This window comes from Klebsiella sp. GFKo11 (genome assembly GCF_056490265.1).
Genome location: NZ_CM151369.1, coordinates 5,681,964 through 5,739,634 on the forward strand (window position 1 = coordinate 5,681,964; position 57,671 = coordinate 5,739,634).

Consider the following 57,671-nt stretch of genomic DNA (forward strand, 5'->3'; position numbering starts at 1 on the left):
CTGAAGAGGCGGTCAGGTTAAGGAAGGTGACGACAATCATGCCGATGATGCCGCAGGAGATAGCCATCTTCCTCGGATCGTGCAGCGTTTCGCCGACGTTGCGGTTTTTGATCATCAACGCCGCCGCGCCCCAGTTGGGAATAATGCGGTGATCGACGTCCTGAGTGAAGGAGCCTGCTGCGACGGAAGAAGCCCAGGCGTTAAAGAAGAAACCAAGGCCAAAAGAGAAGTGGGAAGCCGGATCGCCTTCACATGAATTCAGCTCGCCCAACGTACGAAATGCGCCCATCCCTTGCGTGGTGGGCGCATGAAACATACGTGCCGCTCCGGCGCCCACGCCGACGCCAACCAGGCCGCCGATGATGAGCGATTTTATTAAAATTATCAGGAACATAATCTGACCCTTTGGTAAAATCAGGTTTGCGTGACGAAATCCACTTTATCGAGATTAATGGCGGTCACGGTGACGGTGACGTTCAGCTCAACGCTGTAGGTCCGTCGTTCACGGCGCAGAAAGATGAACAAGAACGCCTCTTTCCGTACCGCTTCTCGCGCATGAACAACCTCCACATCCTGTGGTTCAATACGCAGTAAGATGTGCGGCGACGTTTTCATTACCGCCGCCTGGACATGGTTCAGAGCATCGGCGAAAGCGCGTGTTTTGCTCTCGCCTTTGCCGGTAACGCTCACCGTGGTGGTGAATTGCTCTTTCATACTCACACGCCGTATTTCTTCTTCCAGGCTTCAACCAGGCGCTCGCCCAGCTCTTCTTTATCCATAAAGCCGAAGCCCAGAACGTTGTAACCTTCGTTGATAGCGGTGACGCCCTCATCAACGGAACGCATGCCATATTTTGCTTTGTAGCCGTGCTTATTCTGTGCGGTGATAGCTCCTGCCCCGCCGCTGCCGCAGAAGGAGATACCGAAAGTGGCGTTTTCGGCTTTCATCATGTCGCCCAGTTTCATATCCGCTGCGACGCCCGGTACCACAACGGCACGAGCACCGGCTTTTTCCGCACCTGCGGCAACTTTTTGTCCTTTACCCAGGCGATCGCCAATGACTACGGTGATTTGTTCCATGTTTTGCTCCTTACAGGTTTTCTTTTGCGACTTCGAAGTGGACGGACAGCAGCCAGGCTTCTTCATCTGGCAGATTGCCGAACTGCGCGACCACTTCGCGGGCCAGCATCATTGAATCTTCTGAAATCTCTTCGAACAGGCTGGCATCCACGTCCGGCAGCGGCTCGCCGCTGATTGACCGATGGGCCATCGCCCGCACGTGGGAAGTCAGCATTTGCTCCTGAACGTCGTTGGGGACGATATTGCGGCGGCTTAACAGTGCGAAGACCTGCTGCAGCATCTCGTCGGCCAGCCTTTCGGTTAGCGTGGCCTGCTCCTCTGGGACGTGTGTTACCGCTCCGTTATTCACTTGAATTACCCCGTTGATGTCTCTGGGGATAACACTAATGCCAGGGGGAAAGAGTTTGTAGCGAGTTGTTTTCCACTTCGAAGTGGAAAGGAAGAAGGCAGGCGTGATCTATTTCACATAGTTATTGTGAATGTATTAATTTCAATGAATGCGTGTGATGAATATCACAAGTTCATCGGTTTAAAAGTGGCTAAAACAGACGTGCAGGAAAAGTGAAAAATGTGATGGTGAAGGGTTTTTGGGGAATCCATCCGCTTGCGCGAGCTTTAAGAACAGGTTTGGGTTTGGTAGGCCGGGCAAGGCGTTAGCCGCCGCCCGGCAGAAATACCAACGATCTAAAGACGATTAACGGTACTTCTTGTGGTACTCATTGCGGGTGGTTTTAAACTCTTCCGCTGCGGCCTGGGCCTCTTTGACTTTGCCTTCGTCAGCCAGCTTCAGCGCACCGTCGATCTGGCCGATTAGCACATCAAAACCGTGACGATAGTCTTTCATTTCCGCACTGTCCGCCGCTTTGCCTTCCAGCTTCGGCGGCGTCTCTTTCTGCGCGTCTACCGCCGCAGTACGCATCTTGTTCAGCGCGGTTTTCAGCTCACCGGCATCCGAGGTTTTTTGCACCACTTGCAGGTTCTCAGCAAGGGTATCCATGTCTTCGCCCAGATCGGCGAAAGCCGATGCCGAACCGAGCGCAAAAGCCGATACAGCCAGCATCGTTAATAGTTTTTTACGCATTGCTCACTTCCTTTTTTATTATTGACACACAGGTGTTATTGCCCGGCGATCTTCATCTCCGGCAGCAGCACGGAACCACACTGAATGTTGCTGCGCGTTTCGATATCGTCGCCGATGGTCACGATATTACGCCACATATCTTTCAGATTTCCTGCAATGGTGATCTCACTGACGGGATACTGAATTTCGCCGTTTTCTACCCAGAAGCCGGATGCGCCGCGTGAGTAGTCGCCGGTGACGCCGCTAACACCCTGCCCCATCAGTTCAGTCACCACAAGACCGGTGCCCATCTCTTTAAGCAACTTTTCAAAACTCAGGCCACGGCCGTTAATGCGCCAGTTGTGGATCCCGCCCGCGTGGCCGGTGCTCTTCAGCCCCAGCTTACGCGCGGAATAGTTGGTCAGTAGCCACTGGGTCAACACGCCATCTTTAATAATGTCGCGACGCTCTGTACGCACGCCTTCGCTATCAAACGGGGTGGAAGCCAGCCCTTTCAGCAGGTGCGGATGCTCTTCAATGGTCAGCCAATCCGGCAGAATTTGGCTACCCAGGGAATCGAGCAGGAAGGTGGATTTACGATAAACCGAGCCGCCGGCAATCGCTCCGACCAGGTGACCAAAAAGCCCGGTCGCCACTTCATTAGCGAAAATCACCGGCGCTTTCATCGTTGACAGTTTACGCGGAGCCAGACGCGACAGGGTGCGGCGGGCGCACTCTTCGCCGACCCACTCCGGCGATTGTAAATCTTCAAGCGCCCGGCCGATGGTGTAGGCGTAATCACACTCCATGTCGCCGTTTTCTTCGGCAATCACGCAACTGGAGAGTGAATGACGAGTTGAGCAGTAGCTTTGCAGCATGCCGTGGCTGTTGCCGAACACCTTAATGCCGTAGTGGCTGTTAAAGCTGCCGCCTTCGGTATTGCTGATGCGTTTATCCGCTTTCAATGCGACCTGCTCTGCACGAGAGGCCAGCTCAATCGCTTCGTCCGGGGAGACTTCCGCCGGGTGGAACAGATCGAGATCCGGAGCCTCAAAGGCCAGCAGTTCTTTATCCGCCACGCCTGCGAACGGGTCCGGTGAGGTATAGCGCGCGATATCCAGCGCCGCCTGTACCGTACGGGCAATGGCCTGCGGGCTGAGGTCGGTCGAGGAGGCGCTGCCTTTGCGATTCTGGTGATAAACGGTGATGCCCAGAGCACCATCGCTATTAAATTCTACGTTCTCCACTTCACCGTAGCGGGTGCTGACGCCAATGCCGGTGGTTTTGCTGACGGAGACTTCAGCCCCGTCGGATTTGCCTGCCGCCAGTTCCAGCGCCGTGGTCACGGCTTCTTCCAGCGTCTTACGCTGTTGTGCAACTTGAGAGATAACTTTCATTGCTAATGCCATAATGTAAGAAGGAGTTAACTGAAGTCTAACAGAGAACCATTTTTCAGTGCGCGCCTTAACTGGTAACATTAGCCTCTTTTTTAAGGAGCCTGAGATGACAAAGCAGCCCGAAGACTGGCTCGACGATGTCCCTGGTGATGACGTCGAAGATGAAGACGATGAAATTATCTGGGTCAGTAAAAGTGAAATTAAGCGCGACGCCGAAGAACTGAAGCGTCTTGGCGCGGAAATGGTAGAGCTTGGGAAAAACGCGCTGGATAAAATCCCGCTGGATACCGACCTGCGCGATGCCATTGAACTCGCCCAACGCATCAAGAAAGAAGGCCGCCGCCGCCAGATGCAGCTGATTGGCAAAATGCTGCGTAACCGCGATGTCGATCCGATTCGCCAGGCGCTGGATAAGCTAAAGAACCGCCACAACCAGCAGGTTGCGCTGTTCCACAAGCTCGAACAAATCCGCGATCGTCTGATTGATAATGGTGATGACGCCGTTGCTGAAGTGCTGAACCTGTGGCCGGACGCCGACCGTCAGCAGCTGCGTTCGCTTATTCGTAACGCCAAAAAAGAGAAAGAAGGCAATAAGCCACCGAAGTCCGCGCGTCTTATCTTCCAGTATCTGCGTGAACTGGCCGAGAGCGAAGGCTAATTCCGAATGACTCCCCCGGATTAAGGTCTGTGCCTGATCCGGGCGACCAAACCGATCGTACATCTTTTAAAATCGGTTTTAATTTTTCATTTTCATTTAAGATCACTTCTTAATTTAACGTTTATTTCACAAAACCAGTTATCTTTTCCAGACAATCTCTCGATCCCTCTACGCTATCAGCGACTCCGCAATAAATTCAACAATCTGTTTTTATTCGATTAAATAAAAAAACCTTTCTTTAAAACGCTAACGTTACCAGCAGTTTGCTTATCTTTGATCCACCTCTCAAAACGATTTTTGTATTTCATTCATTATTATAATGAAAAATTAATTTCATTAACGCACAAAACAAGAAGTCATACGCAAGCGCACTCTGGCCAGTCAGTTCTGTTAATTAAAACCAGGCATCTGCAGTGGCGGAAGGTTTGGCGTCATTACAGTAAGGCACATGTTTTACTTAAGAGAATTCAATCCCTTATGGAGAAAACTTATGTCACTCACCACCAGTAATGATGACCTCGACGCGCTGGTCGCCCGGGTACGAAAGGCGCAGCAGGCGTATGCGAACTTTCCTCAGGAGAAAGTCGACAAAATATTCCGCGCTGCCGCTTTAGCCGCCGCTGATGCCCGCATTCCGCTGGCGAAAATGGCGGTCGCCGAGTCCGGCATGGGCATCGTGGAAGATAAAGTGATTAAAAACCACTTCGCGTCTGAATATATCTACAACGCTTATAAAGACGAAAAAACCTGCGGGGTTCTTGGCGAAGACGAAGCCTTTGGCACCATGACCATCGCCGAGCCCATTGGGCTAATCTGCGGGATTGTCCCCACCACCAATCCGACTTCTACCGCTATTTTTAAATCGCTAATTAGCCTGAAAACCCGTAACGGCATCGTCTTCTCGCCGCATCCGCGGGCGAAAAACGCCACCAACCGCGCGGCGGAAATTGTGCTGCGCGCCGCAGTCGAGGCTGGTGCGCCGCCTGACATCATTGGCTGGATTGATGAACCGACCGTGGACCTATCCAACCGCCTGATGCACCACCCGGATATCAATCTGATCCTCGCCACCGGCGGACCGGGTATGGTGAAGGCCGCCTACAGCTCGGGTAAACCGGCAATTGGCGTCGGTGCCGGTAACACCCCGGTGGTCATTGATGAAACCGCTGACGTAAAACGCGCGGTGGCCTCCATCCTGATGTCCAAAACCTTCGATAACGGCGTGATCTGCGCCTCCGAACAGTCGGTGGTGGTGGTCGATGCCGTCTATAACGCGGTGCGCGAGCGTTTCGCCAGCCACGGCGGCTATCTGTTACAGGGAAAAGAGCTGAAAGCGGTTCAGGGCATCCTGCTGAAAAACGGCGCGCTAAACGCGGCGATTGTCGGGCAATCGGCGGTTAAAATTGCCGAAATGGCCGGGATCAGCGTGCCTGCCGATACCAAAATCCTGATTGGCGAAGTTAAAGCTATCGACGACAGCGAGCCTTTTGCCCATGAAAAGCTCTCCCCGACGCTGGCCATGTATCGGGCGAAAGATTTCGCCGACGCCGTGGAGAAAGCGGTGAAGCTGGTCGATATGGGCGGCATCGGCCACACCTCCTGCCTCTATACCGACCAGGATAACCAGGCTGCGCGGGTGATGACCTTTGGCGAAAAAATGAAAACCGCGCGCATCCTGATTAACACCCCGACCTCCCACGGCGGCATTGGCGATCTCTATAACTTTAGTCTCGCGCCTTCCCTGACCCTGGGCTGCGGCTCCTGGGGCGGTAACTCTATCTCAGAAAACGTCGGGCCGAAGCATCTGATCAACAAGAAAACAGTGGCAAAGCGAGCTGAAAATATGCTGTGGCATAAACTTCCGAAATCCATCTATTTCCGCCGCGGCTCTCTGCCCATCGCGCTGGATGAAGTGATCACCGATGGCCATAAGCGCGCGCTGATCGTCACCGACCGCTTCCTGTTCAACAACGGCTACGCGGATCAGATCACCTCGGTGCTGAAAGCGGCGGGCGTCGAAACCGAAGTCTTCTTTGAAGTGGAAGCCGACCCGACGCTGACCATCGTGCGCAAAGGCGCAGAGCTGGCTAACTCCTTCAAGCCCGACGTCATCATCGCCCTGGGCGGCGGCTCGCCGATGGATGCGGCGAAAATCATGTGGGTGATGTACGAGCATCCGGAAACCCACTTCGAAGAGCTGGCGCTGCGCTTTATGGATATCCGCAAGCGTATCTACACCTTCCCGAAAATGGGCGTCAAAGCCCGGATGGTGGCGATCACCACCACTTCCGGCACCGGCTCCGAAGTCACGCCGTTTGCGGTGGTGACCGACGATGCCACCGGACAGAAATATCCACTGGCGGACTACGCCCTGACCCCGGATATGGCGATTGTCGATGCTAACCTGGTGATGGATATGCCGAAGTCCCTGTGCGCCTTCGGCGGCCTGGATGCGGTGACCCACGCTATCGAAGCCTATGTTTCCGTGCTGGCCTCAGAGTTCTCCGATGGCCAGGCGCTACAGGCGCTGAAGCTGCTGAAAGCGTACCTGCCAGCTTCTTACCATGAAGGCTCGAAAAACCCGGTGGCCCGCGAGCGCGTCCATAATGCGGCAACCATCGCCGGGATCGCCTTTGCTAACGCCTTCCTCGGGGTGTGCCACTCCATGGCGCACAAACTGGGCTCACAGTTCCACATTCCGCACGGTCTGGCGAATGCGCTGATGATCTGCAACGTCATTCGCTATAACGCCAACGATAACCCGACCAAGCAAACGGCTTTCAGCCAATACGACCGTCCACAGGCCCGCCGTCGGTACGCAGAGATTGCAGATCATTTAGGCCTGAGCGCACCGGGAGACCGCACAGCGGCGAAAATCGAGAAGCTGCTGGCGTGGCTGGAGAGCATCAAAGCCGAGCTGGGCATTCCGAAATCCATCCGCGAGGCGGGCGTGCAGGAAGCCGATTTCCTCGCCCACGTCGATAAGCTGTCCGAAGACGCCTTCGATGACCAGTGCACCGGCGCTAACCCACGCTATCCGCTGATTTCTGAATTGAAACAGCTGCTGTTAGACAGCTACTACGGAAATAAATACGCGGAAAAATTACCGGCCGCTGCCGCAGAAAAGCCCAGCAAAGCGGAGGCCGTCGCGCAGAAATAATCAGTTAATCAACATTCAAAAGAGTGGCTGACCCGGCGGTAAGTGATTACCGCCGCTCAGAGCCAGATTTTTAGAGAGAGTCGAAAGATATCATCATGGAGAAAAATATGACTACTGTACCAAGATTGAAATATTTCGTTGATGGTCAATGGCGCGTTTCGCAGACCGAACGCTATATGGACGTCTACAACCCAAGCACCGGCGAAGTCATGGCTCAGGCCCCCTGCTGCACCGAGCAAGAAGTGCTGGATGCCGTTGCTGCGGCCCGCAAAGCCTTCCCGGCGTGGTCAGATACTCCGGCAATTAAACGCTCGCAAATTATGTTCCGCGTTCGCGAATTATTAATGCAGCATCAAGAACGCTTAACCGAGCTGGTGGCAAAAGAAAACGGTAAAGCCTGGGGCGATGCCCAGGGCGACGTCTTAAAAGCCAAAGAAGGCACCGAGCTGGCCTGTTCTATCCCCACGTTACTGGCGGGTGAAAACCTGATGGATGCTTCCGCCGGTATTGACACCAACCTGTACCGCGAACCGATTGGCGTGTTCGCTGGTATCGTGCCGTTTAACTTCCCGGCGATGATCCCGATGGGATGGATGGCGCCATTATGCGTCGCTTCCGGTAACACTATGGTCATTAAAGCCGCCAGTATGACGCCGATGACCTGTATGGAAATCACCAAACTCTATCAGGAAGCGGGCGTGCCGGATGGGGTTATCAACGTCGTGACCTGTTCGCGTAACGAAGCCGATATTCTGCTGACCCACCCGGATGTTAACGGCGTCTCCTTCGTCGGTTCCACCTCCGTGGGCCTGCACGTTTACTCCAAAGCCGCCGCCCATGGCAAACGCGTCCAGGCGCTGTGCGAAGCAAAAAACCACGCACTGGTGCTGGCTGACGCGCCGATTAACCGCACCGCCGCAGGGATTATCAACGCCGCCTTCGGCTGCGCGGGTGAACGCTGCATGGCGCTGCCGGTCGTCGTGGTGCAGGAAGAGATCGCCGATAAGCTGATTGCCGCCGTCGTCGAAAAAGCCAAACAGCTGAAAATCGGCCCCGGGTATCTGCACGATACCGATATGGGTCCGGTGATTTCCAAAGATCACAAACAGTCGGTTATCAACTGGATTAATAAAGGCATCGAAGAAGGCGCGAAGCTGGTGCTCGATGGTCGCAATACCACGGTGCCGGGTCTGGAAAAGGGCTTTTACGTTGGTCCAACCGTGCTGGATCATGTGACCGAAGAGATGAGCGTCGGGACCCAGGAAATCTTCGGGCCAGTGCTGTGCTTTAAACGGGTGAAAACCTTCGAAGAAGGTCTGCAGTTAATGAACAATAACCCGTTCGCCAACGGTTCGGTTATTTTCACCCAAAGCGGCTACTACGCGCGTGAGTTCCAGAAACGCACCCACGGCGGCATGGTGGGAATTAACGTTGGTATCCCGGTACCGGTTGGCGTGTTCCCGTTCTCAGGCCATAAACAGTCGTTCTTCGGCGACCTGCACTGCCTGGGCAAAGACGGCGTGCGTTTCTATACCGAATCAAAATGCGTGACCTCGCGCTGGTTTGATGAAGAAGAAGCGAAACGTGAAAAAGTCGACTCCTGGGACGGTACGATTTAATCGGAAATATAAATATTATCCTAAATAATTCAAGTTGCCGGGAAACCAGCACACCAGTAGCTTGAAGTATGACTAGTATAGCTCCCTCCAGATATTGCCCCGGCAATATCTGGAGCATTAATAGGATTTTTTTACTCTGCACGTGTCGCTGAGTTTCAAATGACGAATGCACACTAAAAAAATCCTTAATATTAAATGGAGTTTCCTATGACCCAGGCCTTCTCAATTCCACGCAGTATTATTTATGGCGAAGATGCTTTAGAACATCTGTCGACGCTGAGCGGTAAAAAAGCCGCATTAGTCACCGGCGGAAGTTCAATGAAGCGTTTTGGTTTTCTGGATAAAGCCATCGGCGAACTAAATAAAGCGGGTATGGAATGCATTGTTATCGATAATGTCGAGCCCAACCCGTCCATTAAGACCGTCTGGCGCGGCGCAAAAGAGATGCTGGCGTTCGAACCGGACTGGATTGTGGCGATTGGCGGCGGCTCCGCGCTGGATGCCGCCAAGGTGATGTGGTGTTTCTATGAGCACCCAGAGCTGAAGTTTGAAGACATTATCCCCGTCGGCTCCATGCCGCCGCTGCGCAACAAAGCCCGGTTTGTGGCCATTCCCTCCACCAGCGGCAGCGCCTCTGAAATCACTGCATTCTCGGTGATTACCGATACGGCGAACCATATCAAGTACCCCATTGTTGCCGCCGACCTGGTGCCGGATATCGCCATTCTTGACCCCACAATTCCGGCCAAAATGCCGCCGCACGTTACCGCTCATACCGGGATGGACGTCATGACCCATGCGCTCGAAGCTTATGTGTCCACTGCAGCCAACTCGTTTACCGATCCCTATGCCATCGAGGCCATTCGTCTGGTGTTTGAGCATCTGGAAACCGCATACCGCTCACCTGATGATTTAAACGCGCGTATGCATATGCATAATGCCTCTGCGCTGGCGGGGATTGCCTTTACTAACGCATCATTAGGGTTAGTGCATTCGATGGCGCATAAAATAGGTGGTGAATTTGGAATTACCCATGGCCTGGCGAACGCCATTATGTTGCCTTATATCATCCAATATAATGCGAAGTTCACTAAAAAATATCGCCAGCTGGAAGAGGCCTTAGGAATAAATAATTTGATTGAGGCGCTCAATGAGCTGAATAAACGTCTGGGCATTCCGAAAACGTTAAGTCAATGTGATGAAGTTGAGATCAATGAAGTCACCTTCGTTAATGTACTCGACAGAATGAGCGGTAATGCCGTTGACGATCCGTGCACGTTAACTAACCCTAATTATCCTTCAGTTCAGGATGTGAAGGGGTTATATACCAAAGCATTTTACGGCGCATGATGCTCATCGCACCCGTTTTTTAAGCTAAAAAGTCGTTAAAGAAGGCCGCATGGGTAACCAGATCCCCTGCGGCCTTCTTGTTTCTGTAAGCATATAACATCCCACGCAAAACCAAAGCTGAATCGTTAAAGCTAAAATTGATTAAATTCACATAATTTTTAGCAACAACACATTTCTGTTACCGATTAAAGCGATCAATTCCTCATTTACAAACATGAAATAGCGTGTTTTCTCACCAGGTGAGGCACTTCACATTTTCATCATCCACTTGCCACTAAATTCCTTACATCAGCAACACAATCGATTCAGCAAAAGGAATGAAAAATGAAAAAGACATTAGCTTTGACAGCAATTGCGATGCTTATCTCTGCGCCAGCCATGGCTAAAACGTGGGTGCTGACAAGCGCTGAAAGCGGCATGGATAAAGGAAATTGGCAGATAACCAGCGACCAGCTGAAGATTAAAGATCATCATTTCAGCATTGAGCAAAAAGTCCTTCACGGCGGTAAACAAGAAGGCAGCAAAATCCTTGTGATCCAGAGTAAAGACGGCCTGACTATCACTCTAAGCCCAACTCGCGGCATGAACTTGCTGAAAATCGAAGGATTCGGTTCACGAATGGGTTGGGATTCGCCGGTGAAAGAGGTAGTCAACCCGGCCTTTATTAACCTCGAAAGCCGCAACGGTCTGGGATGGCTGGAAGGTTTCAATGAGATGATGGTGCGCTGCGGCTACGAATGGACCGGTCACCCGGTGACTGCTGATGGGCAGATTTATACCCTGCATGGCAAAGTCGGTAATACGCCCGCCTCACAGGTGGAAGTTGAAGTGGCAGATACCGCGCCGTATGAAATCCGCATTCGCGGACTGGTGAAAGAGAGCACTTTCAAGAAAGCAGATTTGCAGACCATGACCGAGCTGCGCTATGTGCCCGGCAGCAATAGCTTCAGCCTGCATGATGTGTTAACCAACCATGCCGACTATCCGCATGACTATCAAATTATCTACCACAGCAATTTCGGTAAGCCGATCCTCGAAGAGGGCGCGCGTTTCCTGGCACCGATAGCCAGCATCAGTCCGTTCAATGATTATGCCAAAGCCGGTTTAAAAACGTGGCAAACCTATGCCGGTCCGACTAAAGATTTCGATGAAATGGTGTTTAATATGCAGCCGTTAGCGGACGAGAATCACCAGACGCTAGCTGCAGTGGTCAATAAAGCCGGAGATAAAGGGGCATCGATTCAGTTTGATACCCGCCAGTTGCCGGTGCTGACGCTGTGGAAAAACACCGATACCGAGAAACAGGGCTACGTCACCGGTATTGAGCCGGGCACCAGCTACGCCTATCCGGTAACCATTGAGCGTGAACAAAAACGCGTTAAGCAGCTTCAGCCTGGGGCCAGCACCCAATTTGACCTGACCTATACGCTGCTGCACAGCAGCGAGCAGGTGGCCGACGTTGAGAAGAGAATTGCGGCGATTCAGGGCGATACCAAAGTGGCAGAAAACGAAACGCCGATCGCGAAGGAGTAGCGCTGTTTCCCGGAGGCGGTGCTATGCATCTCCCCGGGCTACCGGTCCGCAGACGGTGATGCACCTGTAGCCCGGGCAGGCGCTTTGCGCCGCCCCCGGGGCAGAGTGGCTGAATTCCCGGAGGCGATGCTGCGCATCTGTCCGGGCTACAGAACTACAGAACCTTGACCACGCCAACCTGATCCATGACCACCTGACGCAAATCCTGCGCAAAGCGCTGATACTGCGCCTCATCAATCGGCTGCGGATAACTCAACACAATCAACTCATGATCGGCTATCCCTTGATGATAGGTCGGGTGGCTATGTAACCAGGTATTCGCGTAAAAGCCCATCGTTTCATAGAAGCGCAGGCGTTTGTGGGCTATCTCGCTGGTCAGCGGATCAATTTCCAGAATAGTTAGCGGTTCACGTTTGAGGATTTCAGCCAATAGCTGCTTGCCGTAGCCGCGCGAGCGCAGCGTATCGTCAATAGCCAGATGCTCAATATAGCTGTAATCGGCAAAACGCCAGCAACCGCTCAGCCCGATAAACAACGCGTCGTCAAACCAGGCTTCCAGCACATAATTCTGATTGTGAAGCGCCTGCAGTTTAGCATCGGCTTCACGTTGTTCATGCCACGGAAACGCCCGACAGTACAACGCATCAAGCGCGGGAAAATGAGCGGAATTGGGGGAGGTCACTCTTTCAGAGATCAACATGACGGCTCCTGGTCACAAAAGACAGCTGCCCTCGCGTGGAGGGCAGCCAAACGAAGAGTATTGCTTACTCGGTCGCGGCGGCTTTTTGAGCCAGTTTATCCAGCAGCTTCTGATGGATACCGCCAAAACCGCCGTTACTCATCACCAGGATGTGGTCACCCGGATGCGCCGTTTTGACAATCATATCCACCAGCGTATCAACATCAGCGCTCCAGTGAGCAGGCTGTATGCAGGCATCGGCAACTTCAGCCACCAGCCACGGAATATGCTGCGGCTGCAGCAGGAAGACTTCATCTGCACGCCCGAGAGACGGCGCCAGATCGTCTTTGCTAAGCCCCATCTTCATCGTGTTGGAACGTGGCTCAAGCACGGCAAGAATACGCGCAGTGCCGCCGACCTTGCCGCGTAATGCCTGCAGGGTCGCCAGAATCGCCGTCGGATGGTGGGCAAAGTCGTCATATACGGTAACGCCGTTGGCTTCGCCGCGCAGCTCCAGACGACGACGGGCATTGATAAAGCTGCCCAACGCATTGGCCGCGTCAGCAGGCAGCACGCCCACATGACGGGCGGCGGCAATCGCCATCAGGCCGTTATGCATATTATGCTCTCCGACCAGCGCCCATTTCACTTCACCGACTTTCTCGCCGTCCAACCACACTTCCCATGAGGAAGCGTCGGTGGTGAGTTTTTTCGCCTGCCAGTGCCCCTGCTCGCCGACCAGCTCCTGCTCGCTCCAGCAGCCCATCGCCATCGTCTGTTTTAGATTGATGTCATTTTCCGGCAGGATAATCTTGCCTTTGCCCGGCACGATTCGCACCAGGTGATGGAACTGTTTCTGAATCGCTTTCAGGTCGTCAAAAATATCCGCATGATCAAACTCAAGGTTGTTGAGAATCAGCGTGCGCGGGCAGTAATGAACAAACTTGGAGCGTTTATCAAAGAAAGCGCAGTCGTATTCATCGGCTTCAATCACGAAGAATGGGCTGTCGCCAAGTCGCGCGGAAACATCAAAATTACCCGGTACGCCGCCGATGACAAATCCCGGCTTATAGCCGCAGACTTCGAGGATCCAGGTCGCCATTCCGGCAGTGGTGGTTTTTCCGTGCGTCCCGGCTACCGCCAGCACCCAGCGATCGCGCAGCACGAAATCGTGCAGCCACTGCGGCCCGGACATGTACGGAATGTTGTTTTCCAGCACCGCTTCCACGCATGGATTTCCTCGCGTCATCGCGTTACCGATGATCACCAGATCCGGCTGAGGATCCAGCTGGCTGGCATCATATCCTTGAATTAACTCAATTCCTTGATTTTCCAGCAGGGTACTCATTGGCGGATAAACGTTCTCATCCGACCCCGTTACCTCATGACCGAGGGAACGCGCCAGCATCGCCAGCCCCCCCATAAACGTGCCACAGATTCCTAAAATATGAATGCGCATTCGTCATTTCCTTCTCTTATCTGAAGCACAGTTTACCGGGATGTGGGGGGGGAAAGAAATGCATTTCAGGCGAATCCGTATTTTGCTGGCGCGATTCACCTGTGCGAGATTTTTTTATTCTTTGTTAAGATTGTTGCGTTCGTTTTACTTCACATAAACATGCAGGGAACGGGTTATGAAAACGTTAGGTGAATTTATTGTCGAAAAGCAGCACGAATTCTCTCACGCGACTGGCGAGCTGACTTCGTTATTATCGGCAATAAAGTTAGGCGCCAAGATCATCCACCGCGATATCAACAAGGCCGGTCTGGTCGATATCCTGGGTGCCAGCGGTGCTGAAAACGTTCAGGGCGAGGTGCAGCAAAAACTCGACCTGTTTGCTAATGAAAAATTAAAAGCAGCACTGAAAGCACGCGATATTGTCGCCGGGATCGCCTCCGAAGAAGAAGATGAAATCGTCGTCTTTGAAGGGTGTGAACACGCTAAATACGTGGTACTGATGGACCCTCTGGATGGTTCCTCTAACATCGACGTTAACGTCTCCGTCGGAACGATTTTCTCTATCTACCGCCGCGTCACGCCGGTAGGTACGCCTGTTACCGAAGAAGATTTTCTGCAACCGGGCAGCAAACAGGTCGCGGCAGGCTATGTGGTTTATGGTTCATCGACCATGTTGGTCTATACCACCGGCTGCGGCGTTCACGCCTTCACCTATGACCCGTCTCTTGGCGTCTTCTGCCTGTCCCAGGAGCGCATGCGCTTCCCGGAAAAGGGCAACACCTACTCCATCAACGAAGGCAACTACATCAAGTTCCCGATGGGTGTGAAGAAGTACATTAAATATTGCCAGGAAGAAGATATCGGCACCCAGCGCCCGTATACCTCGCGCTATATCGGCTCTCTGGTGGCGGATTTCCACCGCAACCTGCTCAAAGGCGGCATCTATCTCTACCCAAGCACCGCCAGCCACCCGGACGGTAAGCTACGTCTGCTGTACGAATGCAACCCGATGGCGTTCCTTGCAGAACAGGCGGGCGGCAAGGCCAGCGACGGTAAAGAGCGCATTCTGGATATCATCCCGGAAAGCCTGCACCAGCGCCGTTCCTTCTTCGTCGGCAACAACCATATGGTTGAAGACGTTGAGAACTTAATTAAAGAGTTCCCGGACGCGTAATCAGCTCGAAGATACCCCCTCTCCCCCGTGGGGAGAGGGTTAGCCCCAAATCACGCCACGCTATAGCGCTGAATCAATGTCTGCAACGTATTCTTCAGCACTGCGCTGCGCGCCTCCCCCAACTCACTTAGTACGCTCTCTTCAAAGCGCGCAGCCTCGGTGTTCAGCTCGCGCACCAGCCGACGCCCTTCCTCCGTCACCGTCACCCAACTCTGCCGCCGATCGCCGCTCTGGCTTTCACAGCGCTCCACCTGTTGCTGTTTCTCCAGCTGATGCAGTAGTCGGGTAATGGTCGGCTGCTTGCTCACCGTTTTTAACGCCAGCTCGCTGACGCTGGTTGGCCCATTGCCTTCCAGCACCGACAGCACGCGCCACTCCAGCACCGAGAAGCCGCGCGCCTCCACTACCGTGTGGAACTCCGATGACACCACCAGCCACGCTTGCCCCAGCAGCGCCGGTAAATAGCTGTTAATGAATGTCGGTGAGCCTGACATCGGTACCTCCTGCGGTTAATAGCGCCCGGACAGCAGCGAACCAAAGCCCGGCACCCTGGTATCCAGGCGCAGACGGTTGAGCATCATCCATGTAGTGGCGACGGACGACGAGATCACCGGCAGTCCCACGCGATCCTCAATCAGTTGGATAGAGGGCAGCGACGGCATCTGAACACAGGCCGAGGCGACAATCGCATCAACATTGGTATTGAGCTTTTTAGTCAGCTCAACCGGTGCCAGCGGATTCTGGCGGCCTACTTCGAGGTTATAGGGGATCTCCAGCGACAGGCTATCCACCACTTCGATCCCTTCATTTTCAATGTAGTCGATCACCAGTTGCGTCAGCGGCTTCATATACGGCGTGAGGATCGATACCCGCTTCGCGCCGATCGCCTGTAGCCCTTCCACTAGCGCGCCCGCGCTGGTAATCACTGGCGACGGATGGCCGTTTTCCACGGTCCGCGCGTGCAGACGCTCTTCGGAAATGCGGTGGTAGCCTTTACCCATACTCATGATGGCCACCAGGCACGCGTAGCCCAGCACGTCCACAGCGGCGTCGGACAGTTCCAGCGCGCAGCGATCGCTGTCCGCGTCCATCGCCGACAATTCCTCTTTCGATACCTTCTTCATGCGCATCCGGCTGGAGTGGAAGGTAAAACGCTCCGAGGCGATCGCCTCTCTGGCGCGCAGGATCGCCGGGATCTCCGTCTCCATGGTGGTGTTCGACGACGGTACAATCTGGCCAATACGGAAATGACGTGGGGTCTGCATCAGTTTTGCTCCTGGAACGGCTCCGCCGCCTCATTCTGACCGCTAAAATCCAGTGAACTCTCAACGGAATCATGGAAAGTCGCCGCGTTCTGGGCACGACGGTTAACCTGCAAATCGAAAATATCGAAACGGTTATAGTGGCCGGTGATGTCGTGCATCTGCCGCGGCTGAATACAGCGGTTGAGGTCAATCTCGGCGTAGACGATGCCCTCTTTATCAATCAGCGGTTCGCCCACTACGCGTCCGTCCGGGCCAATCACCCCGGAGAAGGCACTATTCGGCCGCGCCAGCAGTTCACGCGCTTCGGGATGGGTTTGCGCCATTGCCTCAACGATCTCTTCGCTAACGGTCGAACAAGCGATCACTGTAAACACCTTGCCCTCAAAGCAGTGCGCCGAGGCGCGCAGGCGAATAGCCTCCGCCATGTCGTAATCCTTCGGCGCCACCGGCAGCGCGATATAGCTGGCCACGTGTACCAGTTCGCCCTGCGCCAGCAGCGAAAAACGCGCCAGCGTGTTGGTGTTCTCGCCGCAGGCCAGCGCCCCCAGCGGGCCTATGCTGGTTTTGTGCACTCGCAGCGACGACGCGTCGCCGTTGGCCCACGTCAGTTTTTCCGCCCAGGTCGGCACCAGTTTGCGATGGCGGCCAATAATTTTGCCTTCGTCGTTGATGGTCACCAGCGTGTTATAGAGCGTGGCGATACTCTGCGGATGGCGTTCGTTGACGCCAATCACCACGTTCACCTTATGGCGTGCGGCGGCCTGGGCGATTTTACGAATCTCCGGCCCGGGTACTTCAATCGCGCTACGGCACAGCTTTTCAAACCACGGGCTTCCTTCCACCGGGTTCATCACCCAGCTCCAGTACGGATAACCGGCGATAAACACTTCCGGGAAGGCCACCAGCTTCGCGCCGTTGCTTGCCGCTTCGGCAATCAGGCAGCAGGCTTTATCAACGGTGGCGTCAGTGTCGAGAAACACCGGCGAGGCCTGTACGGCTGCGGCGGTAAATTTGGCTAATTCCAGCATCATTCGTTCTCCTCTTACACCGCCACAACCGGGTGGCGCAGCTTGCCGATAAACTCCACTTCGGCGTCAATCACATCGCCCGGCCAGACCCACTCCTGCGGGCTGCGGCCCGCGCCAACGCCTTCCGGCGTGCCGGTGGCGATAATGTCGCCCGGCTCGAGGGTGATCCCTTTGCTGATGTCGGCAATCAGCGTTGGTACTTTGAACAGCATGTGGCAGGTGTTGGAGCTTTGTTTGGTGACGCCGTTCACGCGCAGGCTGAGGTTGAGATTGTGCGGATCCGGAATCTCATCAGCGGTGACAATACACGGCCCGAACGGCGCATAGGTGTCCTGACCTTTTGAGTAGATCCACTGTCCGGCGCGGCGGCAGTCGCGGGCGCTCATGTCGATCATCAGGCTGTAGCCGAAGACATAGTTCAGCGCCTGCGCTTCGCTAACGCGTTTGGCGCGCGAGCCGATAATCACCGCCAGCTCAACTTCCCAGTCCAACTGCTGGGTGATCTGCGCGTTGTGTTCAATGGCATCATCCGGACCAATCACCGAGGTCGGCGGCTTGGAGAAAATCACCGGCTCTTTCGGCAGATCTTTGGAGGTGTCCAGCGTGCGGCTGGACTCCGCCACGTGCTCAACATAGTTCAGGCCGATGCCGAAGATGTTTTTGCGCGGACGCGGGATCGGCGCCAGCACTTTCACGTTGACCAGCGGCTGAGCACAGCCGACCGGCCAGTTGCCCTCACAGGCGTTCAGCAGTTCCGTGCCTGCTGCCACCGCCGACGGACCAAGGTCGATGAAATCCAGCATGTTGTCCGGTAGCGACTGGCTGCGGTACTGCGCCAGCCTGGCTAAATCCACCACATAATCCCCGACGATTGCGCCCAGACGGGACGCGGCGTTGACGTTGCTACGGTAGGTAATCAGGCGCATTATTTTTTCTCCTCAGACACTATTTTTTGCTGACCATCGTTGTCCAGCAGCGCGTCCTCGTAATAGAGGCTGAGCGACTGCATCACGGGCAAGTCGTTGAAACAGAAAAGGCACGCATCGTCGGTTTGCGACAGGTTGACGTGCTCATGGAAGGCCCAGGACGGCACGCAGAAAATATCGCGCTCCTGCCAGTCAAAGCGCTGCCCGTCGATAATCGAGTAGCCTTTACCCTTCGCCACCTGGTACATAAAGCTGCCGGTATGGCGGTGCGCCTTGCCGACAAATCCGGGCCGCAGGCGCTGCATACTGGCGCCGATGGTCGGCATCACATGGCCACCGGTCACCGGGTTGGTGTAGTGCATCAGTACATCGTCAAACGGCGAGCCGTCGCTAACCTTCGCCGCACGGCACAGCGCTTCGTAAGTTGGTTGCCACTGATACTTAAACAGCGGCGAATAGGGTTTATCCCAACCGACGTTGTGCGGGCGCAGCGCGGCGGCGGCCCACAGCGCCACGCGGTCATCAACCGGCGCGGTGACCTGCTGATGCATATCCGGGTGTACCTTGTAGAACCCGGCCTCCATCGCGTTAACCAGCGGAATATCCAGCCCGTCCTGCCAGATACACGGCAGGCCGTCGGCTTCTACACCGTGTTCGTGCCAGGTGCCGTTCGGCGTCAGCACAAAGTCGTTGGCCTCCAGCGGCATCTTGTGACCGTCGACGATGGTGTAAGCCCCGCATCCTTCCATAATGAAGCGCAGCGCCGATGAAGAGTGCGCGTGCGCCGACGCCGCTTCGCCGGGGTGCATCACCTGGAGGCCGGAGTAGAGCCAACCCACCGCCGCCGCCACGTCCTGACGGCCAGGGTTATTCAGATAAATGACGCGACGCCCGGCTTTCTCCGGGGTCACCAGCTCCACCGAACGCAGCACGTGCTCGCGCAGATCCTGATAGCGCCACAGCACCGGTACGGAAGCGGATTTCGGCTGCCATGGTTCGATTTTGTTTGCCACCGTCCACAGCGCGCCGGTTTTCAGCTCCGAGAGTTGCTGGTAGTAGGCCACCAGCTCCGGGGTATCTTCTACGTCCGCGCGACCGGCGGTGCTTTCACGAAAGTCGTCATATTTCATGCTGATTTCTCCTGTGGATGTAACGCGCGCTGCAACAAATCGCGGCCATAGTGATAGGCCGGATGCCAGGCCACCTGATTCCAACCATAGCGGGCGCATTCGCGCTGTAACCAGTTGGCATCCGCCAGCGCAGGGCGGCCAATGGCGCACAGATCGGCACGCCCGGAAGCGATAATGCTGTTCACCTGATCCGCATCGCTAATCGCGCCCACCGCCATGGTGGCAACGCCGCCTTCATTGCGCAGACGGTCGGCCATCGGCGTCTGGAACATACGGCCATACACCGGTTTTTGATCGACAGAAACTTCGCCGGAGGAGCAGGTGATCATGTCCACGCCCGCTTCGCGCAAACGGCGGGCTATCTCTACCGCCTCGTCCACCGTAGTCCCCCCTTCCACCCAGTCGGTCGCGGAGATACGTACCGAAATCGGTAAATGCTGCGGCCACACTTCCCGTACCGCGCGAAACACCGCCAGAGGGAAGCGCAGACGGTTTTCCAGCGAACCGCCGTATTCATCCTGGCGCTGGTTGGTTAACGGCGAGATGAAACTGGAGAGCAGCACACCGTGCGCCGCCTGAATTTCCAGCCAGTCAAACCCGGCTTTGGCGGCACGACGAGCGGCATCGGCAAACTCAGTAATAACCGTTTCCAACTGTTCCGCCGTCGCCTCCGCCGGCACCTGAGACACGCCAGGACGGTACGGCAGCGGCGACGCGGAAATTAGCGGCCAGTTGCCCTGCGCCAACGGGTGATCCGGCTTCTCATCCCCACGCTGGGTGGAACCGCGACGCCCGGAGTGCCCCAGCTGTACACCAATGCTGGCACCGCTGTTTTGATGGACAAAATCGGTCACCTGCCGCCAGGTAAGCACCTGTTCGTCGTTCCACAGCCCCGGACAACCGGGTGTGATGCGCCCCTGCGGCGACACGGCGGTCATTTCGGTCATGACCAGCCCCGCCCCGCCGACGGCACGGCTGCCCAGATGCATCAGGTGGAACATGCCCGGCACGCCCTCTTTCGCCTGGTACAGCAGCACCGGCGAAATCACGGTGCGGTTTTTCAGCGTCACGCCGCGTACCTGATATGGCGTGAGGATCGGCGGCACGCCCGGCGCTTTCGCCAGCCACTGCTCGTATTGATTTAACCACTGCGGATCGCGCAGGCGCAGGTTCTCGTGAGAGATACGCTGGGAGCGGGTCAGCAGCGAGTAGGCAAACTGCTGCGGGGCAAAATTTTCATAGCGGGCGACGTTCTCAAACCACTCGGTGGAGTTACGTGCCGCGTTCTGGATTTTCAGCACCTCGACGCTACGCACCGCCTGATAGTGGTCGAGGCCGCGACGCAGGTCGCCGCTGGTGTGCTGTAAGCTGTTAGCCAGTTCGATAGCATCTTCCAGCGCTAACTTTGTGCCGGAACCAATCGAGAAGTGGGCGGTGTGAGCAGCATCGCCCATCAGCACCAGCGGTACTGGCTTCTTCTGATGTTCAATCCAGTGCACCCAGTTCTCGCAAATCACCCGCGGGAAACGGATCCAGATCGCCGCGCCTCGCAGGTGGGCTGCGTTGGCCATCAGCGGCTGGCCGTCCAGCCACGGGGCGAATAGCTTCTCGCAGTAAGCAATGCCCTCTTCCTGGCTCATCTCATCCAACCCGGCGGCCTTCCACGTCTCTTCGGTGGTTTCGATAATAAAGGTCGATAACCCCGGCTCGAACTGGTAGGCATGTACCTGGAACCAGCCGTGCGGCGATTCGGCGAATAAAAAGGTAAAAGCTTCAAATACTTTGCGCGTGCCCAGCCAGACAAAACGACACTGACGGTTGTCGATATCCGGCTGAAACTGCTGCTGATAGCGGCTGCGAATACGGCTGTGAATGCCATCGGAGGCGATCACCAGATCCGCCTGATAACGCGCCACCAACGCTTCTTCATCTTCCACCAGGGTGTCGAACACCAGTTCAACACCGAGCGACTGACAGCGCTCCTGCAAAATGTTGAGCAGCTTTTTACGGCCAATACCGATAAAGCCGTGACCGCCACTACGGTTCACCGAATCCTTAAAGTGGATTTCGATATCGTCCCAGCGGTTGAACTGCCGGGCAATCTGCTCGGCGCTCACCGGGTCGGCCTGGCGCAAATTTTCCAGCGTGGCGTCGGAGAACACCACGCCCCAGCCGAAGGTGTCGTACGGGCGGTTACGCTCCACCACCACGATGTTGTTGGCAGGGTTTTGCAGCTTCATCAGTAGGGCAAAGTAAAGCCCCGCCGGACCGCCGCCGATACACACAATGTTCATAGACTCTCTCCTGATGATTGCAACGCGGCCAGCAGCTCCGCCGGGATATCGATAGAACGATGGGTTTCAAGGGAGGTAGTCACCAGCGTCTGGGTAACCTGCATGCGCAGTTCGCCTTCAAGGCTGGTGCAGTTCAGCGCCAGCTTCAGCGAGCGCGAACCAATGTGAATCACTTCCAGATGGAGAATGACGTCGTCGCCCATACGGCTGACGGCTTTAAAATCTGCTTCCAGGTGCACCGTCGGCATGCCGAAGCGGCGCTCGCCGATAAAACCGGCAAAACCATACGGCAGCAGCGAATCAACCCACGCTTCCAGCAGGTTGTTGAACATCACGAAATATTGCGGATAGAAAACAATCCCCGCCGGATCGCACTCGGCAAAGCGAATGCGGTGCGGCTGGGTAAAGGTTGTAGCACTCATAAAAGCTCCTTAGTTCAGCGCCAGGCGCACCTGGCACTCGCGCAACTTATCGCCATGTTCATCCGCCAGCGCCGCATCGCGCAGCTCGCGCAAAGTGGCGGGCGGCAGACGACAATCGTGGCGCTCCACAATGCCGATTAACGTCTGGTAGTTACGTAACCCGCGGGCGTGGGTATCGCCGTAGCCTTTCACCAGCCGCTGGCACTGCACGATTTCCAGCGCCAGCGCCGGGTTGAACGCCGCCGCGCGGATAACGTACTGCAGCCATTCGTCAATACGCGCCGTTTCCAGCTGGTAGCGCAGGGTCAGGCGACGCCCGCGACGCCAGCGCGCCAGCGTCCACAGCAGCAGGTAGCCACGCAGCGAACTGGTGGTTACCACGCGTCCTTTGCGTGTGGCATTGCTCAACAGGCGCTGACAAAAGCCCGGCTGTTGCAGCCAGCGCCCCAGCCCGGTGGGCAGGGTTTCGCAGATCTCTTCCAGCCGTGGGTGCATGTATTCGTTGATACTCAGATGTTGGTTTTCCTGCAGCTTCACGTCGCTGCGGATACGCTCAAAGCGGCTACCGCGAATCTTCAGGTCCGCCACGCGAATGGTGTCTTCCCACGACATCCACAGCGCCAGATGACGCGCGGCCTCACGCAGCAGCAGCTCATCGTTACCGCCGGGCTGTGCGGCAAGTGCTGCCAGACGATCGAGATAGTTCGCCGCGTAGGCCACGTCCTGGTAATCCAACAGGCGGCGCACGCCTTCAATGGCAGTCGGCTGTGCGCTTTCCGGCAGTTCCTGATGGATGCGCGTCAGCAACGCCGCCACTTTCTCATTGGAAGGCTGAGGCGCCTGAGTAGTGACCACTGCCGGTTCCGCCTCTTCCAGACGGGTGTTCATCACCCCCTGGGCGAAGGCGACAAGGCTGGTTTTCACCCCTACGCCGCCGCGGGTAATGGTTTCTTCAAACTGCTGCTGGTTGAACGGCAGCACGCCGGAACCGCACAGCGCGCCAAAGAGTACGGCGCTAATCACGCTGCGGCTCTCTTCCGCCGTTTTCGCCATGTCGAAGCGGATAAATTTGCGCGCGGCCCTGCTGGCGTGGTCGATCAACGTGGTGTTATTCACACGACCGTCGCCCATCGCCGTTTTTTCACCAATGGAGTAAACGCGGTGGGTGGAGGCGATCAGCGTGGTGCGCTGCTGCGTCACTAACCCGCGCTGCACCGCGCGCCCGGCTTCCATCAGCTCGGAGGCCAGCACCACGTCTACGTCGCCCGGCATCGGCATCAACGCCAGCACCGGCGGTTTATCCAGCTCGTGCAGGCCGGGAAACAACTCGACGTAATAAATGGTGGAGCCGGTACGTTGCGCCACGCCCGGTACCGAGGTGGTCTGGGCGAAATAGCCGTTCTCTTCGCCCAGGTTGACAATCCAGTCGGCGAGCACGCCGCCCCCTTCCCCGCCCATCGCCAGAATGGCGATTTTGATGGGCTGTACTTTCGGCATCTGAGTGCTCCTTACAGGCTAACGCGGGCCAGGCGACGGGCGTTCCGGCGCTGTAACCAGTTGATTAATGGACGACGAATCGCCTCTCTCCAGCGTTCGCTGCGCCCCGGATGGGTGACGATGCGCGCTCGATAAAACGAGGGGCACAACACGGCGGCATGCGACACTTCGCCGCACAGGCCGCAGCCGACGCAGCTGTTGATCACCGTTGCGACCGGGTCGGTGCGCAGTGGATCCGGGTTCGGTTTAATCGACAGCGACGGACAGCCGGAAAGACGAATGCAGGAGTGGTCGCCGGTACAGGTGTCGCTATCCACGCCGAAGCGCTCCGCCACCACGCGTTTGCCGCTCTCCAGCGCTTTACGCACCTGCTGCTTTTCGCGGCGCTGGCGGTTGAGCATGCATTCGCTCTGGGCAATCAGCACCTTCGGGCCCGGCGTTTTGCTGGTTAAAGCGTCGCGCAGAGTAGCGGTCATAGTTTTCAGGTCGTAGGTGCGACGCACCGTTTTCACCCATTTCACGCCAACGCCCTTCACCGCCTGCTCAATAGCGTGACCGGTACTGCGGGTGGCGTTTTGCGCGGTGGACGACAGAATGTCCTGTCCGCCGGTGGCCGAGGTGTAGCTGTTGTCAACCACGATGGTCAGGTTGTTGCTCTGGTTAAATACGCTGTTGGCGATGCCGCTGGTCAAACCGTTGTGCCAGAAACCGCCGTCACCCATCACCGAGATGGCGCGCTTGCCGTCTTTGCTATTGAGCGCCGCCGCTCCCGCGCCGCCCAGGCCGTAGCCCATGGTGGTATTGCCGAGATTAAACGGCGGCAGAATCGAGAACAGATGGCAGCCGATGTCGGCGCTGATGTGGTGCGGGCCAAGCTCGCGCTCAATCAGCTTCATGGCGGTAAAAATCGGCCGCTCCGGGCAGCCGGTGCAGAATCCCGGCGGGCGAGCGTGAATCGCATCAGCCAGCGCAGGCGGCGCGGCGTTGACGACGTCCGGCATCACGTTGGCCAGCGGAATACGCACCTGGCGCGCGGCTGCCAGGGCATCCGGCTCCAAACGATCGTAACGTTCAAAGAAGGCGCGCAGCCCCGCCAGCACGGTGGCGGTGTTGTACTCGCCGGCCAGCGGCAGCAGGTCTTTACCGTGCAGTTTGGCGCTTAGCCCCTTCTGGCGCAGGATGTTAGCAATATTCTGTTCAACGAAGTTCGGCTGTCCCTCCTCCAGCACCAGCACCGCGCGCTTGTTGCAGCAGAACTCGTCCAACTCTTCTTCTACCAGCGGGTAGGCGACGTTCATCACGTACAGCGGGATTTTGCTGTTGCCAAACACATCGGCCAGATCCAGCTGGTTAAGAGCGCGAATCAGCGTGTTGTAGTTGCCACCCTGCAGCACGATGCCAATATCATCGGCGTCAGAGGAGAAGAACTCGTTCAGGCGACGTTCGCGAATGAAGCGCACCGCAGCAGGCCAGCGCTGATGAACTTTCTCTTTTTCATGCAGGAAGCTGGCGGGTGGCAGCACGATGCGGCTGACGTCGCGCTGCGGATTTTCCAGCGCCTGTTTCACCGTAAACGCCGGAGCACGGTTTTCCGAGGTGACAAACTGGCCGTGAACGTGACAAGAACGAATGCGCATTTGCAACATCACCGGGGTGTTGCTGGCCTCAGACAGTTCAAAGCCATCCTTCACCGCCTGCACGATGCACGGCAGGTTCGGGCGCGGGTCGAGCAGCCACATCTGCGATTTCATGGCGAACGCATGGCTGCGCTCCTGCATGATTGATGAACCTTCGCCGTAGTCTTCGCCGACGATAATCAACGCTCCGCCCAGCACGCCGCCGGAGGAGAGGTTGGCCAGCGCGTCGGAAGCCACGTTGGTGCCAACCGTCGCCTTAAAGGTCACCGCGCCGCGCAGGGGGTAGTTGACCGACGCCGCCAGCGTCGCCGCCGCGGTAGCTTCGCTGGCGCTGTTTTCAAAGCGAATGCCATACTCGTCGAGGATCGGTTGGGCATCGGCCAGCACGTCCATCAAGTGGGAAATAGGCGCGCCCTGATAGCCAGCCACGTAGGAGACACCGGATTCCAGCAGCGCTTTAGTGACGGCCAGAATACCTTCGCCGCTAAATACAGAACCTGCCGGTAAAGTCAGTTTCTTTACCTCTTCAACAAACGAACGTTCAGCCATCACAACCTCACTTTCATTTCAATTTGGTCTGATTAACTTGTAAGCAACGTGCGAAGGAGGGGCAATCCATGATTTGTCATGGAATTGTCATTTGTGCGGAAGATGGATAGCGATTGCAGAAGGGGGATAAAAATGGGGGGATTGGTGCGCATCCCCTCACCCTGGCCCTCTCCCCAAAGGGGCGAGGGAACCGTTGGGTGCTGAATTGAAGTTTTGTGCTGAACATGAATATCTCAGCTCGGTGCGCCCCCTCTCCCCAAAGGGGCGAGGGAACCGTTGGGTGCTGGATTGAGGCTTTGTGCTGAACATGAATATCTCAGCTCGGTGCACCCCCTCTCCCCAAAGGGGCGAGGGAACCGTTGGGTGCTGGATTGAGGTTTTGTGCTGAACATGAATATCTCAGCTCGGTGCACCCCCTCTCCCCAAAGGGGCGAGGGAACCGTTGGGTGCTGGATTGAGGTTTTGCGCTGAACATGAATATCTCAGCTCGGTGCGCCCCTCCCCCCAAAAGAGCGAGGGAACCGTTGGGTGCTGGATTGAGGTTTTGTGCTGAACATGAATATCTCAGCTCGGTGCGCCCCCTCTCCCTTTTTAAGGGAGAGATACCGTCTTGCCGGTTATCCGGCAAGTGGTATTTCAGCGTTAAATTCATGCCCGGATTTCACCACACCATAAGCCAGCTGCAGTAATTTCCTCATTCCTGCACACACTCGCTCTTTCCCTGTCTTACCCCGGGCTGCAAGCCTTTCCATCAGGTTTTTCACCACCTTATTGCATCTTCCTGCCACTACCGCTGGCATATACAGTGCGCTACGCAGCTCTGCATGGCCCACTTTCGACAGCCTGCTTTTCCCTTTCCACATCCCTGACTCACAACGACGAGGATTCAAACCAGCATACGCCACCAGTGCCTTGCTGTTGCTGAACCGTCGCAGATTTCCTGCGAACGCCAGCAGGCTCACACTCAGCATGTCTCCTATTCCGGGGATACTTTTCAGTAGCTCCCGGTCCCGCTTCAGGTCCGGGTTATCATCGATATGCCGGTTGATTTTATTGAGGGTTTCTTCAATCAGCTCATCCAGCATCGTAACGTGTTCATTCAGGGAAGGAACGATGACTTCATCTGCCGCCTCAAGGCGGTTCACCTCCATCTGACGCATCTCTTCCAGGTTACGCAGGTGGCGTACCAGAGCCGTCAGTTGTCGTTCGCTCAGCGGCACAGGATGCCAGGGGGCCGGCTGATACAGAGCGCAGTAGCGCGCTATCAGCGCCGCGTCGCTTTTGTCCGTTTTATTGCGGGTCAGTTCAGTGTTTGCGAACGCATGGATACGTGCCGGGTTTTCAAGGCTGACGCAGCAGCCATTATCGGCCAGCAGGGTGGCCAGTTCAGTGCTGTAGCAACCTGTTGCCTCCATGCAGACGTGACAGTGACCAAAACGCGCCAGCCAGTTCAGAAATTCGCGGCATCCGGCTGGGGTATTGGCGAATTTTTTGGTTTTGTACTTCTGGTTTGGCAGCTGGACAGCAACGTCGAATTTGAGTTTGGCGATATCAACGCCGACAGGGACAAGATTCATCATGGTACTCCGTAACCTTATGAATATTATCGCCGGACCATCCTTATATGTGGGTGCTCAGGGCACAGGATACCGTTCGGTCTTGAGGCGACAGGGAAACAGGTTACCGGGGCATAATCTCTCCCGCGGGCTCAGGGGCTCCAGGGCTGGGTGATGCTCACCGGTAACCTCCCGATGATCAGTCGGGGATCTTCTCCGCCGGAACGGAGAAGGTCAAGACATAAGGGTTGGGGTGAGGGTTAACGCACCATAACTTAAAAGATTATTGTTCTTCTGATTTCCGGCACCCTACCGCTTAGGTAGCAACATCACCGTCACCGCCGCGACCAGCGACACCAGCGCAAACGCGCCAAAGTTCCACGACAGCGATAGCCCGCTGCTGGCTATCCACGCGCCGAACAGTGGCCCGCTCATCGCGCCGATACGCGCAAAGCTCAGCGCCCAACCGGTGGCCGCCGCGCGGCTGTTGCCCGGATACCAGGTCGCCAGATAGCCGGTCAGAATCAGCGATGCAGAAATACTGCCGACACCTGCCAGAGCGGTCAGCAGAATGTTGATCGGCAGCGAGTGCGGGAACATCAGCGCGCAGATGCCCGCGCCGCCCACGAGGTAAGAAAGCGCCACCGCCCGCTTCGCGCCGATACGATCGGCAATGCGCCCGAGGAACAACCCGCCCACCGCCGAGGCGAGGCTAAACACCACCAGAAACAGCAGGCTCGGCCCCAGCGCATAGCCGCTTTTGCGCATGATGCTCGGCAGCCAGGTGTTGAGACCATAGACCAGCAACATGCCGCAGAATAAGGCGACCCAGAAGCAGGCCGTGGCGCGCAGATAGTCGCCCGAGAACAGCAGGCTGCCGGTTTTACGCCAGCCCTCCTGCTGCGGACGCGGCGTTTCCGCTTCCGGCAGCGGAACGCCGAGACGCGATGACAGCTCACGCGCCTCAATCATTCGCCCACAGCTGACCAGATACTCTAGCGACTCCGGCAGCAGGCGCGACATCGGCCACAGCACCAGCAGCGGCAGTGCGCCCACGCCAATCACGCTGCGCCAGCCGAAGTGGGGAATCAGCCACATCGCCACCAGCGCCGAGCACAGAATGCCCAGCGAGTAGCCAGAATACATAATCCCGTAGTTGTAGCTGCGCCGCTCCGGCGGCGAATATTCAACGGTCAGCGCCGCCGCCACCGGGATCACCCCGCCCAGCCCCAGCCCGCCGATAAAGCGCGCCACGCCGAACAGCAGCGGCGTCGGCGCCCAGGTAGTGGCAATCATCGAAAGCGAGAACAGCCCGACGCACAGCAGCAGCATCCGCCGCCGCCCGATACGTTCGCTCAGAGAACCGGCAGCGAATGCGCCGAAGAACATTCCCACCAGCGCGTAGCTACTGAGCGCCCCCAGCTCCAGCGGCGTCAGCCCCCATCCAGCGTCTTCCGCCATACTGGAAAGCACCGCCCCCATCACGCCAACATCATAGCCTTCAAATAAAATACTCAACCAGCACACCAGTAATACCCGGCGGGTCACGGCGTACGGACGCACCGCACTCTTTGTCATCGCAATGGTCATGGCAAACTCCGGTTAGTGGACACACCATCAGCGATAAGAAAAGTGGCGCAAAGGATCAATCCTCCCTCCGTCGGCCAGCAGTTATATCTGCACAAGCCGGATAATCACCGCGCAAAATGGCATTTCTCCGCCCTCAGCGATAACAAAATCTGCGCGATCCATCTCTCGTTATCGGAATTTGCTCTGACATAACTTCTGAATTCCAGTTAACGTGTATGCGTTAGCAAGTTGTTAATGGAATGTTGATTAAAGCAACGCGTTCGCGTATGACGGCCAGAAATCAACAACAGGCAGGACGTTTCACCTTTACGTCGTCTCCACGAGGAGTCTGTTATGTTGATCAACGATATCGTCTCACCGCGCCTGTCCGCTGCGCTTAGTCATCTCAATTCGTCCGCCAACTTGCTGTTTACCTCCGCCACGCTGGAGCAAGCAGGTGCCGTCGTAGGACGGATCTTCAAACCTTGCCAGGTGGATCTGGTCGATCGCGGCGCACGCGCCGACGTGCGGATGCACCACATTCCGATGGGTGAAATCTCACTTAACCGCCTGCGCTACAGCTCGCGGGTGGATATCGCGCCGTGCCTGATGAAGGATTTTTTTCTGGTGCAGATGCCGCTGCACGGTAACGCCACAGTGGTGAGCGAAGGTCAGGAGATCCTATCCGGTCCGCAGCTGGCCACGGTGATTAACCCGGAAGATGTCACCCGCATGCGCTGGGAGCCTGGCAACGATCAGTTTCTGCTGCGCATCTCTCGCTCGCTGCTGGAGAACATGCTGGTCGGCCAGCTTGGCCAGCCTCTGAACGAACCGCTGCGCTTCGGGACCGCGTTCCGCTGGCAGGAGAATCCGGCGTGGTGTGCGCTCATTGGTTATCTGCTGGAGTGCGCCAGCCAGGGGCTGGACCTGGAGAAACACCGTCTGATTCGCCAGCAGATGGAGCAACTGGTCGCCACCACGCTGCTCAATAGCCACCAGCATAACTATCGCCAACCCGCTGATAGCAAGCGTTCCAGCATTCGCCCGGCCCACGTCCGCCGCGTGCAAGAGTACATTCACGCCCACGCGCACGAAACGCTGAGCGCGGAAGCGCTGGCGGGGATTGGCGGCGTTAGCCTGCGTGGACTGTATGCGGGGTTTAAAAATTTTCTTGGCGTCAGCCCGATGCAATATCTGCGAGATACCCGTATGGAGCGGGTACGTGCCGAGCTGCTTTCCGGCGAGGTAAACAACGTAACAGGCGCTGCGCTGCGCTGGGGATTCGCCCATATGGGGCGCTTTAGCGCCGAGTACAAAGCGCGCTTTGGTGAGACGCCCAGTCAGAGCATGCGTAAGCGCTGACCGGCAATACACGTCGTACTTCAAGTTGCAGATGCGTTGGCTACGCTCGTTCACCCCAGTCACGTACCTATGTACGCTTCAGGGGATTCACTCACTTGCCGCCTTTCTGCAACTCGAATTACTTAGTGTATTTGTGTTGAAGTTATTCGCTAATCAACGCCAGTACGCGTAACGGGCTACCGGAACCCTGCTCAATTTTGAGCGGGGCCGCGATAATCACCGCACCGCGCGTCGGTAATTGATCGAGGTTGGTCAAGCATTGCAGGCCATATTTATTAGCGCCGTGCATCAGGGTATGGCAGGGATAGGGCACCGGCCAGGCGTAGGATTGCCCGGCGTCGGTGTTAATGGTTTCCACGCCAAAGCCACGTACGTTGCGCGCTTCAATCAGCCATTCGACGGTTGCCTGCGCCGGGCCTGGCGTGTGGGCGCCATCTTCGCGCATGTTGAGGAACGCCGCGCCGTCATCAGCCTTTTTCGACCAGTCGGTGCGGAATAGCACCCAGGCGCCTTCCGGGATCTTCCCGTGCTGTTTTTCCCAGCTTTCCAGGTAATCTACCGACAGGATCCAGTCCGGATTTTCCGCTACCTCGCGGCTGGCATCCACCACCACCGCCGGGCCGATGAACGCCGCAGGGTTGATGGTATCAACGGTATTTTCATGATGCTCACGACCGCTCACCCAGTGCGCCGGCGCATCAAAGTGAGTGCCGGTGTGTTCGCTACAGGTAAAGTTGTTCCAGTACCAACCGGGGCCATTTTCATCGTAGTGGGAAATGGTCTCTTTTTTAAAGCCCCAGGCCTGGCCGAATTGCGGCGGCAGCTGCAGCGTCGGGAAGCGTTCGCTCAGCGTTTGCGTTAAATCGACAATCCGGATCGCGCCCTGAGCGATCCCCTCAGAAAATTCAGTCAGCAATGCTTTGTTCATACGCGGTCACCTGTTTGGGAAATTGAAATTAACAAACAAGTAACATTGTAAGCAGGCCCGGCAAACGCTCTATCCATTTCCTGAAGCTGTTATCCAGAAAGTGAAAAAACTTCCGTTGGCGTTACATTCCTGGGAACTGGCTCTTAAAATTGCCCAGTAGCGTATAGAGCTGATCTTTTTCTTTCACCGGCAGAGCGGCCATCAGTTCGTTCAGCCAGCCCTGGTGCGCCGCCGCCATCAGATCAAACTGCTGTTTGCCGGACGCGGTCAGTTTGATCCGACACGAGCGACGATCGTTGGGATCGTACACCCGCACCGCCATGCCCTCTTTTTCCAGACTATCGGCAAGCCCTGTAATGTTGCCGCCCGTCACCAGCATCAGTCGCGACAGTTCGCCCATCTTGATACCGTCTGGGAAGCGATCCAGCTGCGCCAGCATATCAAAGCGCGGCAGCGTGCTGCCAAACTGCTCACGCATCCGCTGACGAAGTTCGGTTTCAATGATGTTGACGCACGATAACAGCCGCAGCCACAGTTTGACATCGCGCGAGCCGGCTTCAAGTGAAATAGCAGATACATTTGATTTCATTAATTATTTACCTCTTTTTCTCATCAAATCCCAGCCTAATCATCACATTTTATTATGTGATTGCTCTCACAGGTGGGTGATTATTAAGCAATCGATATTGTTTAAGCATAAAATATTCATGTATAAAATATATACCCATTGCTTAGTTGTGTTAAGTCATCACCTACTTTCGAAAGGAGCCACCTCATGGCAAACACTAAAGTAAACCGGATCCTGAATAACAATAAGTTTAAATTGGGTTTCTTTGCAGCGAACTGCTCCGGCGGTATGGCTGTCACCAAAATTGAAGATCGCTGGAACAACTCCTGGGAAAACAACCTGAAAATGGCACAGCTCGCCGATGAAGCCGGGATCGAGTTTCTGCTGCCGATCGCCCGCTGGATCGGCTACGGCGGCGAAACCAACTTCCACGGCAACGTGCTGGAGACCGTCACCTGGGCCTCCGCGCTGCTGGCGGCGACTCGCCATATCAGCGTCTTTTCTACCGTTCATACCTCTTTTAACCATCCAGTGGTAGTGGCAAAACAGCTGGCAACGATGGATCACATCAGCCAGGGCCGCGCGGGGCTGAACGTGGTTTGCGGCTGGAACCGCCCGGAATATGAAGCGCTGGGCGGCGACCTCGCCTACGATCACGAAAGCCGCTACGCCTACGGCCAGGAGTGGTTTGAGGTGATCCGCAAACTGTGGCGCGAAGAGAAAGCCTTCAACTGGGACGGCAATTTCTTCAAGCTGAAAGACACCTACGGTCTGCCGTTACCGCTGCAACAAGACATCCCGATATTTAACGCCGCCGGTTCCGGCGAAGGGCGCGATTTCGCCATTCGCAACGCCGATTTCCTGTTCACCTCCGCAATCACCCTGGAGCGCTCCGCAAAAGAGATTGTCGAGTTGAAGCAGAAGGCCCTCGATGCCGCACGCCAGAAAGCGCTCAATATTCTGACCTTCTCCTACGTCGTCTGCCGCCCAACTCGCGCGGAAGCCGAGGAGTATCACCACTACTATTCCCAGCAGAACGCCGACTGGGCAGCGGTGGATAACATTATTCGTCTGATGTTCGAGAACGCCGAATCGTTCCCGAAAGATCAGCTCAAACTGATTCGCGACCGCTTCTCTGCCGGCCACGGCGGCTTCCCGCTGGTCGGGACGCCGGACGATGTCGCCGACGGCCTGGAGCAGTTGTATCGTACCGGTTTCTCCGGCACCACGCTGTCGTTCACCGACTATGTCAGCGAGTTCCCCTATTTCCGCGACGAAGTGCTGCCGCGCCTGGAAGCCCGTGGCCTGCGTGAGCCGTTCCGTCCGTATGATTCCGCCTCAGGAGAAGCCGCATGAGTTCTCTGTCTGCTGATGAGTTCAAACTGGGCATGCGTCAACTGACGCTGCCGGTGGCGGTGATTACCGTCCATTCCGACGAGCAGCGTAACGGCTTAACCGCCTCGTCGTTCTGCTCGGTGAGCGTCGATCCACCGCGCGTGTTGGTCTGCGTTGGCAAAAGCGCCAGCGCCCATCGCCAGCTGAACGTTGGCGAGGGGATTGGCATCAACGTGCTGGCCAGTGAACAGCTCGACCACGCCATGCGTTTCGCCAGTAAAGCGTTTCACGGCGAGCAGCGCTTCAGCCAGGGAAACTGGTATCCGCTGAAGTCAGGCGCACCAATGCTGGAAGGCACCGCGGTGAGCTTCGACTGCGTGGTGGATCAGATCATTGATGACACCACCCACAGCATCGTGACCGCCACGGTCGTCGCCATTGAGCGGAACGACCGCGATTGTCTGCTCTATCGCAACGGTGAGCCAGTGCAGACCCGTCGTATCGCCTAGTTCCGTTCCTGATAAGCCTGGTCGATGTATTCCAGAAACGATTATTTTATACCCTAATGGATTTCGAGTTGCAGGAAGGCGGGTCAATTCCGATGTGTCGACTTGGTTCCTCCCTGCAACTGGAAAGACGGTAGGTCGTTAAAAGGTAGAAAATCATGTCCGTATCATTTACCAGGCTCTCTCGCAGAGTCGGGGGGCTTCTTGCGCTCATTTTACTGGCCCATGCTCCGGCAGAAGCCGCTACACCGTCGGTGGCGGAGCCTGCTGGCATCAACCTCGGCCTGACCAGCTTTTTTGACGGCTTCCCGGCCGCCGCGCCGGGACAGCTGTCCTATCTGGGCTATTATCGCTATACCCATGCGAATGCGATTAAAGACAGCGCCGGGAATAAAATAGATGCCTTTGGCAAAAGCAATGTGGATACCTGGCTAACCAGCCACCAATTTCTCTATACCTTTGCACATTCCCCGTTTGAGAATGCCTCGCTGGGTTTAGACCTGATTATTCCGATCGTCGGCTTTCATACCGATTTCGGCGATGCTCCGGCAAAATTGCAGGCCAATGACGCCGGGTTTGGCGATATTTTTATCGGCACCTATCTGCAAATTAACCCGGTGATGGATGCACAGGGCACGCCGCTGTTTGCCCAGCGTTTTGAAATCGGCTTCAACGTGCCCACCGGAAAATATGACGCGAAGCAGGACATTAATCCGGGGGCGAACCAGTGGTCGTTTACGCCAACCTGGGCCGCCACCTGGCTCTTCGCCCCGCGCGCCTCGTTAAACTGGCGTTTACAGTACCTGGTGAACTTCAATAATACCAACCCGGCCAGCAGCGCCCCGCTGGACTGGAAAGGCGAAAGCGTGCAACGCACCCGCGCCGGTCAGCTGGCCTGGCTCAACTTTGCTGCCGAATATGAAGTGGCGCCCAAGTGGCATCTGGGTATTAACGGCTATTATCTGAAGCAAATTTCCGACGATAAAGTAAATGGCGATGACCTACCAAACTCACGCGAGCAGGTATTAGGCATTGGCCCCGGGCTGATGTGGAATCATTCGGCCAATAACACCCTGACGCTAAACTTCTACACCGAAACGGCGGTGGAAAACCGGCTCAGAAACAGCGCGATCGTGAACCTGTTTTATATTCATGGATTTTAAAAAAACCAGTGCCTGATGGCGTTTTGCTCATCAGGCCCGGTCACTTCACCACTTATCGGTCGCGCCAGCATGATTGGCTGGCACGTTATTCACTCGCGTGACCGGTGAACTCTGCCGATTCTCCCACAGCACCGTCAGGCCGCGCTGAAGCGCAATAAAGACAAACAGCAGGATCCCGATGGCGATTTTGGTCCACCACGAACTCAGGGTGCCGTCGAAGTTGATGTAGGTCTGAATCAGCCCCTGAATCGCCACGCCAAACAGCGTGCCCAGCACCGTTCCTACCCCACCGCTTAACAGCGTGCCGCCGATAACCACCGAAGCAATGGCGTCCAGCTCAACGCCAACGCCCGCCAGCGCATAGCCCGCTTGGGTATAAATGGAGAAAACGATTCCGGCCAGCGTCGCCAGCCCGGTGGAGAGCATATAGATGCGAATGGTGGTGCTGCGCGTAGAGATACCCATCAGATTCGCCGAGGTGGCGCTGCCGCCAATGGCGTAAACCTGATTGCCAAAGCGAGTGCGGTGGGCCATAAAAATCCCGGCGACCACTACCAGCAGCATCAGTAGACCCATCGCGCTTAAGCGACCGCCGCCGGGGATCATCCATGCCAGGCTGGAAAGGGTGTCATAGACCGGGTGATCGATGGGAATCGACTCTTCAGAAACCAGGTAGCTGACGCCCCGCAGGAAAAACATTCCGGCGAGAGTGATGATAAACGCCGGGATCTTCAGCGCATCGATCAGCAAGCCCATAAACGCGCCAAAGGCGCAGCCCATCACCAGCACCAGCGGAAACGCCACCAGCGGCGAGATCCCCCAAAAGCCGATCGCTTTGGCAAGAAAGACCCCGGTAAACGCGATCACCGAACCCACCGACAGATCGATCCCGCCGGAGAGGATCACAAAGGTCATGCCGACGGCAATGATCCCAAGGAAAGCGTTATCGGTCAGGATATTGCAGATCACCCGCGTCGAGGCAAAGCCGGGAAATTGGGTCAGGCAGTAGAGATAGCCCAGCACAAACACCGCCAGAGTGATCATTAACGGTAAATTACGTTTTATCATGGCCACGTATCCCCTTCAGTAAGCTGATAAAGCGCGGCGACTGAACGATCAGTACGCACAGCACCACCACGGCTTTGACCACCTGGTTAAGCTCCGGCGGAAATCCTGACAGCAGGATCCCGGTATTCATCCCCTGGATAATCAGTGCCCCGACCACCGAGAGCAGCAGGTTAAAGCGCCCGCCCATCAGCGAGCCGCCGCCGATCACCACCGCCAGAATAGCGTCCAGCTCCAGCCATAATCCGGCGTTATTGGCATCGGCACCGCGAATATCCGCCGCCACGATAATCCCGGCAATAGCCGCACAAACGCCGCTTAATACGTAGGCCAGCATCACCACGATGCGGGTATTCACCCCGGCGTTTTTCGCCGCACGGATGTTAATGCCCACCGCTTCAATAAACATCCCCAGCGCGGTCTTACGGGTAAACAGCCAGAATAGCGCCAGCGTAACGATGGCAATGATCACCGGCGTCGGGAACAGCAGCAGAGACCCGCTGCCGAGCCAGGCAAGATGTGGAGAATCAAATGTCACGATCTGCCCGGAAGTGATCAGTTGGGCAACTCCGCGTCCGGCCACCATCAGGATCAAAGTGGCGACGAACGGCTGGATCTTCAGTATCGCGACCAGAATCCCATTCCACAAACCGGCCAGCGCACCGGCCGCCAGTGATGCCAGCAGCACAACGGTCAGGCTATGGCCCGCCACGGTCATCGACGCCGCCGTGGCTCCGGCAATCGCCATCACCGCGCCCACAGACAGGTCAATCCCACCGGTTGCGATAACCAGCGTCATACCAATTGCCAGCAGAGCTACCGGCGCTGCACGGTTCAAAATATCAATCGGGCTGCCGAACAGCCGTCCTTCCTGCAACACTATCTGGTAGAAATGCGGGGCCACCAGGCTATCAACGACCAGCACCAACAGCAGCGCAATAATTTGCGGCATCCCTTTTGGCCAGCTAAAGCGTCGTTTTGGCTGGTCGGTTTTCGGAACAGATCGAGGCATCATCGGTTACTCCTTATGCCGCAATAGCGTTCATGATCGCCGGGACGGAGAGCTCGCTCAGAGCCAGTTCCGCCACCTGTTGGCGATCGCGCATGATAATCACTCGGTCGGCATAACCCACCAATTCTTCCAGCTCCGAAGAGATAACCAGCAGCGCCAGACCATCGGCGCAGAGGGTTTCAATCAGGCGGATGATCTCCGCATGGGCACCCACGTCGATACCGCGAGTCGGTTCATCCAGGATCAGAAACTGCGGTTTGGTCAGCAGCCAGCGCGAGAGCAGCACCTTCTGCTGATTGCCGCCGGAGAGGAACTCGATCGGCTGCTCGGCGCTGGGGGTACGGATCCCCAACTGACGGATAAAACGCTCGGCAATCTCATTTTGTTCGCGCCGACCAATCGGGCGCAGCCAACCGCGCTGTGCCTGGAGCGCGAGAATGATATTTTCCCGCACCGAGGCGGCGGCGATGATGCCGTCGGTTTTACGATCTTCCGGGCAAAAGCCGATTCCAAGGCAGGAGGCCTGATGCGGCGAGCGCAGGGTTTGCGGTTTGCCTTTGATCCACGCTTTGCCGCTGTCGGCGGGTTTGATGCCGAAAATGACCTCAGCGGTTTCCGTGCGCCCTGAGCCTAGCAGACCCGCCAGGCCGACGATTTCCCCGGGGCGAACCTGCAGATTAAACGGGGCGATGGTGCCTTTTTTGCCAAAACCCTCGAAGGCGGCAACCGGTTTGTCGCTTAGCAGAGTGCGGCCCGCACGCTGCAGGGCGTTATGCTCCAGCTCGCGGCCCAGCATCATTTTCACCAGTTCAATTTGCGGCAGCTCGCGGGTTTCCCGACAGCCGACGAAGCCGCCATTACGCAAAACGGTGATCCGGTCGCTGACGGCATAAACCTGGTCGAGGAAGTGGGTGACGAAAATCAGGCTGACGCCGCTATCGCGCAGTTGGCGCATCAAGGTGAAGAGCATCTCCACCTCCTGGGTATCCAGACTGGCGGTGGGTTCATCAAGAATTAAGACTTTTGCTGACAGATCGATCGCCCGACAGATAGCAACAATCTGCTGCATCGCGACCGAAAAGCGGTTGAGCGGTTCGCGCACGTCGAGGGAAAAACCGTAGGATTCCATTAGCGCCGTGGCGCGCTTTTCCATCTCTTTGCGCCGCAGCAGGCCAAAACGCCGTGGTTCACGACCAATAAACAGATTATCCGCCACCGACATATTCGGCAGCAGGTTCACTTCCTGGTAAACGGTGCCGATCCCCAACTGCTGGGCATGGGCGGTATTCTTCGGCGAGATCTCCTGACCTTCCAGCCAGATGCTGCCACTGTTGGCATGGTAAACACCGGTCAGCGCTTTGATGAGCGTTGATTTTCCAGCACCGTTTTCGCCGAGCAGCGCCATAATTTCACCACGCCGCAGGCTGAAGTTAACGTTATCCAGCGCTTTCACGCCGGGGAAATACTGGCAGAGCCCCTCAGTGCGGAGGATTTCCAGGTTGGTTTCAGTGGTCATGCTGCGCTCCCCCTCACCCTGGCCCTCTCCCCGAGGGTGAGAGGGAACATATTGTGCCCAACTAGCAACCCGCACCGCCCGGCTCCCTCTCCCTTTCAGGGAGAGGGTTGGGGTGAGGGTATCAGCCGCTTAGTAGCCCATATTTTTCTTCTTCTCTAACTCTTCTTTCGCCGTATCCGGTAAGTAGAGCGTCGATTTGGTGATGGTCACTTTCTCCGGCAGAGTGCCGTCTTTTTTGTATTTCTCCAGCGCGTCAAACGCCGGGCCGGCCATATTCGGCGTCAGCTCTACGCTGGCGTTCGCTTCACCGGTCATCATCGCTTTATAGATATCCGGCACGCCGTCGATAGAACCGGTCAGAATATCTTTACCCGGCTTCAGCCCGGCCTCTTTAATCGCCTGAATCGCGCCGATCACCATGTCGTCGTTATGGGCGTAAACCATGCAAATGTTCTTGCCGTTATTTTCCGCTTTGATAAAGCTCTCCATCACTTCTTTGCCTTTACTGCGGGTAAAGTCGCCGGACTGGGAGCGGATAATTTTGATATTGGAGGCTTTAGAAATCGCTTCAGCAAAGCCTTTCTTACGGTCAATCGCCACGCTGGCCCCGACGGTGCCCTGTAGCTCAACGACGTTACACGGTTTACCGTCAACGGTTTTCACCAGCCACTCGCCAATCAGCTGGCCTTCCAGCACGTTGTTGGCGGTGACGGTGGTCATGTAGAGATCTTTGTCTTTAACATCAATAGAACGGTCGAGCAGGAATACCGGGATTTTTGCTTCTTTCGCTTCTTTTAGTACCGGTTCCCAGCCGGTCGCGACCACCGGGGCAATAAAGATGGCGTCGACGCCCTGAGCAATAAAGGAACGTACGGCTTTAATCTGGTTTTCCTGTTTTTGTTGGGCGTCAGCAATCTTCAGAGTGATGCCGCGCTTGGCGGCTTCCTCTTTCGCAACGTTGGTTTCAGCCGCACGCCAGCCGGATTCAGAGCCGACCTGAGAAAAACCTACGGTCAGAGGGGCAGCCATAGCCATAGACGACATAGCTGCGGAAACTGCTGTGACAAGAAGTAAGCGCTTCCACATAAGAGGATCCTCGTAGGGTTATTGTTGGTTAAAGCCTCACCTGCGGACAAACTATAGACAATCGGAGATGTAACTGAATGCGTTACATCACACTTCAAAAAAGTTAATCAGGTGTTAACTGACGTGATTCACGGCAGTAGAGAGCCGGTGAGGCTTCGCGACCTACGCCATCCTCACCATTTATGCCGGAATTTTTCACACTTTGAGATATCAAGCATATGCGATGAAAACGGTTACATAAATTTATTCAGGATGCAGCTATGTTTATGGATTTTCAGGTTGTCTTGCGGCAAAAAATTCAGACTTCGCCCACCTGTTCTGGGGAAAAAGAAGCAAAGACATTCGATGTGAGTTGGCTATAATACCGGGCACTTGTTTGCCATACATTTTAAAGGAAACAGACATGAGCTTACTCAACGTACCTGCGGGCAAAGATCTGCCGGAAGACATCTACGTCGTGATCGAGATCCCGGCGAACGCAGACCCAATCAAATACGAAGTCGACAAAGAGAGCGGTGCACTGTTCGTTGACCGTTTCATGTCCACGGCGATGTTCTATCCGTGCAACTACGGTTACATCAACCACACCCTGTCTCTGGACGGTGACCCGGTAGACGTTCTGGTCCCGACTCCGTATCCGCTGGAGCCAGGTTCTGTGATCCGCTGCCGTCCGGTTGGCGTTCTGAAAATGACCGACGAATCCGGCGAAGATGCGAAACTGGTTGCGGTACCGCACACCAAGCTGAGCAAAGAATACGATCACATCAAAGATGTGAACGACCTGCCAGACCTGCTGAAAGCGCAGATCACCCACTTCTTCGAGCACTACAAAGATCTCGAAGCGGGCAAATGGGTAAAAGTTGACGGTTGGGACAACGCTGAAGCAGCTAAAGCTGAAATCGTTGCTTCCTTCGAGCGCGCTAAGAAGTAATCTCTTTCAGGCAGGGCGCCCGCCCTGCCTGTTTGCAGCAACGGATCGCTGCAGCCTTGCACAAGAGGGAACCTTGTGAAAAACACCCGCTATTTCACCCTGAATTTTACCGGATTTACCCCTGCCGCTTCTGAGAAACAAAGCTATCTGCGCCTTGTCGCTGGTGACCACGTTTTTTATACCGATACGCGTTACTTCCAGGATCCCACACTTTTTGAGCAGCTTAAGCTCAACCAGCCGCTGCATATTGGCGCTCGCCGCCTGCCGGATGGCAGCTTCTGGATCCACTGGCTGAGCGACGGCAACGTTCTGCTCGAACCGGCCAGGCCGTCGCTGAAAGGTAAACTACTGGCGTTTTTTATCGGCACTCTGGCGTTTATCTCTATCGCCTGCCCAACCTACATTTATTTAACCGCAGTCTGGGCTGTCATCACTTTCGGTGTCATCGCGGCGCTGGCGCTGGGAGTTGCGCTGGTGGGGCTATGCGGCCTGGTGCACCGCTTTGCCCAAACGGCACATCCCGAAATGCGCGAGCTACTGCTGAAAATGGAACGGGTCCGGCGCGGAGATTTCTCCTTCTGTCAGCCTGTAGCGACCGCCACCAGGCGCAGCATCCCCCCCTTTCCCGACGATACTCCCGTTCCAGAGCGCTTCAGCGTTGAAGAAGGGATAATCAAAAGCCTCTATTTTAAGAAGTGGTCCACCGGCGCAGGAAAAACGCATCGCGACTATCACGGCGTCCTGTTCCAGTGCAACGCCGCGCCGCTCTCTTTCTCCTGGCAAACCACCGGCACCCGATGGGACCTCCACCCTCTTTTTTACCGCCGTCATCCGCCTTTTCTGGCTGGCGGCGATCGAATAATCGCCGTATATCGGCGCGACAATCGCGATATTCAAGCGCTCTATAACGGCAGCGATGGCGGCGCTTATCTGAAAGCTCATCCGTTCTATCCCGGCGAACAACAAATGTCGCTGGTCTATAAGGTATTTTATAGCATCGCGCTAGTCATGTTCCTGTTTATGTTCGGCCTGGAGATGAATGATATGCGAGTATCCGGCTGGGACGGCTGGATATTCGCCACAGAGATGCTCGACCTGTTTTCCTTAACGTTGTTGTGTATCGGCGGGATAATCGCGCTCCTCGAACTGTGCAGTCTGGCGACCCGTATGCTCTCAGGCCGCGTGGGCGACTGGCTAACGTTACAGCGTGCATTTAAGCGCTACCTCGGTCGCGCCAAAGCTAATACCACGCTTCAGGAGCTGATGTAATGTTCAGCACGATAAAGCGCCGGTTACTGTTTCTCGCGATAGTCACGCTGGCAGCTTTCCTGTGGTCCGCGACGTTTTCGTTTAACCTCTTCCTGCCCAACATCTCGTGGCAGCAGCACCAACTGAGCGGCGAGGAAAAAGAGGTTGAAGACCCGATTATCAGCAGCTTTTCCAACGGTGCGCTGTTTATCAGCCACGAACAGCTGTTTACCGTCAAACGCTATGAGCTGGATAAACAACAGCGGCGCGTTATTCACCATTACAACCCGCCGCTTGAACGAATAACGCCTCTTATATCCCAGTTGCTTAACGTCCGTCTCGTGGCAAAAGAGCAGCTGGAACGCGATATTAAAGGCCGGTATAACCGGTTTACTTCTACCGACCGCGGGGATGACAGGTTTAACATTCCTCTGACCAGCATCATGCATCTCGCTCGCCAGGGCCAGCTCCAGACTTCCGCGCTATGGCTGGGAAACATCGACGCCCCTGTTTGCACGCTTCAGGGTGAGTGCTATCTGATTGCCGATGGGCCTTTTCACGCCAACAAGAGCGTCTGGTATAGCCCGGGCGGCGGCATCAGCTGGCAGCAGCTGACGCAGTGGCGCTTTCCTGAGCCAGATATGCCATCACGCTTTTATTCCCAGAAGCTGGTCAGCGCCGAGGCAGGCAAGCTATGGCTGGCGGATCAGTACACGCTTTCCGTTTCAGAAGACCAGGGACAAAGTTGGCAAATCGCAGCCGATATTCGCCCGCTACTAAAGCGCAACACTATCCAGTGGGACAATAGCGCAGAACAGTCTGCCAGGCTGAGCCAGCTACGCTGGTATATCGATAACCGCCAGCGACTACTGGCCGACGTGACCGTTTCGCTTCCTGAAGGCCGGGGAGAACGCCGTTTTCTCTATCAAATTATCTCCGCACAGCAGGAGCAAATTCTCGCCACCAATATCCGCGATATCGTCCGTTCGCCGCAGGGAGAGATTCTTTTCACCAGCAGAATAAGCGCTTCACGCTATGGCCTGTATCGGCTAGAGGAAAACGGCACGCTGGAGCTGATGCTTGAGCATATCGATCGGTTAGGGAAAATTTATGCCGGGCTTAACCTGCTGGCAGTAGAAAAAGATATCGGCGACAGAACGCATTTGTACCTTTCCCGCGATGACGGCAAGAACTGGCAACGCTATAAGCTACCGGGGAAAAACGTGGTATTTGATGGCGCTGGCGATCGGTTTATCCGTTTCCCTGAGTATTACCGTACGTTGAACTATCAGATCGGTACATTTGAATAATCCGGCCGACCATATGGATAGGGTTTAGCTGATCCTGCCGACCGGTTTCCAGCCGTCTGCGGGCCGGTAGCCCGGACAAGGCGCGCTGAGCGCCGCCTCCGGGGAACTAAGCGCTACGCTAAGCCGGGCGGCAAAAACCAGCCGGTGCTAACCCGCAAAAAACAACGCCACCCGAAGGTGGCGTTATCGTTATTAATACTGGTCTTTATCCAACCAGTTGCCGCTTTCTATCAGCGTGAAGCCCTCGACAGGGCGCTGATAGACGTACATCCAGGCGCTGCCATAGGGCGTCTGGATCAGGTGACGAGCATACTCGCCGCCTTTGGTACGCAGCGCATCTAATTCGGCCAGCGTCGATGCGTCAATACGATAGACCTCACCATGTACCGTGCCATCTCCGGGCACCGCGCCTGGATAGTGGCCCAGGCTATACAATTGATAATCGTTGACACTATGATCGCCCAGCCACTGAGCGTTGGTCATCCAGTGGCTGTTGCCTTGCTTGCGTCGTAAACTGCCGTAAACAAATATTCGCATTGCTAAAACTCAAACTGATAGAGCACATCGAGAGCCTGATCTACGCCAGACACGGCTTCCATATATAGCTTAGGCATCAGACGATAGCGTAACGTCAGCGTCGCCAGGGAGTCAAAAATCCCGACCCCATATTTTACCTGCAGACCCGGCAATACATAGCCGCTAACTACCACCTGGGAGGAGTCGCCCACTCCCTCGGTGTCCAGCGCCAAATTGCTTACGCCAAACGTCTCACCGATTTTACCCACAACCTGACCACTTTGTGCAACCCCCATACCAATAAGCATTGAGGTCATGGCCGCACTATCGCTCTGTCCGCTGCTTAAACCCTGCCCTCGCAGCAGGTAAGAAAGCGCTTCTTGCTGCGACATCACCGGGTCGGAGAAGATCTCCGCCTTCGGCTGATCGGCTGAGCCCGTTACGCGAACCCCGGCGATCACGTCGTCTTCTGTGGCATCCGGGTTGCGAATAGCTTCGATATTCAACAACGGCTGATCCGGTGGACCGGAGAACAGCAGCTCGCCTTTACGCACGATCAGATCCTGCCCATAGGCATGGAAGCGACCGTCCGGAATGTTGATCTGCCCGTTCAGCCCCAGCCCTTGTTTATCCTGAGCCACCTTCAAATCGCCGGTTAAACGCGCTTTCAGGCCGAATGCTTCCAGGCGAACGTTATTACCGACGTGGATCGTCAGGTTACTATTGATGGGGATACCGGCGCTCTGCTGCTTAATCGGTTGCAGGTTTTTATCCAACATCACCTCGTCAGAAGAGACCCCGACGGCGCTCTCCGGAACATCTTTGACGATGATACGCGCCCACGGTATATCAACGTTGCCGTCAAGGCTGAACAGGCTTGGCGTGGCGGTGAAGACCACATCCGGCGACACGTCGAGACGCACCATCGGCGGCACGGTAATTCGTACCCGGCTGCCCTTCGCCGCAATTTGCGCACGCCAGTTGTCAATCTGCGTCCAGTCGGCGTTGCCGCTAAGCGCAATCTGCCCCTGTCGGGTATTCACCGTGCCCTGTAGGGTCGAGCGGGTACCGGTGAAATTCATCGCCAGCTGGCTCGGCTGCATATCAAACGGCATAAAGTTGCCGTCAATATCCACGCCGTTGAGCTGCATCTGACCGAACAGCTGCGGGCTCTGGAGGTTACCACCAAGAGTCAGACGCGCGTTAAGCTTCCCTTCAGCCTTCTCGCCGCGCGAGAAGATAGGGTTGATCATCGCTAGCGAGAAGTTGCTGATATTAACGCTACCGCCCAGATTACGGCGACCCTGCGGATCGGTGACATCAACCTGTCCATCCAGTTGACCGTTATTGGTCAGGCGAATCAGCCAGCCCAACTGAGCACGGTTATTATGCAGATCGGCAGTGAGGTTCAGCGTATCGAACGCCACCGGCAGCGGCGCATCGTTAATGGTCTGAGTCACCTTCACGTTACGCCCGTTCAGCGTCACTTTGCCCTGCGGCAGCCCCTCTTTGGTGGTGTCCCAGCTCACGTCAGCGTTACCGCTAAACACGCCGCTGGCCAGCGTCTCTTCTGGCATAAACGGTTTGAGCATCGCCAGGTCGAAACGGTTGAGGTTGACCACTGCATGCCCGATTGCCCCGGCGTCGATAGTCTGCGGCACGCACAGCTCGGCGTTCGGGTTGGTCCAGCAGTGTGGCCCGATACTGATTTTCTGCTCGAGGTTACGGTAATCCAGCGCAATATCACGCGTCAGCGCAACCGGCCCGACCGGCGTCTGGAAGCGGGTATTGCTCAGCGTCCCTTTCCAGCGCTCCTCTTTACGGTCAAAACTCCCCGCCAGCAACAGCTGCCCTGATACCGGGTCACCCTGCACTCTCAGCTGCAGGTCGTGCTGCTTCTCGTTGCCCTTGGCATTGAGCTGCACCAGGCTGATATTGACGCCCGGCTGGCTAATACGGTCAACGCGCACATCGAGGGTGCCGCCAATTTGGTCGGTTGATTTAACGTCGCCCTTCACGTTCACCTGAGCAACGGACAGCTCCTGCCAGCGCAGCGCACGGGCGGTGATATCTGCCAGCAACTGCGGCGCATCAACGGTGCCGCGCACTTTCACCAGCCCCTTCGCCGTGCCGCCGAGGCCCGGTAGCGCGTTGTCGAGATGCGGGGCATCAATGGTGGCGTCGAGGTTAAGGTCTTTGACCCCCAGCTCGCCTTTCACGTCGGCACTATTAGGGCCTAGCGCCAGATGCAGACCGGGGATTTTCCACTGCATATAGCTGTTGCCCTGCAGCGAGCCACTCACATCAACTTTATTTTGTTTCACGTTACCGGTGATCTTCAGCTCCGGCACCGACATCTGCCAGCTACCACCGTACAGGCTGCCCTGAGTCTTAATCAGACCGTTGAGCTTCGACGGCCAGTCCGGCACCTCTTTGGCGGTATTGATGCCGTCAAGGGTCAACTCGCCGCGCCAGCTGATTGCCTGCTGCCAGTCGAGCAGCGCTTTCAGCTCGGTCTTCCCTTCCAGTGCGGCGACGGTCAGCTTATCGAGATTGACCTGCTGCTCATTGCCCTTCGCGTTCAGGTTAATCTTCGCCGGAGGCAGGGATTTCCCTTTCACCGCAGTGCTGAAGGCCAGGGTGTAGTCGGTCATTTTGCCGTTAAATTTCAGCAGCACATCGTCAGCCTGGAACTCTTTCTCGCCGGTAAACGGCCAGTAGAGCTGCTTGCTTTTCACTTCCATATCCAGCGGCAGCCCAGCTTCCGCCAGCTGCGCTTCGGCGCGTAGCGTCATCGCCACGGAACCGGCTAAATCCACGCCGATAGCCAGCTTTTTACGTACTTCGCCGCCGACTTTCAGCTGTACCTTCTCGCCCTTGAGCGGGTCGATGTTCAGCGTACTGTTGAGGGTGATATCAACCGGCCAGTTGTCCTGCAGCTGAGCGCTACCGGAAGCGGTGACTTTCCCCTGGTCAGAGTCCACGTCCAGCGCGTCCAGCTTCATCTGCCCATCAATGCTGCTCACTTTAAGCAGCAGATTGTAGATGGTCATATCGGTATCGCCGGTCAGGCGCAGCTGTTCGCCGCGGAACTCCTGGATATTGAGATTCAGCGGCAGATGGACGTCGGCCATTTCCGGCAGCACCGGCTTCGAGAAGAGGTCTTTCATCGTCTCGCCGAGCGGCTTTTCTTGCGGCTGCGGGTTGTCAATTTTCGGCTCGACCACCTGCTCCTGGGCCACCTTCGCCACCTTCGGCAGCGCGATCAGCAGCCCTTGCAGGGAGGTCGGCGTCAGGGTCAGGTTTTTCTCCTGCCAGTTCAGACCGGTGGAAAAGTCGCGCAGCGAAACGGCGGTATCGTCGATTTTCACGTTAACGTTATGCAGCGCCACTCGGCTCAGGGTAATCGGATACGGGGTAGAAAGATTTAGCGGACCGCTATCTTCTTCCTCAACCGGCGCCGCTGGCGGCATCTTACTGGTATCGATCGCCACGTAGATATCGCGCAGCGAGATATCGTTAACGCACAGGCTGCTGTCCCACAGGCAGCGCAGCTTGACGCCAAGGTGAAACTGACCGGCGGTAACCGCCACGCCCGGCTGTTCAAAGCGTACGTTCTCCAGCGTCAGGTCGCGCCAGCCGCCGGTGGCTTTACCGATATCCAGCCCCGGAACCCAGCGGTCGGCGGCTTTAATCACCAGATGCAGGCCGGTGGTGGTGCCGACCAGAAATCCAACCGTCCCCAGCAGCAACACCAGAAAGATCAGCACGCCGAGGCTTATTTTCTTCCATAAACTCATTAAATAGCCCTCCGGATACCTCGCCCAATGCGGGCGGGGAGGAAAGAGGAAACTAACCATATTTTGGGTCTACCTGTATACATTTACAGTCCCACTGATTTGTGTATATGATGTGAAATATGAAACGCGCATATAAATTTCGATTCTATCCAACAGCCGAACAGGCTGAGCTTCTGGCCCGGACGTTCGGCTGCGTGCGTTTTGTCTACAATTCAATCCTTCGCTGGCGCACTGATGCGTACGACGAACGGAAGGAGAAAATGGGGTATATCCAGGCAAATGCCCGCTTAACGGCCCTGAAAAAGGAACCAGAATTTGCCTGGCTCAATGATGTTTCCTGTGTGCCATTGCAGCAGTCTTTACGCCACCAACAGACCGCCTTTGTGAACTTCTTCGCCGGGCGTGCTGCATACCCGACATTCAAAAGTAAGCGCCATAAGCAGGCCGCTGAATTAACCGCCAGCGCATTCAAATACCGCGACGGCAAGCTGTATATGGCAAAGAGCAAAGCGCCGTTAGATGTGCGCTGGAGCCGTGAATTGCCATCTGCTCCGTCTACCGTCACCCTTTCCAGAGACACCGCCGGGCGATATTTCGTCTCCTGTCTCTGCGAGTTTGAACCTGTATCACTGCCGGTCACAGCTAAAACAGTCGGCATTGATGTGGGTTTAAAAGATTTGTTCGTCACCGATACCGGATTTAAATCCGGCAATCCCCGCCATACCGCTAAATACGCGGCACGCCTGGCGCGACTCCAGCGCCGGTTAAGCAAAAAGGCCAGAGGCTCAAAGAACCGTGCCAAAGCCCGCTTAAAGGTGGCCCGCCTCCACGCGAAAATAGCCGATTGCCGTCTGGATGCCCTGCATAAGGCATCCCGCAAACTGATAAACGAGAACCAGGTTGTTTGCGTTGAATCCCTCAAAGTGAAGAACATGCTCCGCAACCCGTCGCTATCAAAGGCGATAACAGACGCAGGCTGGGGGGAGTTTACGCGCCAGCTCCGGTACAAAGGCGAATGGGCCGGGCGTTCAGTGGTCGCAATCGACCCGTTTTTCCCGTCCTCAAAACGCTGTAGCTGTTGCGGTTTCACCATGCAAAAAATACCTCTGGATGTTCGTAAATGGCATTGCCCGGAATGCGGCGCGGACCATGATCGCGACATTAACGCGGCGCGTAATATCAAAGCTGCCGGGCTGGCAGTGTTAGCCCATGGAGAGTCTGTAAATCCTGAATCGCTCATTGCGGCTTAGGTTCGACTCCGTGAAGTGGGAATCTTCGCCGTTTACGGCGGGGAGCAGTCACAATTCAGGCCCCAGACCGATGTAAAACTGTAAACCGTGCTCTTCTTTGTCGCCTATCGGCCTGGCGATATCCAGCTTGATCGGCCCGACCGGTGACTGCCAGCGAACGCCAAGACCCGCGCCGGTTTTGAAATCACTCTTACGGATATCGCTCACCGCTTCGCCGCTATCGACGAACACCGCCCCCCACCACTTGCCGGTCACGTTGTACTGATATTCCAGCGAGCCAGTGGCCAGCTTCGAGGCCCCCATCAACTTGCCATCATCGTCTTTAGGCGAGATAGATTTGTATTTATACCCACGAATGCTGCGGTCGCCACCGGCGAAGAAACGCAGGTCTGGCGGGACCTTGCTGAAGTTATCGGCTTCAATCCAGCCGAGGTTACCGCGCACCACGAAGCGGTGGCGATCGTAGAGGGTACGGATCCAGACGTCCTGCGCCTGCATCACGATAAAGTTAATGTCCGAGCCCCACATGGTGTTGGAGTAGTCCACCGAGTAGCGCTGCGAATCACCCCAGGTCGGCATCAGGCCGCCGCGCGAGCGGGTCCGGTTTACCGACACGCCGGGGTAGATCAGCATGGTCGTGTTGGTGACGTTAGCCTGGGTAAAGTGGTCAAGGCTCCAGCGCAGGTTGAGCGCGCGCTGCCAGCCGCTCGACATCTCCCAGTAGCGCGACACGGCCAGAGTTGTGGAATCGGCTTTGGTGTCGTTGAGATCCGTACGCTTGAAGCCGCCCTGCATCAGGTAGTACTGCTCAAGCGGGCTTTTTAACAGCGGGACTTTATAGCTGAAATCGAGCTGCTGTTCAGGGGCGGAAACGCTGAGGCTGGAGGTCAGGCTATGACCGTAGGAGTTCATCCACGGCTTTTTCCACGTCCCTTTGACGCGCGGCCCGACGTCGGTGGAATAGCCGACGCCGGTTTCAACGGTATTCTCTTTACGTGGGGAGACCACGCCTTGTAAAGGCAGAACTTTGGTCTGACGGGACTTTTCAAACTGCGGTGCCACAACGACAGAGCTAAACCAGCCGGTTGCCGCCAGGCGGCGGTTGAGTTCGGCTAAATCCTGCGAGGTGTAGTAGTCGCCCTGCTTAAACGGCACCAGGTTTTGCAGGTATTCATCGCGAATCTGCGAACCTTCAAAGGTCACGGGGCCAAAACGGTAGCGTTCGCCGCTGTTGTAGTCGATATCCCAGAAGGCCTGATGTCTGTCGAGAGAGACGCCGAGCTGGCTTTTATTAAACTCGCTATCAAAGTAGCCTTTACGCAGCGCAACGCGGGTCAGGGAGCTTTTGAAGCCATCATAGTCGCTGTGATTTAGCACGGTGCCGATAGCCGGGCGCGTTTTGAGCAGACCCAGATAGTCGCTGTCGGTTCGGGCCCCACCGCGCAAAATCACTTCGGTGCCGCCAATACGCACCGGCTCGCCGGGCGTCACTTTAGCGATCAGGACCTGACGCCCCTTCGCCGGCGGCGGACGTAAATCAAAATCGATCGTTGGTTCGTAGTAGCCCAGCGCTTTCAGGCCTTCGCGGATGGCGTCATCAACGCGCGCACGGAAGCGCCGGTCCGGCGTCACTTCATCGCTCTGGATCGTGGATAGTTGGGCGCGGACGTTTTTTTCCAGTTCCCCGGATAACCCCTCAACCTGCAAACGCACGCTCGCTGCGCTGGCGACCCCGCTGACCAGCAAAAGGCTGGTGATACATAACTGGCGGATTTGTAGCACGTTTTCTCCTGAATATCCTTGTTTCCCCCCGAAGGAAACGAAAGTGCCGCTCCACGGCTTAACAAAACCCTAACAACTAAGGGTTGAAAAAGTGACGATTGCCCAAATTATTCTTATGGTTAAATCTAGACGTATTGAGCGTGTCTATTGTGTTAAAAGACACGCTTCGTTACAACCTTAACCACATAAACCACATTTTCTGTTTTGAGAGGCCAACCGTGAGTCTATTTGATAAAACGCATCTTGTCGCCCAAGCGGATGCGCTGCCGGGGCGCAACACGCCAATGCCGGTAGCCACACTCCACGCCGTTAATGGCCACTCGATGACTAACGTACCTGCAGGAATGGAAGTCGCCCTGTTTGCCATGGGCTGTTTCTGGGGCGTCGAACGCCTGTTCTGGCAGTTGCCTGGAGTTTACAGCACCGCTGCTGGATACACTGGCGGCTATACGCCAAACCCGACCTATCGCGAAGTGTGCAGCGGCGATACCGGTCATGCCGAAGCCGTGCGCGTGGTCTACGATCCGCAGGTCATCAGCTATGATCAGCTGCTACAGGTATTCTGGGAAAATCACGACCCGGCACAGGGGATGCAGCAGGGTAACGACCACGGTACGCAATATCGTTCCGCGATTTATCCGCTGACGCCAGAGCAGAGTGAAGCGGCGAAGGCCAGCCTGGCGCGTTTTCAGGCGGCAATGAATGAAGCGAACGACACCCGCGCGATCACCACTGAAATCGCCACAGCGAAACCGTTCTATTATGCGGAAGATGACCACCAGCAGTATCTGCATAAGAACCCGTATGGATACTGCGGTATCGGCGGGATTGGCGTTTGTTTGCCGCCGCAGGCCTGATTTCACCGATCTGCAGGCCGCCGGATTGAATAATTAACGCTCTGGCGGCTTTACAGTACCTTACGCTATACTACCCCGTGTTATCGCCGGTCCAGAGCCTTCGGACCGGTTTTTTGTGAATTCCACTTAGCGTTATCCACTTCCCTTCCGAGGATCTGATCTCAACGGTCAGATAAGATATGTTAAACAGTATTTTAGTAATACTTTGTCTGATAGCCGTCAGTGCGTTCTTTTCGATATCGGAAATTTCGCTGGCCGCGTCACGTAAAATCAAACTCAAACTGCTGGCCGATGATGGCAACGTCAACGCTCAACGCGTGCTCAAAATGCAGGAAAACCCCGGTATGTTCTTCACCGTGGTGCAAATCGGCCTTAACGCGGTAGCAATTCTTGGCGGTATCGTCGGCGACGCTGCATTTTCACCGGCTTTTCACGGCCTGCTGAGCCGCTATTTATCACCGGAGCTCTCCGAGCAGTTAAGCTTTATCATCTCCTTTACCCTGGTCACCAGCCTGTTCATCCTGTTTGCTGACCTGACTCCGAAACGCATCGGTATGATTGCGCCCGAAGCCGTCGCTTTGCGCATCATCAACCCGATGCGCTTCTGCCTGTTTATCTTCCGCCCGCTGGTGTGGTTGTTTAACGGCATGGCCAATAACATCTTCCGCATCTTCAAAATTCCGATGGTGCGTAAAGATGACATTACCTCCGATGATGTCTACGCGGTGTTTGAAGCCGGGGCGCTGGCCGGGGTGCTGCGTAAGCAGGAACATGAGCTGATTGAGAATGTGTTCGAGCTGGAATCACGCACCGTGCCTTCATCAATGACCTCGCGTGAAAACGTCATCTGGTTCGATCTGCACGAAGATGAACAGAGCCTGAAGAATAAGGTGGCGGAACATCCGCACTCCAAATTCCTGGTCTGTAATGAAGATATCGACCACATCATCGGTTACGTTGACTCCAAAGACCTGCTGAACCGCGTGCTGGCGAACCAGAGCCTGGTGCTGACCGGTGGCGTGCAAATTCGCAATACGCTGATTGTTCCAGATACCCTGACGCTGTCTGAAGCGCTGGAAAGCTTCAAAACCGCCGGTGAAGACTTCGCGGTGATCATGAACGAATATGCGCTGGTGGTCGGGATTATCACCCTCAACGACGTGATGACCACCCTGATGGGCGACCTGGTTGGTCAGGGGCTGGAAGAACAAATCGTCGCGCGCGATGAAAACTCCTGGCTGATTGACGGCGGCACGCCGATTGACGACGTGATGCGGGTGCTGGATATCGATGATTTCCCGCAGTCCGGCAATTACGAGACCATTGGCGGCTTTATGATGTTTATGCTGCGGAAAATCCCCAAACGCACCGATGCGGTGAAATTCTCCGGCTATAAGTTCGAAGTGGTGGATATCGACAACTATCGCATCGACCAGCTGCTGGTGACCCGAATCGACAATAAACCGACGGTGCTGGTACCTAAACTGCCGGATGCCGCGGATAAAGAAAAAGAGTCGGCGTAATTTTTTCTCGAACACAATCGTGCTCGCTGTTCCTGCCGGGCGGCGGCTGACGCCTTGCCCGGCCTACAAAACCCACACTATCAACGAATTCCGCATTTGTCGTAGACCCGGTAAGGCGCTAGCCGCCACCGGGCGATTTCAGAGAAGTGCACTTTACCAATAAACTGAGGTGGATTAAAAATCCGCCTTTTTTATTGCCCGAATGTGAAGCGGCTCACGCCTCACTGGCGATAGCAGATTTTTACTGCTCCATAGCGAAACTTTCATGACTCCCCCTTACGCAAAAAGGTAACTTTGCTCGCGACAACACGATCATATTCCTGCATAAAGGAAGCGAGGGTTACCATGATAGAATCAAATAAAAATTACTATATAAGCTGTCTGTTTTTCCTGTTCTTCTTTATTGGCTGGGGATGCTGTTACCCCTATTTATCTCTGTGGCTGACGGAGACTATCGGTATTAATTACACCGATGTGGGTCTGGTTTATTCCTTCACTGCGATTATTGCCGTTTGCGTTCAGCCATTATTCGGCTTTGTCTCTGATAAATTAGTTTACCGTAAGAATCTGATGTGGATGCTGGCGATAATTATTACCTTATTCGCGCCCTACTGGATTTACGTCTTCGCCCCCCTATTAAAAATTAACGTCTTTCTCGGCGCGCTGGCAGGAGGCATCTATATTGGTCTGGCCTACGGTGCAGGCTGCGGTATTTGCGAAGCCTACATTGATAAGGTCAGCCGCGCTTCCGGGTTTGAGTTTGGCCGCGCCAGAATGTTTGGCGGCATTGGCGCCGCTATCGGCACCTTTGCGGCAGGTAAGCTCTATGGGATCGACCAGAATATGATTTTCTGGCTGGCCAGCTGTGCCGGGGTTTGCCTGCTGGTGATTGTCTGGAAAATGCAGATTGATACTCGTAAGCAGGGTGCAATGCAGCCTGGCAAGGCTTCACCGGTCACCTTAAGCGATGCCACCTCGCTGCTGAAAATGAAGAAATTCTGGTTCTTCGCCATTTATATGGTTGGCGTTGGCGCGGTGTATGAAACCTACGATCAACAGTTCGCCATCTATTACAGCCACTTCTTTGAGAGCAAAGCACGCGGTGCAGAGGTCTTCGGCTATTTAACCACCGGTCAGATTTTCCTTGATGCCATCGTGATGTTCTTCGCCCCGTGGTTCGTCAATAAAATTGGCCCGAAAAACGCCCTGCTGTACTGCGGGATGATTATGAGCCTGCGTATTATCGGTTCCGCCTGGGCTGTTGGTCCGGTCTCCATCAGCCTGATTAAACTGCTCCACGGTTTCGAAAGCTCGGTCCTGCTCGTTGCAGCATTAAAATATATTTTTGCCAATTTCAACCCGCTGCTTTCCGCCACCGTTTATTTAATCGGCTTCCAGTTTTCTAAAAGCTTTAGTTCTATTTTCCTTTCTACCGGTATCGGTCATATGTACCAGAGCATGGGCTTTACCAGCAGCTACATCGTTCTCGGCGGTATTGCGCTGTGCTTTACGCTGATTTCGTTTATTACTCTCGACAAAGCCCGAACTTTTGTTCCACAGCCGGTCCCCGCGCATTAATTTAAGGAGGTAAATTTTATGTCTGCTTTATATTATGGTGTTGCTTATTACGATGAATATATGCCAGAAGATCGGCTGGCGAAAGATATCGCCTTAATGCAAGAAACGGGCATTAACGTGGTACGTATTGCCGAGTCCACCTGGAGCACCCTTGAGCCGCAAGAAGGAGTGTTCAACTTCTACCATATCGACCGGGTACTGGACGCCATGCACGAAGCCGGGATCGCGGTAATTATCGGCACGCCGACCTACGCCGTCCCGACCTGGCTGGTGGCGAAACACCCGGACATTCTGGTCACTACTGTGGACGGGCAGCAAAAATATGGCCCACGACAGATCATGGATATCGTTAACCCAGTCTTTCGTCGCTATGCCGAAAAGATTATCCGTACCCTGATGGCCCACGTGCAGCACCACCCAGCGATTATTGGCTGGCAGTTGGATAACGAAACCAAGCATTACGATAATATCGGCCGCTATATGCAGGAGGGCTTTGTGCGCAGCCTGCAAGAGCAATATCCCGATCTGGCGCAGTTGAATAAAGACTTCGGTCTGGATTACTGGAGCAACCGCATCGATAGCTGGCAGGATTTTCCGCCGGTCGAAAATACCATTAACGCCAGCCTCGCCTGCGCGTTCTCCCGCTACCAGCGCCAGCAGGTGACGGAATATCTGGCCTGGCAGGCGGAGATCGTGCGCGAATATGCGCAGCCGCAGCAGTTTGTCACCCATAACTTCGATTTTGAATGGCGCGGTTACTCCTATGGCGTACAGCCGCGAGTCGATCACTTCGCGGCTGCACAGGCGCTGGATATTGCCGGTGTCGATATCTATCACCCGAGCCAAAAGCACCTGACTGGGCGGGAAATCGCTTTTGGCGGTGCTATCACCCGTTCGCTAAAGCAGGGCCGGAACTACTTCGTACTGGAGACCCAGGCACAGGGCTTCGCCCAATGGACACCCTACCCCGGTCAGCTACGTCTACAGGCTTTTAGCCACGTGGCATCCGGTGCGGCGATGGTCTCCTACTGGCACTGGCATTCAATTCATAACTCATTCGAGACCTACTGGAAGGGGTTGCTAAGCCATGACTTCTCGCGCAACGCGACCTGGCAGGAAGCCACCACTATCGGCGCTGACTTCGCCCGTCTGTCGCCACAGTTGGCGGATCTGCGGGCAGAAAACGACGTCGCGCTGCTGGTAAGCAATGAGGCGATGGACGCCCTAAACCAGTTCCGCCCCGGCGACGCGCAGGGCAATATTTACAACGATATTTTCCGCCGTTTCCATGATGCGCTGTACGACCACAATATCAGCGTCGATATCATCCACGACGTCAACGAAGAGACCTCGCGCTATCGCACGCTGGTTATCCCCGGGTTATACGCCGCCGACGATGGCCTGCTGGAGCGGATCAACCGCTATATTGAACAGGGCGGCAGAGCGCTTATCGGCTTTAAATCAGGCTTTAGTGATGAAAATGTGAAGGTGCGTAGCGGCACGCAGCCGGGGATTTTGCACCGGGCCTGCGGTGTGAGCTACAGTCAGTTCACCCTGCCGGAGGAGACCACGGTGGCCTCATGCAGCGCAGCGATCGATTGCAGCAAGGATAACCAGGCCGAGCTATGGATGGAGCTGCTGACGCCGGATTCCGGCACCTGCACGTTATTACGTTATCAGCATCCGGCGTGGGGCGAATATGCTGCCGCCACCGAGGCGGCTTACGGTCAGGGTCGCGCGATTTACGTAGGCTTTCTGCCGCAGAAGACATTGATTAGCCAGCTGTTTGACGCCCTGACCGCGGGTCTGGATCTGCACTCGCGCACGTCTGAATATCGCTATCCACTGGTGGTCAAAAAAATGCGCAATCGCAATGGCAACAGCATCCACTTCTTGTTCAACTACTCCGGTGAGCCGCTGGAGTTTATCAGCGAAACGGCAGGCAAAGCGTTATTGAGCGGGGATGAAGTGCGCTGCGACCAGCCGTTGCGTCTCAAGGCATGGGAATTTAGTATCATCGAAAGTTAATCAAGCAGCGGCGCTCAGGCGGGGGAAATATGGAGCTGGATATCAACGAGTTACTTAATTTCTCACCCTTGATGAAGACCTTTACCTTCAACGCCTGGGTTGTCGCAGGCTTTACCCCCATCACTCGCGGTTCAAAGCTGGATTACTACATTAACCGCCCGCAGGGAATGAAAGGCTATATCATCAATCTAACCTTGCGTGGGCAGGCGCGCGCCAAAGCGGGCGACGGCTCCCTTCTGTTCCGTGAAAACGATCTTTTGCTGTTCCCGCCCGGCGTGGCTCACCATTATGGGCGGGACGAACACAGCGAGTACTGGGATCATTTATGGATCTACTTTATCCCCCGGCCCTACTGGATAGACTGGCTGAAATGGGATCAATCCACCCACAGTATCGGCAAGACAACGGTTAACGATCCTGAGCAGTTGCAAAATCTGCGCGATCTTTTCTATGAGGTCATCCGTCATCACTCGGCATCTGCCCCACTCTCAGAAGCGCTGGCGATGAACGCACTGGAGCGCCTGATCCTCAGTTGCTTCCAACTACAGCCGATCAGCAACCGCCACGCTCACGATCCGCGTATTAACGCCATATGCGACTACCTTAACGAGCATATCGCGCAGGAGGTTAAGATTGAGACTCTGGCGGCGATGGTTTTTATCTCCCCGTCGCGACTGGCGCATCTGTTCAAAAATGAGCTGGGACAAACGGTATACGCCTGGCGCGAGACCCAGCGTATCAACCGCGCTAAGTGGCTGATCCAGAGTACCTCGCTGCCGCTTAATAAAATCGCGCTGTCGGTGGGTTATGGAGATCCGGTCTATTTCACGCGAATTTTCCGTAAACATAACGGCATCCCGCCGGGCGAGTACCGTAAACGCTATGCGGAAATGAAGGGATAAGCCCAGAAACATCAACGGCTCCCGTTGGGAGCCGCCTTTTTACCGTGTTGCCATACCACTATTCAGGTTAAGCCATCTCTGTTTGCAGACGGATAACCTGACGATTGACTTCGGACATCACTGACAAATGCAGCTTGTCCCTAACCTTCGGGATAAGGATTTTGCCCTTATCGAACTCAAAAGCGCCAACATCCTTGATATACAAACGTCCACGGAACAGGATTTTCACGTACTTCGCTACTTGTAGCGGGTTGTAGCGTTGGAAAATTTTCATTGTTGTCTCCTGCCAGGGTTACGCTCTTGTGGTGCCACAGTTAGCCCACGTATCGGGAGCGCAAATTTTAATGCCCTGAAACTATAGTCC

The 57,671-nt window shown here is 55.7% G+C and carries 48 protein-coding genes (1 of these 48 only partly in view); 19 read left to right on the forward strand and 29 right to left on the reverse strand.

All coding sequences use genetic code 11. The annotated features are described in order from the left end of the window. From AC07P6_RS27260 to pmbA, 6 genes are all read right to left on the reverse strand, one after another. Positions 1-394, reverse strand: partial view of a DUF4311 domain-containing protein gene (locus AC07P6_RS27260; protein ID WP_112216248.1) — the 5' portion only. 383 nt of this gene lie to the left of the window's left edge; 394 of the gene's 777 nt are visible here — the first part of the coding sequence; it begins with the start codon at positions 392-394; the stop codon falls past the left edge of the window. Between the two features lie 20 nt (positions 395-414). Continuing rightward, the gene (locus AC07P6_RS27265; RefSeq protein WP_181483868.1) at positions 415-714 is read right to left on the reverse strand and encodes a DUF4312 family protein; all 300 of its coding nucleotides are present in this window, start codon (positions 712-714) and stop codon (positions 415-417) included. A gap of 2 nt (positions 715-716) precedes the next feature. Beyond that, the gene (locus AC07P6_RS27270) at positions 717-1,079 is read right to left on the reverse strand and encodes an SFCGS family glycine-rich protein (RefSeq protein ID WP_110276583.1); all 363 of its coding nucleotides are present in this window, start codon (positions 1,077-1,079) and stop codon (positions 717-719) included. A gap of 10 nt (positions 1,080-1,089) precedes the next feature. Beyond that, entirely contained in the window at positions 1,090-1,428 is a 339-nt protein-coding gene (locus AC07P6_RS27275; protein ID WP_110276582.1) for a glycine dehydrogenase, read from the reverse strand. Between the two features lie 345 nt (positions 1,429-1,773). Beyond that, complete coding sequence (gene cybC, locus AC07P6_RS27280) at positions 1,774-2,160, reverse strand: cytochrome b562 (protein WP_478315109.1); 387 nt, start codon at positions 2,158-2,160, stop codon at positions 1,774-1,776. A 35-nt stretch (positions 2,161-2,195) separates the two neighbouring features. Beyond that, entirely contained in the window at positions 2,196-3,548 is a 1,353-nt protein-coding gene (gene pmbA / locus AC07P6_RS27285) for a metalloprotease PmbA (RefSeq protein WP_478315110.1), read from the reverse strand. Between the two features lie 94 nt (positions 3,549-3,642). Between pmbA and yjgA the strand changes: the two genes are divergently transcribed. The 5 genes from yjgA to AC07P6_RS27310 all read left to right on the forward strand — a co-directional run bounded on the left by yjgA (position 3,643) and on the right by AC07P6_RS27310 (position 11,856). Beyond that, positions 3,643-4,194, forward strand: a complete 552-nt coding sequence (gene yjgA / locus AC07P6_RS27290; RefSeq protein WP_110276580.1) for a ribosome biogenesis factor YjgA — start codon at positions 3,643-3,645, stop codon at positions 4,192-4,194. Between the two features lie 490 nt (positions 4,195-4,684). After that, complete coding sequence (gene adhE, locus AC07P6_RS27295; RefSeq protein WP_478315111.1) at positions 4,685-7,354, forward strand: bifunctional acetaldehyde-CoA/alcohol dehydrogenase; 2,670 nt, start codon at positions 4,685-4,687, stop codon at positions 7,352-7,354. 107 nt (positions 7,355-7,461) lie between these two features. Continuing rightward, on the forward strand, positions 7,462-8,973 hold the full coding sequence (locus AC07P6_RS27300; protein ID WP_181483873.1) for a CoA-acylating methylmalonate-semialdehyde dehydrogenase: 1,512 nt from the start codon (positions 7,462-7,464) through the stop codon (positions 8,971-8,973). Between the two features lie 207 nt (positions 8,974-9,180). After that, positions 9,181-10,323 (forward strand): iron-containing alcohol dehydrogenase, encoded by a 1,143-nt coding sequence (locus AC07P6_RS27305; RefSeq protein ID WP_304255434.1) that lies wholly within the window; start codon positions 9,181-9,183, stop codon positions 10,321-10,323. A 324-nt stretch (positions 10,324-10,647) separates the two neighbouring features. Further along, complete coding sequence (locus AC07P6_RS27310; protein ID WP_475698974.1) at positions 10,648-11,856, forward strand: DUF4432 family protein; 1,209 nt, start codon at positions 10,648-10,650, stop codon at positions 11,854-11,856. Between the two features lie 154 nt (positions 11,857-12,010). On the opposite strand, the gene AC07P6_RS27315 is transcribed toward AC07P6_RS27310, so the two are convergent. Both AC07P6_RS27315 and mpl read right to left on the reverse strand, forming a co-directional pair. After that, positions 12,011-12,556: a GNAT family N-acetyltransferase gene (locus tag AC07P6_RS27315; RefSeq protein WP_478315112.1), complete on the reverse strand. Its 546-nt coding sequence runs from the start codon at positions 12,554-12,556 to the stop codon at positions 12,011-12,013. A gap of 64 nt (positions 12,557-12,620) precedes the next feature. Further along, the gene (mpl, locus tag AC07P6_RS27320) at positions 12,621-13,994 is read right to left on the reverse strand and encodes a UDP-N-acetylmuramate:L-alanyl-gamma-D-glutamyl-meso-diaminopimelate ligase (protein WP_478315113.1); all 1,374 of its coding nucleotides are present in this window, start codon (positions 13,992-13,994) and stop codon (positions 12,621-12,623) included. A gap of 175 nt (positions 13,995-14,169) precedes the next feature. Here mpl and fbp point away from each other — a divergent pair, with 175 nt between their 5' ends. After that, positions 14,170-15,168, forward strand: coding sequence for a class 1 fructose-bisphosphatase (gene fbp / locus AC07P6_RS27325; protein ID WP_110274397.1), 999 nt, complete (start codon positions 14,170-14,172; stop codon positions 15,166-15,168). 50 nt (positions 15,169-15,218) lie between these two features. Here the strand turns inward: fbp and AC07P6_RS27330 are convergent, their stop codons facing one another. The 11 genes from AC07P6_RS27330 to AC07P6_RS27380 all read right to left on the reverse strand — a co-directional run bounded on the left by AC07P6_RS27330 (position 15,219) and on the right by AC07P6_RS27380 (position 29,062). Then, entirely contained in the window at positions 15,219-15,662 is a 444-nt protein-coding gene (locus AC07P6_RS27330; protein ID WP_478315114.1) for a MarR family winged helix-turn-helix transcriptional regulator, read from the reverse strand. Between the two features lie 15 nt (positions 15,663-15,677). Then, entirely contained in the window at positions 15,678-16,433 is a 756-nt protein-coding gene (locus AC07P6_RS27335) for a maleate cis-trans isomerase family protein (protein ID WP_478315115.1), read from the reverse strand. After that, the gene (locus AC07P6_RS27340) at positions 16,433-17,464 is read right to left on the reverse strand and encodes a carbon-nitrogen hydrolase family protein (RefSeq protein ID WP_478315116.1); all 1,032 of its coding nucleotides are present in this window, start codon (positions 17,462-17,464) and stop codon (positions 16,433-16,435) included. The genes AC07P6_RS27335 and AC07P6_RS27340 overlap by 1 nt, the downstream gene beginning before the upstream one ends. An 11-nt stretch (positions 17,465-17,475) precedes the next feature. Then, a complete protein-coding gene (locus AC07P6_RS27345; protein WP_434660450.1) occupies positions 17,476-18,387 on the reverse strand; it encodes a fumarylacetoacetate hydrolase family protein in 912 nt (303 codons plus the stop codon). Continuing rightward, a complete protein-coding gene (locus AC07P6_RS27350; RefSeq protein ID WP_478315117.1) occupies positions 18,387-19,517 on the reverse strand; it encodes a cupin domain-containing protein in 1,131 nt (376 codons plus the stop codon). The genes AC07P6_RS27345 and AC07P6_RS27350 overlap by 1 nt, the downstream gene beginning before the upstream one ends. Next, on the reverse strand, positions 19,514-21,811 hold the full coding sequence (locus AC07P6_RS27355; protein ID WP_478315118.1) for a bifunctional salicylyl-CoA 5-hydroxylase/oxidoreductase: 2,298 nt from the start codon (positions 21,809-21,811) through the stop codon (positions 19,514-19,516). The genes AC07P6_RS27350 and AC07P6_RS27355 overlap by 4 nt, the downstream gene beginning before the upstream one ends. Next, positions 21,808-22,233 carry an acyl-CoA thioesterase gene (locus AC07P6_RS27360; protein ID WP_182235824.1) on the reverse strand — a complete coding sequence of 142 codons (426 nt, stop codon included), beginning with the start codon at positions 22,231-22,233 and terminating at the stop codon, positions 21,808-21,810. The genes AC07P6_RS27355 and AC07P6_RS27360 overlap by 4 nt, the downstream gene beginning before the upstream one ends. A 9-nt stretch (positions 22,234-22,242) precedes the next feature. Further along, on the reverse strand, positions 22,243-23,730 hold the full coding sequence (locus AC07P6_RS27365; RefSeq protein ID WP_478315119.1) for an indolepyruvate oxidoreductase subunit beta family protein: 1,488 nt from the start codon (positions 23,728-23,730) through the stop codon (positions 22,243-22,245). 11 nt (positions 23,731-23,741) lie between these two features. Beyond that, the gene (locus AC07P6_RS27370; protein WP_182235820.1) at positions 23,742-25,916 is read right to left on the reverse strand and encodes a thiamine pyrophosphate-dependent enzyme; all 2,175 of its coding nucleotides are present in this window, start codon (positions 25,914-25,916) and stop codon (positions 23,742-23,744) included. Positions 25,917-26,533: 617 nt separating this feature from the next. Then, a complete protein-coding gene (locus AC07P6_RS27375) occupies positions 26,534-27,496 on the reverse strand; it encodes an IS110 family RNA-guided transposase (protein WP_478315120.1) in 963 nt (320 codons plus the stop codon). A gap of 285 nt (positions 27,497-27,781) precedes the next feature. Next, a complete protein-coding gene (locus tag AC07P6_RS27380) occupies positions 27,782-29,062 on the reverse strand; it encodes an MFS transporter (protein ID WP_478315121.1) in 1,281 nt (426 codons plus the stop codon). Positions 29,063-29,395: 333 nt separating this feature from the next. On the opposite strand from AC07P6_RS27380, the gene AC07P6_RS27385 reads away from it, so the two are divergent. Continuing rightward, the gene (locus tag AC07P6_RS27385; RefSeq protein WP_478315122.1) at positions 29,396-30,403 is read left to right on the forward strand and encodes an AraC family transcriptional regulator; all 1,008 of its coding nucleotides are present in this window, start codon (positions 29,396-29,398) and stop codon (positions 30,401-30,403) included. 142 nt (positions 30,404-30,545) lie between these two features. Here the strand turns inward: AC07P6_RS27385 and AC07P6_RS27390 are convergent, their stop codons facing one another. After that, positions 30,546-31,331 (reverse strand): cyclase family protein, encoded by a 786-nt coding sequence (locus tag AC07P6_RS27390; RefSeq protein ID WP_289179133.1) that lies wholly within the window; start codon positions 31,329-31,331, stop codon positions 30,546-30,548. Between the two features lie 121 nt (positions 31,332-31,452). After that, positions 31,453-31,920 carry a MarR family winged helix-turn-helix transcriptional regulator gene (locus AC07P6_RS27395; RefSeq protein WP_434660460.1) on the reverse strand — a complete coding sequence of 156 codons (468 nt, stop codon included), beginning with the start codon at positions 31,918-31,920 and terminating at the stop codon, positions 31,453-31,455. A gap of 186 nt (positions 31,921-32,106) precedes the next feature. Here AC07P6_RS27395 and AC07P6_RS27400 point away from each other — a divergent pair, with 186 nt between their 5' ends. The 3 genes from AC07P6_RS27400 (at position 32,107) to AC07P6_RS27410 (ending at position 34,903) form a co-directional block, all read left to right on the forward strand. Beyond that, positions 32,107-33,255, forward strand: coding sequence for an LLM class flavin-dependent oxidoreductase (locus AC07P6_RS27400; RefSeq protein ID WP_182235810.1), 1,149 nt, complete (start codon positions 32,107-32,109; stop codon positions 33,253-33,255). Beyond that, positions 33,252-33,743 (forward strand): flavin reductase family protein, encoded by a 492-nt coding sequence (locus tag AC07P6_RS27405; RefSeq protein WP_478315123.1) that lies wholly within the window; start codon positions 33,252-33,254, stop codon positions 33,741-33,743. Before AC07P6_RS27400 ends, AC07P6_RS27405 begins: the two co-directional genes overlap by 4 nt. A gap of 155 nt (positions 33,744-33,898) precedes the next feature. After that, a complete protein-coding gene (locus AC07P6_RS27410; protein ID WP_182235806.1) occupies positions 33,899-34,903 on the forward strand; it encodes a SphA family protein in 1,005 nt (334 codons plus the stop codon). Between the two features lie 45 nt (positions 34,904-34,948). Here the strand turns inward: AC07P6_RS27410 and yjfF are convergent, their stop codons facing one another. The 4 genes from yjfF to ytfQ all read right to left on the reverse strand — a co-directional run bounded on the left by yjfF (position 34,949) and on the right by ytfQ (position 39,582). Continuing rightward, positions 34,949-35,971 carry a galactofuranose ABC transporter, permease protein YjfF gene (gene yjfF / locus AC07P6_RS27415; protein ID WP_182235804.1) on the reverse strand — a complete coding sequence of 341 codons (1,023 nt, stop codon included), beginning with the start codon at positions 35,969-35,971 and terminating at the stop codon, positions 34,949-34,951. After that, a complete protein-coding gene (gene ytfT, locus AC07P6_RS27420) occupies positions 35,958-36,983 on the reverse strand; it encodes a galactofuranose ABC transporter, ATP-binding protein YtfT (RefSeq protein ID WP_434660468.1) in 1,026 nt (341 codons plus the stop codon). The genes yjfF and ytfT overlap by 14 nt, the downstream gene beginning before the upstream one ends. A gap of 10 nt (positions 36,984-36,993) precedes the next feature. Further along, a complete protein-coding gene (ytfR, locus tag AC07P6_RS27425; RefSeq protein WP_434660470.1) occupies positions 36,994-38,496 on the reverse strand; it encodes a galactofuranose ABC transporter, ATP-binding protein YtfR in 1,503 nt (500 codons plus the stop codon). A gap of 129 nt (positions 38,497-38,625) precedes the next feature. Beyond that, the gene (gene ytfQ / locus AC07P6_RS27430) at positions 38,626-39,582 is read right to left on the reverse strand and encodes a galactofuranose ABC transporter, galactofuranose-binding protein YtfQ (RefSeq protein ID WP_478315124.1); all 957 of its coding nucleotides are present in this window, start codon (positions 39,580-39,582) and stop codon (positions 38,626-38,628) included. 403 nt (positions 39,583-39,985) lie between these two features. Here ytfQ and ppa point away from each other — a divergent pair, with 403 nt between their 5' ends. The 3 genes from ppa to AC07P6_RS27445 all read left to right on the forward strand — a co-directional run bounded on the left by ppa (position 39,986) and on the right by AC07P6_RS27445 (position 43,071). Then, positions 39,986-40,513 carry an inorganic diphosphatase gene (gene ppa / locus AC07P6_RS27435; RefSeq protein WP_005134479.1) on the forward strand — a complete coding sequence of 176 codons (528 nt, stop codon included), beginning with the start codon at positions 39,986-39,988 and terminating at the stop codon, positions 40,511-40,513. A 75-nt stretch (positions 40,514-40,588) separates the two neighbouring features. Next, the gene (locus AC07P6_RS27440) at positions 40,589-41,782 is read left to right on the forward strand and encodes a hypothetical protein (RefSeq protein ID WP_478315125.1); all 1,194 of its coding nucleotides are present in this window, start codon (positions 40,589-40,591) and stop codon (positions 41,780-41,782) included. Continuing rightward, on the forward strand, positions 41,782-43,071 hold the full coding sequence (locus tag AC07P6_RS27445) for a hypothetical protein (RefSeq protein WP_478315126.1): 1,290 nt from the start codon (positions 41,782-41,784) through the stop codon (positions 43,069-43,071). Before AC07P6_RS27440 ends, AC07P6_RS27445 begins: the two co-directional genes overlap by 1 nt. A 192-nt stretch (positions 43,072-43,263) precedes the next feature. Here AC07P6_RS27445 and AC07P6_RS27450 read toward each other — a convergent pair whose 3' ends face one another. Both AC07P6_RS27450 and tamB read right to left on the reverse strand, forming a co-directional pair. Next, the gene (locus tag AC07P6_RS27450; RefSeq protein ID WP_004098039.1) at positions 43,264-43,608 is read right to left on the reverse strand and encodes a gamma-glutamylcyclotransferase family protein; all 345 of its coding nucleotides are present in this window, start codon (positions 43,606-43,608) and stop codon (positions 43,264-43,266) included. 2 nt (positions 43,609-43,610) lie between these two features. After that, complete coding sequence (gene tamB / locus AC07P6_RS27455) at positions 43,611-47,387, reverse strand: autotransporter assembly complex protein TamB (protein WP_478315127.1); 3,777 nt, start codon at positions 47,385-47,387, stop codon at positions 43,611-43,613. A 119-nt stretch (positions 47,388-47,506) separates the two neighbouring features. On the opposite strand from tamB, the gene AC07P6_RS27460 reads away from it, so the two are divergent. Next, the gene (locus AC07P6_RS27460; RefSeq protein WP_478315128.1) at positions 47,507-48,637 is read left to right on the forward strand and encodes an RNA-guided endonuclease InsQ/TnpB family protein; all 1,131 of its coding nucleotides are present in this window, start codon (positions 47,507-47,509) and stop codon (positions 48,635-48,637) included. Positions 48,638-48,685: 48 nt separating this feature from the next. Here the strand turns inward: AC07P6_RS27460 and tamA are convergent, their stop codons facing one another. Then, complete coding sequence (tamA, locus tag AC07P6_RS27465; protein WP_478315129.1) at positions 48,686-50,419, reverse strand: autotransporter assembly complex protein TamA; 1,734 nt, start codon at positions 50,417-50,419, stop codon at positions 48,686-48,688. A gap of 218 nt (positions 50,420-50,637) precedes the next feature. On the opposite strand from tamA, the gene msrA reads away from it, so the two are divergent. The 5 genes from msrA (at position 50,638) to araC (ending at position 57,307) form a co-directional block, all read left to right on the forward strand. Beyond that, the gene (gene msrA, locus AC07P6_RS27470) at positions 50,638-51,276 is read left to right on the forward strand and encodes a peptide-methionine (S)-S-oxide reductase MsrA (protein WP_182235779.1); all 639 of its coding nucleotides are present in this window, start codon (positions 50,638-50,640) and stop codon (positions 51,274-51,276) included. A gap of 179 nt (positions 51,277-51,455) precedes the next feature. Next, complete coding sequence (gene paeA, locus AC07P6_RS27475) at positions 51,456-52,799, forward strand: polyamine export protein PaeA (RefSeq protein WP_110274423.1); 1,344 nt, start codon at positions 51,456-51,458, stop codon at positions 52,797-52,799. Positions 52,800-53,144: 345 nt separating this feature from the next. Next, on the forward strand, positions 53,145-54,377 hold the full coding sequence (locus AC07P6_RS27480) for an oligosaccharide MFS transporter (protein ID WP_478315130.1): 1,233 nt from the start codon (positions 53,145-53,147) through the stop codon (positions 54,375-54,377). An 18-nt stretch (positions 54,378-54,395) separates the two neighbouring features. After that, positions 54,396-56,405, forward strand: a complete 2,010-nt coding sequence (locus AC07P6_RS27485) for a beta-galactosidase (RefSeq protein WP_478315131.1) — start codon at positions 54,396-54,398, stop codon at positions 56,403-56,405. Positions 56,406-56,434: 29 nt separating this feature from the next. After that, entirely contained in the window at positions 56,435-57,307 is an 873-nt protein-coding gene (gene araC / locus AC07P6_RS27490) for an arabinose operon transcriptional regulator AraC (protein ID WP_478315132.1), read from the forward strand. A 67-nt stretch (positions 57,308-57,374) separates the two neighbouring features. On the opposite strand, the gene AC07P6_RS27495 is transcribed toward araC, so the two are convergent. Next, positions 57,375-57,581, reverse strand: a complete 207-nt coding sequence (locus AC07P6_RS27495) for a DUF1107 domain-containing protein (protein WP_110274431.1) — start codon at positions 57,579-57,581, stop codon at positions 57,375-57,377. Positions 57,582-57,671: the final 90 nt, after the last annotated feature.

Coding starts and splice junctions, on each gene's coding strand:
- AC07P6_RS27265 (WP_181483868.1), bottom strand. CDS start 714: ATGAAAGAGCAATTCACCACCACGGTGAGCGTTACCGGCAAAGGCGAG.
- AC07P6_RS27270 (WP_110276583.1), bottom strand. CDS start 1,079: ATGGAACAAATCACCGTAGTCATTGGCGATCGCCTGGGTAAAGGACAA.
- cybC (WP_478315109.1), bottom strand. CDS start 2,160: ATGCGTAAAAAACTATTAACGATGCTGGCTGTATCGGCTTTTGCGCTC.
- pmbA (WP_478315110.1), bottom strand. CDS start 3,548: ATGGCATTAGCAATGAAAGTTATCTCTCAAGTTGCACAACAGCGTAAG.
- yjgA (WP_110276580.1), top strand. CDS start 3,643: ATGACAAAGCAGCCCGAAGACTGGCTCGACGATGTCCCTGGTGATGAC.
- adhE (WP_478315111.1), top strand. CDS start 4,685: ATGTCACTCACCACCAGTAATGATGACCTCGACGCGCTGGTCGCCCGG.
- AC07P6_RS27300 (WP_181483873.1), top strand. CDS start 7,462: ATGACTACTGTACCAAGATTGAAATATTTCGTTGATGGTCAATGGCGC.
- AC07P6_RS27305 (WP_304255434.1), top strand. CDS start 9,181: ATGACCCAGGCCTTCTCAATTCCACGCAGTATTATTTATGGCGAAGAT.
- AC07P6_RS27310 (WP_475698974.1), top strand. CDS start 10,648: ATGAAAAAGACATTAGCTTTGACAGCAATTGCGATGCTTATCTCTGCG.
- AC07P6_RS27315 (WP_478315112.1), bottom strand. CDS start 12,556: ATGTTGATCTCTGAAAGAGTGACCTCCCCCAATTCCGCTCATTTTCCC.
- mpl (WP_478315113.1), bottom strand. CDS start 13,994: ATGCGCATTCATATTTTAGGAATCTGTGGCACGTTTATGGGGGGGCTG.
- fbp (WP_110274397.1), top strand. CDS start 14,170: ATGAAAACGTTAGGTGAATTTATTGTCGAAAAGCAGCACGAATTCTCT.
- AC07P6_RS27330 (WP_478315114.1), bottom strand. CDS start 15,662: ATGTCAGGCTCACCGACATTCATTAACAGCTATTTACCGGCGCTGCTG.
- AC07P6_RS27335 (WP_478315115.1), bottom strand. CDS start 16,433: ATGCAGACCCCACGTCATTTCCGTATTGGCCAGATTGTACCGTCGTCG.
- AC07P6_RS27340 (WP_478315116.1), bottom strand. CDS start 17,464: ATGATGCTGGAATTAGCCAAATTTACCGCCGCAGCCGTACAGGCCTCG.
- AC07P6_RS27345 (WP_434660450.1), bottom strand. CDS start 18,387: ATGCGCCTGATTACCTACCGTAGCAACGTCAACGCCGCGTCCCGTCTG.
- AC07P6_RS27350 (WP_478315117.1), bottom strand. CDS start 19,517: ATGAAATATGACGACTTTCGTGAAAGCACCGCCGGTCGCGCGGACGTA.
- AC07P6_RS27355 (WP_478315118.1), bottom strand. CDS start 21,811: ATGAACATTGTGTGTATCGGCGGCGGTCCGGCGGGGCTTTACTTTGCC.
- AC07P6_RS27360 (WP_182235824.1), bottom strand. CDS start 22,233: ATGAGTGCTACAACCTTTACCCAGCCGCACCGCATTCGCTTTGCCGAG.
- AC07P6_RS27365 (WP_478315119.1), bottom strand. CDS start 23,730: ATGCCGAAAGTACAGCCCATCAAAATCGCCATTCTGGCGATGGGCGGG.
- AC07P6_RS27370 (WP_182235820.1), bottom strand. CDS start 25,916: ATGGCTGAACGTTCGTTTGTTGAAGAGGTAAAGAAACTGACTTTACCG.
- AC07P6_RS27375 (WP_478315120.1), bottom strand. CDS start 27,496: ATGATGAATCTTGTCCCTGTCGGCGTTGATATCGCCAAACTCAAATTC.
- AC07P6_RS27380 (WP_478315121.1), bottom strand. CDS start 29,062: ATGACCATTGCGATGACAAAGAGTGCGGTGCGTCCGTACGCCGTGACC.
- AC07P6_RS27385 (WP_478315122.1), top strand. CDS start 29,396: ATGTTGATCAACGATATCGTCTCACCGCGCCTGTCCGCTGCGCTTAGT.
- AC07P6_RS27390 (WP_289179133.1), bottom strand. CDS start 31,331: ATGAACAAAGCATTGCTGACTGAATTTTCTGAGGGGATCGCTCAGGGC.
- AC07P6_RS27395 (WP_434660460.1), bottom strand. CDS start 31,920: ATGAAATCAAATGTATCTGCTATTTCACTTGAAGCCGGCTCGCGCGAT.
- AC07P6_RS27400 (WP_182235810.1), top strand. CDS start 32,107: ATGGCAAACACTAAAGTAAACCGGATCCTGAATAACAATAAGTTTAAA.
- AC07P6_RS27405 (WP_478315123.1), top strand. CDS start 33,252: ATGAGTTCTCTGTCTGCTGATGAGTTCAAACTGGGCATGCGTCAACTG.
- AC07P6_RS27410 (WP_182235806.1), top strand. CDS start 33,899: ATGTCCGTATCATTTACCAGGCTCTCTCGCAGAGTCGGGGGGCTTCTT.
- yjfF (WP_182235804.1), bottom strand. CDS start 35,971: ATGATAAAACGTAATTTACCGTTAATGATCACTCTGGCGGTGTTTGTG.
- ytfT (WP_434660468.1), bottom strand. CDS start 36,983: ATGATGCCTCGATCTGTTCCGAAAACCGACCAGCCAAAACGACGCTTT.
- ytfR (WP_434660470.1), bottom strand. CDS start 38,496: ATGACCACTGAAACCAACCTGGAAATCCTCCGCACTGAGGGGCTCTGC.
- ytfQ (WP_478315124.1), bottom strand. CDS start 39,582: ATGTGGAAGCGCTTACTTCTTGTCACAGCAGTTTCCGCAGCTATGTCG.
- ppa (WP_005134479.1), top strand. CDS start 39,986: ATGAGCTTACTCAACGTACCTGCGGGCAAAGATCTGCCGGAAGACATC.
- AC07P6_RS27445 (WP_478315126.1), top strand. CDS start 41,782: ATGTTCAGCACGATAAAGCGCCGGTTACTGTTTCTCGCGATAGTCACG.
- AC07P6_RS27450 (WP_004098039.1), bottom strand. CDS start 43,608: ATGCGAATATTTGTTTACGGCAGTTTACGACGCAAGCAAGGCAACAGC.
- tamB (WP_478315127.1), bottom strand. CDS start 47,387: ATGAGTTTATGGAAGAAAATAAGCCTCGGCGTGCTGATCTTTCTGGTG.
- AC07P6_RS27460 (WP_478315128.1), top strand. CDS start 47,507: ATGAAACGCGCATATAAATTTCGATTCTATCCAACAGCCGAACAGGCT.
- paeA (WP_110274423.1), top strand. CDS start 51,456: ATGTTAAACAGTATTTTAGTAATACTTTGTCTGATAGCCGTCAGTGCG.
- AC07P6_RS27480 (WP_478315130.1), top strand. CDS start 53,145: ATGATAGAATCAAATAAAAATTACTATATAAGCTGTCTGTTTTTCCTG.
- AC07P6_RS27485 (WP_478315131.1), top strand. CDS start 54,396: ATGTCTGCTTTATATTATGGTGTTGCTTATTACGATGAATATATGCCA.
- araC (WP_478315132.1), top strand. CDS start 56,435: ATGGAGCTGGATATCAACGAGTTACTTAATTTCTCACCCTTGATGAAG.
- AC07P6_RS27495 (WP_110274431.1), bottom strand. CDS start 57,581: ATGAAAATTTTCCAACGCTACAACCCGCTACAAGTAGCGAAGTACGTG.